At 34.1% G+C, this 49,642-nt stretch carries 43 protein-coding genes (1 of these 43 only partly in view); 6 read left to right on the top strand and 37 right to left on the bottom strand.

All coding sequences use genetic code 11. The annotated features are described in order from the left end of the window. Positions 1 to 58: 58 nt before the first annotated feature. The 4 genes from ESZ54_RS04435 to ESZ54_RS04420 form a co-directional block, all read right to left on the bottom strand. Positions 59 to 1,666 (bottom strand): type I restriction-modification system subunit M, encoded by a 1,608-nt coding sequence (locus ESZ54_RS04435; RefSeq protein ID WP_136136474.1) that lies wholly within the window; start codon positions 1,664 to 1,666, stop codon positions 59 to 61. Between the two features lie 66 nt (positions 1,667 to 1,732). After that, positions 1,733 to 2,224, bottom strand: coding sequence for a Cys-tRNA(Pro) deacylase (gene ybaK / locus ESZ54_RS04430; RefSeq protein WP_136136473.1), 492 nt, complete (start codon positions 2,222 to 2,224; stop codon positions 1,733 to 1,735). Next, entirely contained in the window at positions 2,217 to 3,005 is a 789-nt protein-coding gene (gene aroD, locus ESZ54_RS04425; RefSeq protein ID WP_162615094.1) for a type I 3-dehydroquinate dehydratase, read from the bottom strand. The genes ybaK and aroD overlap by 8 nt, the downstream gene beginning before the upstream one ends. Before the next feature lie 18 nt (positions 3,006 to 3,023). Then, the gene (locus ESZ54_RS04420; protein ID WP_136136471.1) at positions 3,024 to 4,205 is read right to left on the bottom strand and encodes a class I SAM-dependent rRNA methyltransferase; all 1,182 of its coding nucleotides are present in this window, start codon (positions 4,203 to 4,205) and stop codon (positions 3,024 to 3,026) included. A 275-nt stretch (positions 4,206 to 4,480) separates the two neighbouring features. Here ESZ54_RS04420 and ESZ54_RS04415 point away from each other — a divergent pair, with 275 nt between their 5' ends. The 3 genes from ESZ54_RS04415 (at position 4,481) to ESZ54_RS04405 (ending at position 8,055) form a co-directional block, all read left to right on the top strand. Beyond that, positions 4,481 to 6,562 carry an LTA synthase family protein gene (locus tag ESZ54_RS04415; protein WP_136136479.1) on the top strand — a complete coding sequence of 694 codons (2,082 nt, stop codon included), beginning with the start codon at positions 4,481 to 4,483 and terminating at the stop codon, positions 6,560 to 6,562. Positions 6,563 to 6,706: 144 nt separating this feature from the next. Continuing rightward, positions 6,707 to 7,495 carry an FtsX-like permease family protein gene (locus tag ESZ54_RS04410; protein WP_162615093.1) on the top strand — a complete coding sequence of 263 codons (789 nt, stop codon included), beginning with the start codon at positions 6,707 to 6,709 and terminating at the stop codon, positions 7,493 to 7,495. Then, positions 7,495 to 8,055, top strand: a complete 561-nt coding sequence (locus ESZ54_RS04405; protein ID WP_136136469.1) for a P-loop NTPase family protein — start codon at positions 7,495 to 7,497, stop codon at positions 8,053 to 8,055. Before ESZ54_RS04410 ends, ESZ54_RS04405 begins: the two co-directional genes overlap by 1 nt. A gap of 21 nt (positions 8,056 to 8,076) precedes the next feature. Here the strand turns inward: ESZ54_RS04405 and ESZ54_RS04400 are convergent, their stop codons facing one another. The 10 genes from ESZ54_RS04400 to pcrA all read right to left on the bottom strand — a co-directional run bounded on the left by ESZ54_RS04400 (position 8,077) and on the right by pcrA (position 21,429). Then, positions 8,077 to 8,511, bottom strand: a complete 435-nt coding sequence (locus ESZ54_RS04400) for a gamma-glutamylcyclotransferase family protein (RefSeq protein ID WP_136136468.1) — start codon at positions 8,509 to 8,511, stop codon at positions 8,077 to 8,079. A 1-nt stretch (position 8,512) separates the two neighbouring features. Continuing rightward, positions 8,513 to 10,330 (bottom strand): bifunctional glutamate--cysteine ligase GshA/glutathione synthetase GshB, encoded by a 1,818-nt coding sequence (gene gshAB / locus ESZ54_RS04395; protein WP_136136467.1) that lies wholly within the window; start codon positions 10,328 to 10,330, stop codon positions 8,513 to 8,515. 78 nt (positions 10,331 to 10,408) lie between these two features. Further along, positions 10,409 to 11,164: an ankyrin repeat domain-containing protein gene (locus tag ESZ54_RS04390; RefSeq protein ID WP_136136466.1), complete on the bottom strand. Its 756-nt coding sequence runs from the start codon at positions 11,162 to 11,164 to the stop codon at positions 10,409 to 10,411. Between the two features lie 135 nt (positions 11,165 to 11,299). Continuing rightward, positions 11,300 to 12,688 carry a 23S rRNA (uracil(1939)-C(5))-methyltransferase RlmD gene (gene rlmD, locus ESZ54_RS04385; RefSeq protein WP_136136465.1) on the bottom strand — a complete coding sequence of 463 codons (1,389 nt, stop codon included), beginning with the start codon at positions 12,686 to 12,688 and terminating at the stop codon, positions 11,300 to 11,302. 126 nt (positions 12,689 to 12,814) lie between these two features. Beyond that, positions 12,815 to 13,864, bottom strand: coding sequence for a diacylglycerol kinase (locus ESZ54_RS04380; protein WP_136136464.1), 1,050 nt, complete (start codon positions 13,862 to 13,864; stop codon positions 12,815 to 12,817). 22 nt (positions 13,865 to 13,886) lie between these two features. Further along, positions 13,887 to 15,317, bottom strand: coding sequence for an Asp-tRNA(Asn)/Glu-tRNA(Gln) amidotransferase subunit GatB (gatB, locus tag ESZ54_RS04375; RefSeq protein WP_136136463.1), 1,431 nt, complete (start codon positions 15,315 to 15,317; stop codon positions 13,887 to 13,889). Then, positions 15,317 to 16,786, bottom strand: a complete 1,470-nt coding sequence (gene gatA, locus ESZ54_RS04370) for an Asp-tRNA(Asn)/Glu-tRNA(Gln) amidotransferase subunit GatA (RefSeq protein WP_136136462.1) — start codon at positions 16,784 to 16,786, stop codon at positions 15,317 to 15,319. Before gatA ends, gatB begins: the two co-directional genes overlap by 1 nt. Continuing rightward, positions 16,786 to 17,091: an Asp-tRNA(Asn)/Glu-tRNA(Gln) amidotransferase subunit GatC gene (gatC, locus tag ESZ54_RS04365; RefSeq protein ID WP_136136461.1), complete on the bottom strand. Its 306-nt coding sequence runs from the start codon at positions 17,089 to 17,091 to the stop codon at positions 16,786 to 16,788. Before gatC ends, gatA begins: the two co-directional genes overlap by 1 nt. A gap of 39 nt (positions 17,092 to 17,130) precedes the next feature. Further along, positions 17,131 to 19,155 (bottom strand): NAD-dependent DNA ligase LigA, encoded by a 2,025-nt coding sequence (gene ligA, locus ESZ54_RS04360; protein WP_136136460.1) that lies wholly within the window; start codon positions 19,153 to 19,155, stop codon positions 17,131 to 17,133. 21 nt (positions 19,156 to 19,176) lie between these two features. Then, positions 19,177 to 21,429, bottom strand: a complete 2,253-nt coding sequence (gene pcrA, locus ESZ54_RS04355) for a DNA helicase PcrA (protein ID WP_136136459.1) — start codon at positions 21,427 to 21,429, stop codon at positions 19,177 to 19,179. Between the two features lie 150 nt (positions 21,430 to 21,579). Here pcrA and ESZ54_RS04350 point away from each other — a divergent pair, with 150 nt between their 5' ends. Together ESZ54_RS04350 and ESZ54_RS04345 are read left to right on the top strand one after the other, a co-directional pair. Further along, positions 21,580 to 22,005, top strand: a complete 426-nt coding sequence (locus ESZ54_RS04350; protein WP_136136458.1) for a DUF4430 domain-containing protein — start codon at positions 21,580 to 21,582, stop codon at positions 22,003 to 22,005. Next, positions 21,992 to 22,510: an ECF transporter S component gene (locus ESZ54_RS04345; RefSeq protein ID WP_136136457.1), complete on the top strand. Its 519-nt coding sequence runs from the start codon at positions 21,992 to 21,994 to the stop codon at positions 22,508 to 22,510. The genes ESZ54_RS04350 and ESZ54_RS04345 overlap by 14 nt, the downstream gene beginning before the upstream one ends. A gap of 44 nt (positions 22,511 to 22,554) precedes the next feature. Here ESZ54_RS04345 and rpoD read toward each other — a convergent pair whose 3' ends face one another. The 17 genes from rpoD to ESZ54_RS04260 form a co-directional block, all read right to left on the bottom strand. Continuing rightward, positions 22,555 to 23,694 carry an RNA polymerase sigma factor RpoD gene (rpoD, locus tag ESZ54_RS04340; protein WP_420824353.1) on the bottom strand — a complete coding sequence of 380 codons (1,140 nt, stop codon included), beginning with the start codon at positions 23,692 to 23,694 and terminating at the stop codon, positions 22,555 to 22,557. 16 nt (positions 23,695 to 23,710) lie between these two features. Continuing rightward, complete coding sequence (gene dnaG / locus ESZ54_RS04335) at positions 23,711 to 25,552, bottom strand: DNA primase (protein ID WP_136136455.1); 1,842 nt, start codon at positions 25,550 to 25,552, stop codon at positions 23,711 to 23,713. A 188-nt stretch (positions 25,553 to 25,740) separates the two neighbouring features. Beyond that, positions 25,741 to 28,053 (bottom strand): cation-translocating P-type ATPase, encoded by a 2,313-nt coding sequence (locus ESZ54_RS04330; RefSeq protein WP_136136454.1) that lies wholly within the window; start codon positions 28,051 to 28,053, stop codon positions 25,741 to 25,743. Positions 28,054 to 28,224: 171 nt separating this feature from the next. Beyond that, entirely contained in the window at positions 28,225 to 28,860 is a 636-nt protein-coding gene (locus ESZ54_RS04325; RefSeq protein ID WP_136136453.1) for a TetR/AcrR family transcriptional regulator, read from the bottom strand. A gap of 65 nt (positions 28,861 to 28,925) precedes the next feature. Next, positions 28,926 to 30,095 (bottom strand): PASTA domain-containing protein, encoded by a 1,170-nt coding sequence (locus ESZ54_RS04320; protein ID WP_136136452.1) that lies wholly within the window; start codon positions 30,093 to 30,095, stop codon positions 28,926 to 28,928. Between the two features lie 166 nt (positions 30,096 to 30,261). Then, positions 30,262 to 32,802 (bottom strand): Ig-like domain-containing protein, encoded by a 2,541-nt coding sequence (locus tag ESZ54_RS04315; protein ID WP_136136451.1) that lies wholly within the window; start codon positions 32,800 to 32,802, stop codon positions 30,262 to 30,264. A 182-nt stretch (positions 32,803 to 32,984) separates the two neighbouring features. Further along, positions 32,985 to 35,057 carry a glycine--tRNA ligase subunit beta gene (gene glyS / locus ESZ54_RS04310; protein WP_136136450.1) on the bottom strand — a complete coding sequence of 691 codons (2,073 nt, stop codon included), beginning with the start codon at positions 35,055 to 35,057 and terminating at the stop codon, positions 32,985 to 32,987. Between the two features lies 1 nt (position 35,058). Beyond that, the gene (glyQ, locus tag ESZ54_RS04305; RefSeq protein ID WP_136136449.1) at positions 35,059 to 35,958 is read right to left on the bottom strand and encodes a glycine--tRNA ligase subunit alpha; all 900 of its coding nucleotides are present in this window, start codon (positions 35,956 to 35,958) and stop codon (positions 35,059 to 35,061) included. Between the two features lie 275 nt (positions 35,959 to 36,233). Next, the gene (gene recO, locus ESZ54_RS04300) at positions 36,234 to 37,004 is read right to left on the bottom strand and encodes a DNA repair protein RecO (protein WP_136136448.1); all 771 of its coding nucleotides are present in this window, start codon (positions 37,002 to 37,004) and stop codon (positions 36,234 to 36,236) included. Between the two features lie 123 nt (positions 37,005 to 37,127). Then, a complete protein-coding gene (era, locus tag ESZ54_RS04295) occupies positions 37,128 to 38,033 on the bottom strand; it encodes a GTPase Era (protein ID WP_136136447.1) in 906 nt (301 codons plus the stop codon). 3 nt (positions 38,034 to 38,036) lie between these two features. Continuing rightward, positions 38,037 to 38,441, bottom strand: a complete 405-nt coding sequence (locus ESZ54_RS04290; protein WP_136136446.1) for a diacylglycerol kinase family protein — start codon at positions 38,439 to 38,441, stop codon at positions 38,037 to 38,039. Next, positions 38,425 to 38,901: an rRNA maturation RNase YbeY gene (ybeY, locus tag ESZ54_RS04285; protein ID WP_136136445.1), complete on the bottom strand. Its 477-nt coding sequence runs from the start codon at positions 38,899 to 38,901 to the stop codon at positions 38,425 to 38,427. The genes ESZ54_RS04290 and ybeY overlap by 17 nt, the downstream gene beginning before the upstream one ends. Position 38,902: 1 nt before the next feature. Beyond that, positions 38,903 to 41,101: an HD family phosphohydrolase gene (locus ESZ54_RS04280; RefSeq protein ID WP_162615092.1), complete on the bottom strand. Its 2,199-nt coding sequence runs from the start codon at positions 41,099 to 41,101 to the stop codon at positions 38,903 to 38,905. A gap of 22 nt (positions 41,102 to 41,123) precedes the next feature. Continuing rightward, complete coding sequence (locus ESZ54_RS04275) at positions 41,124 to 42,083, bottom strand: PhoH family protein (RefSeq protein ID WP_239433743.1); 960 nt, start codon at positions 42,081 to 42,083, stop codon at positions 41,124 to 41,126. A gap of 220 nt (positions 42,084 to 42,303) precedes the next feature. Beyond that, positions 42,304 to 42,747, bottom strand: a complete 444-nt coding sequence (locus ESZ54_RS04270; RefSeq protein WP_136136442.1) for a GatB/YqeY domain-containing protein — start codon at positions 42,745 to 42,747, stop codon at positions 42,304 to 42,306. A 23-nt stretch (positions 42,748 to 42,770) separates the two neighbouring features. Beyond that, a complete protein-coding gene (gene rpsU, locus ESZ54_RS04265) occupies positions 42,771 to 42,947 on the bottom strand; it encodes a 30S ribosomal protein S21 (protein WP_071456767.1) in 177 nt (58 codons plus the stop codon). 101 nt (positions 42,948 to 43,048) lie between these two features. Next, entirely contained in the window at positions 43,049 to 43,489 is a 441-nt protein-coding gene (locus tag ESZ54_RS04260; RefSeq protein ID WP_136136441.1) for a Fur family transcriptional regulator, read from the bottom strand. 82 nt (positions 43,490 to 43,571) lie between these two features. On the opposite strand from ESZ54_RS04260, the gene ESZ54_RS04255 reads away from it, so the two are divergent. Beyond that, positions 43,572 to 44,390 carry a pyruvate, water dikinase regulatory protein gene (locus ESZ54_RS04255; protein ID WP_136136440.1) on the top strand — a complete coding sequence of 273 codons (819 nt, stop codon included), beginning with the start codon at positions 43,572 to 43,574 and terminating at the stop codon, positions 44,388 to 44,390. 48 nt (positions 44,391 to 44,438) lie between these two features. On the opposite strand, the gene ESZ54_RS04250 is transcribed toward ESZ54_RS04255, so the two are convergent. From ESZ54_RS04250 to ESZ54_RS04225, 6 genes are all read right to left on the bottom strand, one after another. Continuing rightward, complete coding sequence (locus ESZ54_RS04250; protein WP_136136439.1) at positions 44,439 to 45,308, bottom strand: aldose 1-epimerase family protein; 870 nt, start codon at positions 45,306 to 45,308, stop codon at positions 44,439 to 44,441. A 27-nt stretch (positions 45,309 to 45,335) separates the two neighbouring features. After that, complete coding sequence (gene codY, locus ESZ54_RS04245) at positions 45,336 to 46,130, bottom strand: GTP-sensing pleiotropic transcriptional regulator CodY (protein ID WP_136136438.1); 795 nt, start codon at positions 46,128 to 46,130, stop codon at positions 45,336 to 45,338. Positions 46,131 to 46,162: 32 nt separating this feature from the next. Further along, positions 46,163 to 47,563 carry an ATP-dependent protease ATPase subunit HslU gene (hslU, locus tag ESZ54_RS04240; RefSeq protein WP_136136437.1) on the bottom strand — a complete coding sequence of 467 codons (1,401 nt, stop codon included), beginning with the start codon at positions 47,561 to 47,563 and terminating at the stop codon, positions 46,163 to 46,165. Positions 47,564 to 47,575: 12 nt separating this feature from the next. Further along, a complete protein-coding gene (hslV, locus tag ESZ54_RS04235; RefSeq protein WP_136136436.1) occupies positions 47,576 to 48,124 on the bottom strand; it encodes an ATP-dependent protease subunit HslV in 549 nt (182 codons plus the stop codon). A gap of 36 nt (positions 48,125 to 48,160) precedes the next feature. After that, complete coding sequence (gene xerC / locus ESZ54_RS04230) at positions 48,161 to 49,051, bottom strand: tyrosine recombinase XerC (protein ID WP_136136435.1); 891 nt, start codon at positions 49,049 to 49,051, stop codon at positions 48,161 to 48,163. Positions 49,052 to 49,255: 204 nt separating this feature from the next. Continuing rightward, positions 49,256 to 49,642 carry the 3' end of an acyltransferase family protein gene (locus ESZ54_RS04225; protein WP_136136434.1) on the bottom strand. It continues 1,485 nt past the right edge of the window, so 387 of the gene's 1,872 nt are visible here — the last part of the coding sequence; its start codon lies beyond the right edge, outside the window — the gene reads right to left on this strand; it ends in the stop codon at positions 49,256 to 49,258.

The following is a 49,642-nucleotide window of genomic DNA, read 5'->3' as shown; positions in this document are numbered from 1 at the left end:
CAACTTACGCTGTTCCCAAGCGTCAGTATATCCTTTAAATCGAATTAATGGAACTTTTTTATCCATGAATATCACCACTTTTCAGTATTTCTAAAAATTGATTTAGTTCTACTTGAACGTCTGGATCAGTTGCTGTCAAATCTTCAAACATTTCTGCTAATTTAGTATTGGCCTCTTTAATTTCCTTTTGAACCTGACTTAATTCTTTGGCAACATCAACTAAAGAAATTGGTTCTTCTTCTTCAAAAGTATCTACATATCTTGGAATATTTAAGTTATAATCATTTTCAATAATTTCTTCAAAATCGGCAACATGAGCATATTTTTCAATTGATTCACGTTCTAAGTAAGTTTCAACTATCTTATCGATATGCTGTTTTTCCAGCTTGTTCTGATTTTTACTTTTTGTAAAATCTTGAGAGGCATCAATAAAAAGAACATCCTTATTGCGTCGATTCTTTTTCAGGATAATAACTGTTGTTGGGATACTTGTATTAAAGAAAATATTGGCTGGTAACCCAATTACAGTATCAATCGCACCATTATCTAATAAAATTTTTCTTATTTTGCCTTCTGCAGCGCCTCTAAATAAAACCCCATGAGGTAGTACAATTGCCATCGTTCCAGATTCTTTTAAGTGATAGTATCCATGTAAAAGAAAGGCAAAATCAGCTTTTGACTTTGGTGCTAACACACCATATGAACTATAACGAGGATCATCTAGAAAGCCTTTTTCTGCACCCCATTTTGCACTATAAGGCGGATTCATCAAAACTGCATCAAAGTTAGTTGGTTCATCAACTGGCCAATCAGCATCTAAAGTATCACCGTTTTTTAAATGTTGATTTGCAATGTCAACACCATGCAAAATCATATTCATTCTTGCCAAATTAAAAGTAGATGTGTTCAATTCTTGTCCAAAATAATTGATTGTTCCTGGCTCATTTGAATATTTTTTTACATTTAGTAGTAGAGAACCTGAACCCATTGTTGGATCATATACGCTAAAACCTTTTTTATCTTTCATTCCTTCTAGAACAATTCTAGACATTAATGTTGAAATTGGTTGTGGTGTGTAGAACTCGCCGGCTTTTTTTCCAGAATCTGATGCAAACTGACCAATCAAATACTCATAAGCATCTCCTAGTGCATCTCCATCATGTGCTAAATCTAATGTATCTAATTCCTTCATGACAGCTGTAATTGTTTTACTTTGTTTTGAAGCGTTCTGACCTAATTTTTTTGAATATAAGTCGACATCTTCGAATAAATTTTCAAACAATTCACTACTTTGCTCAATGTTTCGAAAACCTTGTGCTAAATCTTCCAACTCAAATGTCATATCATGAGCTTTTTGAACAAGTGCTGTAAATGTTAAATTAGGTTCTAATGCATATGAAAATTCTTCTTTTAACACATCAATTAAATCTTTTTGAGTATCTAGATCATAATAAGCTAATTCATATATTTTTTGCGCATCTTGAATAGTTTCTGCTTTTTCCTCAAGCATATCTACAGCGAAACACAGCATTCTATCAGATAAGTATTTATAGAAAACTAAACCTAATAAATAGTTTTTATATTCGGAAGCATCCATTTTTGATCTTAAAATATCTGCACTATTCCATAGTGCTTGAAACAATGTTTTTGAATTATTTGATGACATGTTTTCTTCTCCTTTTATCAAACCATTAAAAAAGCAGACAATCGCTTGTCTACTTCACAATATTCATTACTCTTCAGTCGCTAAATCAACGACCTCAATCCCGACAACATCAATTAAAACTTTCGGGTCGATTCTTAATTGTAATCCTCGTTTACCACCAGATACATGAATTGTATCTAAATCTAAAGCTTCTTTAGCAATAAATGTTGGAAATTTTTTCTTCATCCCAACTGGTGAACAACCTCCATGAATATAACCTGTTAAAGGTTCTAATTCTTTTGAAGGTAACATTTCCACTTTTTTGTTACCACTTGCTTTAGCGATTTTCTTTAAATCAAGTTCACGATTACCAGGAACTATTGCCACGATTGGACCTGTTTGATTGCCAACTGTAACTAGCGTTTTAAAAATTTTTACTTCATCAATCCCAAGCTCAGAGGCTGTATGTTTTGCACTCATGTGTTGGTCATCCCATTCGTATTCAGAAATCTCAAACGGGATTTTCTTTTGTTCTAAAAAACGAATGGCGTTCGTTTTTTGGATTTTTTTCTTAGCCAAAATAATCACTTCTTTTTTCTTCTTCTTTATTAAACAGTTTTAAGCCAGAACGCACTTCTTCAATCGACATTTGACCCGGCGCTGATGACTGCTTACCATTACTTGCAAACGTTAAAACGGAACCAAAGAGTTCACCTGTCAAACGGGTTAATTTGCCAATTTCCCCCATGCCATTTAACATAAACGGAATTTCCGGATGGTTATTTTTCATATTATTTGACGCTTTTAGAATTTCTAAAACATCATCAAAATCATTTGGTGTTACTGCAATTTTGCCAACTGTTGCTCCAAGTGTTTTCATATCTGTCAACATTTCTTCCAACTGTTCTGCTGACGGTGTCTTTTGTAAATTATGATGAGAAATCACAACTTTAACACTATTTTCTTTCGCAAAGTCGATAATGTTCATATTAAATTCAGGAAGACGCGATAATTCTAAATCAATCGCATCAACTAAGCCAGTTTTAATCATATAATGATTTAAATAAAAATAAAAATCATCATCAATTGCTTGTCCGCCACCTTCTTCTTGTGTTCTAAAGGTAAAGATTAATGGTTTATCCTCGATTGCGTAACGAATAAAGTAAGCTGCTTTACGCATAAATTCTAAATCGTTGATATACATAAAGTAATCAGCACGCCATTCGATAATATCACAATCTAGTTTACTGACACGCATTGCTTCAGCAAATAGTTCTTTAAAATTACTTGCGATTAAAGAGACACATACTTTTGGTTCTCCTTCGCCAAGTACAAGATTTCTAATTTTAAAATTCTTCATCCCTATCGATCCCATCTCTTAAAATATTTTATAAATCATTACTTTTAAATAATTGCCTTCTTTAAAGTTCTTATTGACTGCAAAATCAACTGGCAATTGATACAATGCCATTTTTTCAAATTTACGTTTACTTTCATTGATGCCTTGTTCAACCAGTTTTTCAAATTTGGGTAATGGTACATTTGCCGCATTACTTGAAGCAATCAAGATACCATCTTTATTCAAAATTGCGACTGCTTCTGCTACCAATTCATTGTAGTTCTTCGCAACTGAAAAAGTTTTTTTCTTATTTCTTGAAAAACTTGGTGGATCTAATATGATGACATCAAAAGATAGATTCTTACGTAAAGCAAATTTATAGTAGTCAAACACATCCATCACAATGATATCTTGTTCAGATGCATTGATTCCATTCACTTCAAACATCTCTCGTGTTTTGTTTAAACTACGTTTGGCTAAATCAACACTTGTAGTTTTCTCAGCACCACCGATTAACGAAGCTACAGAGAATGCTCCAGTATAACTAAAAGTATTTAAAACTGTCTTGCCCATCGCTAGACCCTCAATTAATTGATTACGAACTTCGCGTTGATCAAGAAAAATACCAGTCATCAATCCTTCATTTAAATAAGTGGCATAAGACACACCATTTTCTTGAATTAGAAGCGGTTCTGAAGCTTGATTGCCGCTTAAATGACTAGACTCAGCTAAGCCTTTGCCCTCAAATCGAACTTTTTCATATACACCTAGTAGTTCTTCGCCAAAGCAGTTTTGAATAATTGTCAAAAGTTGTTCTTTAAAGGAATAGATAACCTGATTGTACCATGAGATAACAAGATACCCATCATACCAATCAATAATTATCCCCCCTAAACCATCACCCTCGCCATTAAATAAACGAAATGCAGTCGTCAGAGGATCATTCATCAATCCTTGTCTTTTTTCAAATGCTTCATTAAATAGTTGTTTTAATAAATTATCATTAATCGGTTGTGATTCGTCAAAACTCACCATCCAGCCAATTCCTTTATTCTGATGGCCTAAATAACCATAACCAATAAACTCTTTTTGTTGGGAAACAAATTTAACCCACTCATTTGTAGGTTTTTGTGACGCTTCTGTTAAATCTGTAGGTGAAATTAACGGATATGACCGCTTAAACTTCTTAGATAATTCATTTTTAATTATTATTTCTTTCATTATTATTTGTTATCCTCAATTCTAATCTATCATACATAATACTATATCAGTTTTTACTAAACTTAGCGACGTATTTTTATTGAGAAATATTGAAACAAAAACAGGGTCTTTTTAAAATTAATTGACACTTGTTCAGCTAAAAGGTAAAATAGTATAGGTATGTTCAAAATTTAATTTGAACCCGTGACTAGTTATTAGCTTAGAAAGGAAGATTAGTCTTGAAACATAATTATCAAAATAAATGGATAAATACGCGTATTGGATTCTTTGTCCTAATGGCAGTATTATTCTGGATAAAAACAGTTTTTGCATACTTTGCTGATTTTCATTTAAATATTGAGAACCCATTCCAATATTTTATTATGATTATTAACCCAATTGCAACAACACTCTTTTTATTCTCAGCAGCACTTTATGTTAGAAAACCAAAAAAAGCATATATTGTACTATTTGTAATATCATTTTTAACAACTTTACTTCTCTTTTCAAATGTCATTTACTATCGTGAATTTACTGATTTTATTACAGTTAATACGATGCTTGGCGCTGGGAAAGTAAGTTCTGGACTGGGTCTTAGTACTTTAAAAATGATGCGACCTTATGATGTCGTGTATTTCTTAGATTTATTTGTTTTAGGCGGTTTATTAATCGCTAAAAAAATTAAAATCGATGAACGTCCTGTTAAGGGTCGTGGTGCCATTGCTATTTCAAGTTTTGCAATCTTCTTGTTTGCAGTCAACTTAACTTTGGCTGAAGCTGATCGTCCTGAGTTATTAAAACGTACTTTCTCTCGCGATCATATTGTTAAATACTTAGGGATGAACGCTTTTACAGTTTATGATGGTGTTCAAACTTACAATGCTAGTCAACGTCGCGCTCAAGCAAGTGAGAATGATTTAGTTACTGTTCAAGATTATGCTAAAAACCAACATGTTAAAGCAAATCCTGAAACTTTTGGTCTTGCTAAAGATCGTAACGTTATCTACATTCATTTAGAAAGTTTCCAACAATTCTTGATTGACTATAAGTTAAAAGATGATCAAGGTGTTGAACATGAAGTCACACCGTTCATCAATAGTCTTTACCATTCAAACGAAACATTCAGTTTTGATAATGCCTTCCACCAAGTCGGCTCTGGTAAAACAAGTGATGCAGAAACATTAATCGAAAATTCATTCTTTGGTTTAAGCCAAGGACCTTTATTTAGTCAATTGGGTGACAAAAACACTTTCCAATCAGCTCCAAATATTTTAAAACAAGAAGCTGGTTATAGTAGTGCGGTCTTCCATGGTAACGATGGTTCATTCTGGAACCGTAATGAAACTTATAAACATATCGGTTATGAACACTTCTTCGATGCAAGCTATTACGATGTAAATGAAAATAATTCATTCCAATATGGATTACATGATAAACCATTTATGGCACAATCAGCTCAATACTTAGAACATTTACAACAACCGTTTTACTCTAAATTTATTGCAGTAACAAATCATTATCCATATTCTCAACTTAAAGGTGAAGAAGGTGGTTTCCCACTTGCTAAGACTCCTGATGCTACAATTAATGGTTACTTTGCAACGGCAAACTACTTAGACAAAGCTGTTGAAGAATTCTTCAATTATTTAAAAGCAACTGGTATTTATGATAATTCAATTATTGTGATGTACGGGGACCACTACGGTATCTCTACTTCTCGTAATAAATACTTAGCTGATTTATTAGGTAAATCTAAAGATGATTGGAGCGAGTTTGACGACGCTCAGTTACAAAGAGTACCTGTGATGTATCATATTCCTGGTCAATCTAAAGGTGGTATCAATCATACCTTTGCTGGTCAAGTTGATATGTTACCTACCCTACTTCATCTATTAGGTGTTGACTGTTCTAAATATATTCAATTAGGTCAAGACATGTTATCGAAAGATAAAGACGATTTTGTTACATTCCGAAATGGAAATGTGGTAACATCTAAATATACAATTATCGGGGATGCATACTACTTAAATGAAACTGGTGAATTAATAGAAACACCTACAGAAACACAACAAGCTGAAATTGATGTGCTTAAAGATAAAGCCACCACACAATTACAAATGTCAGATGCATTAACGAATGGTGACTTACTTCGATTCTATACAGATAGCGGCCTAAAACCAATTGACCCTACTGATTACAACTACAAAAATGGATTAGATCAACTGAAAAAAATCGAAGAAGAAAAAGGCGATAAATCGACAAGTATTTATTCTAAACATCAAAATAAATCAACCGTTGATTTATACCAAACTAAAACATATCAAGCATACCATGGTGGCAACGCAACAGCGTCATCATCAAGTTCAGCACCAAAATAAAAAAACAATTGAATGTACTATTCTTAAAGACACAAAATATTTAAGAATAGTACATTTTTCATTCGTGGATTAATTCCTGATTATTCATATTTTTTTCACATATTCACGATATACTTTTATTAAATCTTGATGGAGGTGAACGAATTGAATTTGATTAAACAATCATACCGAGCAATTAGATATCATAAAAGAAATACGCTCTTGTTCTTTGGCTTTTTCACGATTCTTTTAGTTGCCTTTGTCTTTATTAATCAATTGCTGCAAATTCAACATGATTCAAATCGTTTGACTCAAAGTAAGTGGAACGACTTCAAAGAAATTTCAGCTTTTTCTTCAACTAACTTACATGAAGAAATTATAAAAAACAATCAGAGTGTTGTTTCACTATATGGTAAATATTTTGTTATTCTTGTCTTGATTGCTTTTGCAATGTTCTTCTTATACGGACTTGTCACAACAACATTAAGAAGACAAGAAATTTCATATATGAAAAATATCGGATTAAGCAAGTTACATATTTTTAAACATCTTTATACAGAATTAATTCTGATTGCAATTGCTAGTTTCCTATCCGTTACCTTTGTCCTATGTGTCATGCAAAATATCTTTATTCAAGGCACGTCACAGATTAATCAAGCAATCTCTAAGAAACAATTAGCAGAGCAAGAACTTGTTTTTAATCAGGTCACAAGTGATCCCCAAGATATTGAAATTCAACCTGCACCAAATAAAAAAGCAATTGATGGCTCTCAGATGTTTGTAACATTCAATGAGCACTCAATCTTTTCAAATAAAGAACAAGATAGTAATCTTCAAAAATTCTCATTATCGATTACTGAATCTTTCCTTATCTTATTCTTAATTTGTGCTGCTGCTACACTGTTTGGATCGATGGTGTACCTTTCATTATACTTTAAAAGGATGGTTAACTGATGCGTCGAATTAGTAATGATACTGAAAAAAATATGGCTGAACTTGTCCAAAATAAAGTCACAATTATTTTTGATGATACTCAAAATGAGTTAAAAATACATAACTTCCCAGAAGTTGAATGGGATTTAGCTTTTCTTGATGATCAAATGCATTATTTTGATTTATCAACTGGATCTAACATTATGATCCCCTTCCTTACTGTTAAGGAAAATCTTTTGCTCGGTATTCCACGTAAGGAAGTTAAAGAAATTCTTGCAGAAATATTAGATCAATTATCAATGTTTCATTTAAATGAACATCTTTTAGAAGAAACTGCAATCGAAATTTCTGATACGCAACAAGTGCTACTTCAAATTATTCGAGCTATTATTTTAGATAAAGTGATTATTTTTGATCGCATCAAAAAAGACAAAGAAGAAGCAACTTTTGTTAACAACTTGCTTCCCGCCTTATTTAAACTTAAATTCGATCATCATGCCTCAATCATTATTCTCACTGATGATAAAGAATTACTTGATTCCATCTACTACGACCAAGTTTTTATCTTGGCGCATAAATAAAATCCAAGTGATGAACATGCCTTAATGTTCATCACTTGGATTTTTTAATGTGCTGGTATCAAAATTGAATGCTTGATAACCTTCAATAATACTTATAAGATAAGCTTCAGCTGGTGTTTGATTATTGCAAGGTTCATTCATCAGGTAAATCATTGCTTCATATTTTATACCATTAAGTGAAACTGTTAAAATTTCTTTCCGATACAAGTCGGGGTAGACTTCATATTTATCAAGTTCTAGCTCATCTTCCCTTTCAATTGACCAAAGAACAAATGGTACCGATCCTTTATCATTTGGTACGATAGTCGCATATGATTCATAACCTGATTTTTGTTTAAACTTTAATTGATAACCTTTTAAAGTATCCGCTCCGATAATTTCAGCTGTTGGACATCTTTTAGCCATTGCATTTACGTTCATATTTGATCCATAGGCGAGATAATAGCGTTTAGTCATCTTAACTCTCCTTGACCTCAGGAAACAGTTTTTCAAGCATTAAGCGGGCTAGTGGGCGTGACTTACCTTTAAACGGATACATATGCATATGAATCGCAGGATTAAAGTTTGCTTCAATAATACCGTAATCTAATGAATATTGATTAGTCACCTTTTCTTTATCTGGAATCATCAAATCAATACCAGAAACAAAAGCACCTAGTGCCGCTACTGCGTCAGCTGCAATTTTTTTATACGATTCATCAACTTCGTCTGTCATATCGATTGAATCGCCACCAGTACTGACATTTGAATTTTCACGTAAATAAACAACCTGGCCCGCTTCAGGGATACTATCTTCTGTTAAAGACTGTGTTCGCAACATCAATTTTTCAATGTCCCCTAAGACAATTTTTTGAAGTGGTTTACGATAATTTGTTCCTCTAATCGGATCTTGATTCTTCAAATCAACTAATTCATTAATCGTATGCTTACCGTCCCCCACAACGTTAGCTGGGATGCGTAAGATAATCCCTTCGACCTTACCATCTAACACGTAAAAACGATACTCTGTTCCTGCGATAAACTCTTCCACTAGTACCTGGTTATCCTCTTTAAAAGCTAGACTGATAGCATCTTTAAAATCAGCCTTTGAAAAATTTGGTTCAAAAATTGAGATACCAAGTCCATAATTTGTCGATTTTGGTTTTACAACAACTCGGTGAGTTTTAAAATCATTGTAATAGTTTAAAGCTTCGGACTCTGTTGTAAATTCTTTACCTCGTGGCACTCGAAATCCCGCTTGCTTTAAAATCTCTTTTGTGACAGTTTTATTTTCCATAGCTAAAGGTGCAACGTAGTTATCAAGACTTGTCATATTAGTATTTTTAACAAATTCAGTATGGTCTTGATACATCAATTTAACAAATTGATCGTTTGGATCGATGACTTGAAACCCAATGCCCATCTTAATCGCTGTAGCGAGCATTAATTGCGTCGATAACTCCATCTGGCTAAATCCTGGTAACTCAAATGGATGGTCCCAAATATTTTGATAATATGCTTCAACTAGATCGCGATACTCTTCAAATTCAAGTGAATGATATTCACCATCCCCGCGTAAAATACACCTTGCCACAACATTTTTATCCTTTTCATCAAAATTAAATTCTGAGACAAAAGCCGCAACTTTTTCAAATTCTTCTTCAAACTCGTAGTCAAATTCTACAAAGAATGCCGCCAAATAACTTAGCTGAATAAAGCGTAACAAAGTATCCGTAATACCTGCAATATTCTCTTGTTGAACGGGCATTTTTGACACTAAAAACGTTGCATTTTTTGGATCAATGAGTTCAATTTTTGCGCCTTGAAAATCATCTAAATCAATCATGGCCATCGCAATCATTTTACCTGCTTCAAAATTTTCTTTGAATTGATTCATTTCCTCTTCGGTAAATTGAATACCAGATGCTTGCATAAATGCATCACTCAAACTCAATTCGACTGAAATAGTCGATCTCCTGTTTTCCTTCAATTCAAAGTCTTCAAAACTATTTGATTTTAAGCGGATTGTTTCGCCTAATTCTCTTATTAATACCGCATCGATTGCTTTTATATAATCAATGCCGTTGGCTTCGCTTGTTAGCACAGGTGTCGCAATATGTGCAACTCGGCCTTCATTTGTAATTCTTATTAACTCATTATCACTAATAAGATTAGTTTTAACCGGTGTATCTCTATCTGTTACTATTGCCGTTTGTTTGATTAAGCGATATGAAATATTTTTAAATAGTGAGAGATACTCCGGATGTTCTTTTATCATATTTTTTACGGTATCCATAAAGTTGCCTCCAATTTAATTATTGTTATTCATTTCATTATAACTTATTGTAAGAGTTCTATAAAATTTAAATTAATACTAATCTTTAAGGATTTTTTGCAACTCTACATAACCCAACTCTCTAGCGTAATCTGCAGCAGTTTTCCCGTCATTATCGCGAAGTGTCTTGTTTGCTCCATATTGTAATAATTCTTTGACAATGTCTTGATAGACCTTTGAGCCATCCCTCAAGGCAACAGCCTCAATTAAAGCAGTGTAACCAAATTTATTTTGATGGTCGATATCAACTGATCCATCTGCCAATAGTACTTTAACTGTTTCTAAATGGCCTTTTTCTGCTGCCGGAATTAATGTGTTTCCCCCATATCGGTTATAGACTTTTTGATCTGGTTTCGCATTTTGAATCATGAACTTTAAAATTTCTGTCTTACCTTGTGCTCCTGCATATAAATAGGGACTATCTTGGATGTGATCTTGAACATTAACATCTGCTCCTGCCATAATTAAGGCTTTTGCTATGTCTACTTGATTGTCATGCGTAGCAATAAAAAGCGGTGTTTCACCTTGATCATTTTGTTCGTCAATTTTATAGGATTTATCTTTTAGGATAGCATTTACTTCATTCAAATCCTTCGTTTCAACTGCTTTAAGCAAACTTTCTGCTGGATATGTTTTCATCTTTTCTTCCTGACTTTCTTTCGTTATTTTAGATTGTTTCTGTTTTTCACTATAACTCGAACTTGATGTTGTTTTTGAGCTATCATTGTTATCAACTACCTTTTGACAGCCTGACAAAGCCAGCAAAAAAGTTACAAGTACTACTATTTTTTTCATAATCACCCTCCTTAATTTTCTTGATATTTTCCCTAAGTATAGCAACTCAAAAATTCTATCACAAGAAAGAGAACTTACAAAAATAGGAATAAAAAAATGGACCAGAGACAAGAGCCTCTAATCCATCCATTCAATTTATTTACCTTTTGTACGTTGTAATAATGTCACTGATTCCACATGTGATGTTTGTGGGAACATGTCCACTGGTTGTACTTCTTTAGTTGCGTATCCCAATTCTTTATAGATCGCAATATCACGAGCTAATGTTGCTGGGTTACATGAAATATAGACAATTTTTTCTGGATTCATCTCAACAGATGATCTAATAAAGTCTTCATCTAAACCTTTACGTGGTGGATCAACAAAAACGATATTGGCATTAATCCCTTTTTCAATTAATTCCGGGAATATTGTTTCTGATTTTCCTAAGTGGAACTCAATGTTTTCTAAATTGTTTAAAGCTGCATTCACTTTAGCATCTTGAATAGCTTCTTTGACTACTTCAATACCATGAACCTCTTTCACTTGGTCAGCTAAACTTATACCAATTGTTCCAATTCCACAATAAGCATCCATCACAATGTCTGAATTTCTTAAATTGGCTAGTTCAATCGCTTTTTTATACAATAATTCTGTTTGAACACTGTTAATTTGATAGAATGAACGCGCTGAAATATGATAAGTTTTGCCTAATAAGAAGTCTTTAATATATTCTTGACCAGATAGCGTCACGAAGTCATCTGATAATAGAACGTTAGTTTTTTCTGGATGAACATTTTGCATGATTGAAACCACTTCTGGTAAAGCTTCTTTGATTTCTTGACAAATCATTTCGATATGGAAAAATTTCTTTTTCTTAGTGACGAAAACAATCATCATTTCATTTGTAAAATGACCCTTACGAATCATCACTGTTTTTAGATTACCTGTATCAGCTTGCTCATTATAAGCTTTCACACGATGTTTAGCTAAAACATTTTTAATCACAACTAGTGCTTCATCAATTTTTTTATCTTGAATATAAAAATCAGTAATTGGAACTAAATCATGACTATTTTTACGATAAAAACCAACTTCTAACTCATCATTGATTCTGCGAATTGGGACTTGCGCTTTATTACGATAATGTAAAGGATCTTCCATCCCAATGGTTGGTAAAACTTCAATTTCTGGTAATTTTGCAATACGTTCCATACAATTTTGAACTTGGTCATGCTTGAATTGTAATTGACGTTCATAAGTCATGTGGTGTAACGGGGCAATACCTGTACGAATTAATGTTTGATCAACATCTTCAACGCGGTCTGGACTTTTAACACTCCAAGATAATACGCGGGCAAAACCAAATGATTTGCCAACTTTTAAAACTTGAACCATTACTTTTTCGCCAGGAATTGCATTTTCAATGAAAAGTGGATAGCCGTCTACTTTACCAACGCCTAAACCTTCATGTGTAAAATCGACTATTTCAACTTCAAGTTCTTGATTTTTCTTTACTGGTAATTCTTTTTTTATTTTCGTCATGTGTGCCATCCTTAATTTTAGGGTATTTGAATTTTTATCTTAAGCGTGGTAAAACCGCGCAATACAAATCGTATTGTGCGGTTTTACGCCCACTTTGTCAAGTTAATCAATCATTAAATTAACAAATTATTTAACTTCGTCGTCAGTTTCATTTGCGATTAAGCCATCTCCATCTATATCCTCATGGGTTAACTTCTCAACTTGTTTCACAAATTCATCACTAGCTCGCTCAACATCATCATCATTACCAGAAACAGCAGAATCTGGTATTTCATCAAGATTAGCGAAAATTTCGATATGTTGTTTTAAATTTTCGAATTTCATTGGTGCATCGCCACCATACTCACCGTCTAAATTTATCATCATTTTAAAATTTGGATCAACGGGAGCAGCTTCCAGTGTTGATGTCTTAATATATGCAATTCGCGGATCGTTGATATGCTTGCCACCATTAATCATTAATGCCACTAAATGCATAATTTCAATCACATTAGCTGTTTTAACAATAATTAGCGAAAATTTACCATCATCTAATTGAGCATCTGGCGAGATTTTCTCAAAGCCACCAATTGAATTGGTTAAACCTAGGAAAAACATAGATGCTTCACCGTTAAATGTTCCTTCATCATGTTTTAATTCCATGTGAATTGGTTTAACACGAGGCAACATCTCCGCACCTTTCACAAGATATGCTAAATAGCCAAAAACACTTTTAAGTTGTGATGGTACTTCATATGTTAATTCTGTTAAGTAACCACCAGCGGCAATATTCATAAAATAAGTGTCACCAGCTTTTCCAATATCAGAAAAAATAGTTTGATTTTTTAAGATAACTTTAATTGCATCAACCATATTATCTCTAGGTATTCGCAAAGCTCTTGCAAAATCATTTGTGGTACCAGCTGGAATAATTGCTAATTTTGGACGTTTTTCAAGTGGAGCGATACCATTAATCACTTCATTAATCGTACCATCACCACCAGCAGCTACAATCAACTCAAAACCGGCTAATGCGGCACGAGTTGCTTCTTTCTTCGCTGAATATGGTTCTGGTGTCGTCGCATAGGCACTTGATTCATAGCCAGCTTGTTCCATCACATCTAATATTTCGGCAATATTTTTCTTAACTAATTCTTTACCTGATGTTGGATTATAGATTAATCTTGCTCTCATAATTATGCTCCTAACTTAACGAATATTATCGTTTAGACAATTCTTGGTTTAACAGTTCGTTGACAACACCCGGATTTGCTTTTCCTTTTGTTGCTTTCATTGTTTGTCCGACTAAGAAGCCAACAGCACGACCTTTACCATTTTTAAAGTCTTCAATCGATTGCTCATTTTTGTCTAAAATATCATTGATGATTGGTAATAATTGCGCTGGGTCAGATAATTGAACCAATCCCTTAGCTTCGACCACTTCTTTAGCGTCGCCACCATTTTCAATTAATTCTTTAAAGACTTTCTTAGCGATCTTAGAACTAATTGTACCATCTGCAATTAAATTAATCATTCCTGCTAAGTTGTCTGGTGTTAACTTAGTTTCTAATAAATCTAATTTTTCACTATTCAAGTATGCTGAAACTTCACCCATTAACCAGTTTGATGCTTGTTTAGAATCAGCGCCTTTCTCAAGAGTTGCATCAAAGAAATCTGACATTTCTTTAGATAAAGTTAAAACCATTGCGTCATATTCTGGTAAGCCTAACTCTTTCACGTATCGTTCACGACGAGCTTGTGGTAACTCAGGTAAGCTATTACGTACTTCTTCAATCCACTCATCAGAAATTTCAAAATGAGGTAAGTCTGGTTCTGGGAAGTAACGATAGTCTGCCATTCCTTCTTTGACACGCATTAAAATTGTTTTCTTAGTTGCTTCATCATAACGTCTAGTCTCTTGTTGGATAATACCACCAGATAATAAAACTTGTGCTTGACGTTTTTCTTCATGTTGTAAACCTAATTTTACATAACTTAATGAGTTTAAGTTTTTAAGCTCAGCCTTGGTTCCAAATTCTTCTTGACCATAAGGACGTAATGAAATATTAGCGTCGCATCTCATAGAACCTTCTTCCATTTTAACGTCACTCACGCCAGAGAATTGGATGATTGAACGAATAGCTTCAAGATAGGCATAAGCTTCCTCAGGAGAGCGCATATCAGCCTCAGAAACGATTTCAATTAAAGGTGTGCCTTGACGGTTCAAGTCAACATATGAAAAACCTTCAGAACCGTGAATGTTTTTACCAGCATCTTCCTCTAAGTGAACACGTTCAATTCTAATTTTTTTCTTTTTACCTTCAACTTCGATTTCAACCCAACCATCATGGCCAATAGGTTCATCATCTTGTGAAATTTGGTAAGCTTTTGGATTATCAGGGTAAAAATAATTTTTACGATCAAAATGAGTATGTTGTGAGATTGTACAGTTTAAAGCTAAAGCCGCACGCATGCCATATTCCATAGCTGCTGTATTCATCACTGGTAAAACACCGGGCATACTAAAATCAATGACGTTAGTATTGGTATTTGGTTCTGCACCAAAATGAGCTGCAGAAGGCGAAAAGATTTTTGAATCTGTTTTTAATTCAACATGGACTTCAAGTCCGATGACTGTTTCAAAGTTCATTAAGCTTGACCTCCTAGAATTGTTGGTTTAATAGTATGGAAATCCGTTGCTTGTTCAAAAGCATAAGCAGCTTGGTACATTGTTTCTTCATCAAAATAATTACCAATTAATTGCATACCCACTGGTAGCCCTTCTGAGAATCCAGCTGGCACGCTCATACCAGGTAAACCGGCTAAGTTGACTGGTATTGTTAAAACATCACGCATATAGGCAGTAACAGGATCATCAGCATCAGCACCAAATTCGTAAGCGACAGTTGGTGAAACTGGGCCTAAAATCAAGTCAACATCAGCAAATGCTTTTTTGAAATCATTGACAATTAAAGTTCGGACTTTACCTGCTTTTTTAAAATAAGCATCGTAGTAACCTGAACTTAATGAGAAAGTTCCCAACATAATACGACGTTTAACTTCAGCTCCAAAACCTTCTGAACGTGAGCTAACATAGACATCATCTAAACTTTTCACATTTTCAGAACGGTAACCATAACGAATACCATCAAAACGTTGTAGGTTTGATGAAGCTTCTGAAGAAGCAATAATATAATAAACTTCAACGCCATATTTAGAATGAGGTAGACTAATTTCTTTCACTGTTGCACCAAGTGCTTCATAAGTTTTCATTGCGTCTTCAATGGCTGCTTTCACACCAGGTTGAACACCTTCGCCCATGTATTCTTTTGGCACACCAATTGTTAAACCTTTAACACTTTGGCCAATTTTACCTGCAAAGTTAGGTACTTCTTTTTTCGAACTAGTACTATCTTTAACATCGTGGCCTGAAATCGCATTTAAGATTAAAGCATTGTCCTCAACGGTACGTGTCATTGGACCAATTTGATCAAGGCTTGATGCAAAAGCAATTAAGCCAAATCTTGAAATTCGTCCGTATGTTGGTTTCATTCCGACCACACCATTAAATGATGCAGGTTGGCGAATACTACCACCTGTATCACTACCTAATGATGCAGGGATTTGGCCCGCTGCAACCGCAGCCGCAGAACCACCTGAAGAACCACCTGGGACTTTTGTTGCATCCCAGGCATTTTTAGTTTTCTTGAAATATGATGTTTCTGTTGTTGAGCCCATTGCAAACTCGTCCATGTTTAATTTACCAACAGGAATTAAGCCACCTTCATAAAGTTTTTCAACTGAAGTTGCATCATAAACAGGATCAAAATTATACAACATTTTACTTGCCGCTGTTGTTAATAAGCCTTTAGTGACAATATTATCTTTAATACCAATCGGAATACCGGCAAGAGGAGTTGTTGCTGTAATACCAGCAGCATCAATTTTTTCTGCTTGCATTAAAGCTTTTTCTTGATTCAAAGTAATAAATGAATCAACTTTAGCCTCAGTTGCATCAATTCGTTTAAATGTATCTTGAACAACTTCTTTGGCAGATACTTCTTTAGATTGTAATTTTTCAGCTAATTCTTTAACTGATAATTTGAATAGTTCTGTCATTATGCACCGGCCTCCCCATTATCAATAATTACTGGCACTTTAATAAAGCCATTTTCTGTTTCTGGAACATTTTTCAAGAGTTCATCTCTTGATTCGCCTTTTAATACTTTATCTTCACGCAATACACTATGTTCTGAAGCAACATTTGATGTAAAAGCTACATCATCCGTATTCACTCCGTCAAGTGTTGCCATCATATCAATAATTTCACTCATTTGACCGGTAAATTTCTCTAGTTCTTGATCATTAAATGCTAATTTGGATAAATTCGCAACACGTTGAATTTCTTCTTTTGTAATTGCCATAATGTCCCTTCTCTCTATAAAATTAATAACATCTCTATTTTATTCAACTTTACTACTATTTTCAATGGCTGAAGTCATTTGATTTTCATCCCATACGGTAATACCTAAATCTTGTGCCTTAGTTAGTTTACTTCCAGCATCCGTTCCAGCTACCACGATATCGGTCTTTTTAGAGACACTTCCGGTAACTTTACCACCTAAAGCTTCGATTTCCTCTTTGGCTTTCGTGCGGTTATATTGCTCAAGCTTCCCTGTTAACACAACAACTTTATCTTTAAATGGTGACTCTACAGCTTCAAGAGAAGCTGTACTCGGACCTAAGTAAGTTAAATTAACGTTAGCCTCTTTAAGTTCTGTAACCAAATCAAGTACTTCAGGTTTTTCAAAATATTTTTCAATACTATCAGCAATCACCGGGCCAATCGAATCAATGGCGTTCAATTCCTCCTTAGAAGCGTCAATTAAGGCATCTAGTGTACCATATTTTTCAGCAACAATTTTGGCAGCTTTAGCACCAACATGCTGAATTCCAAGGCCAAACAATAATTTTTCAAGCGAATTTTGTTTACTTGCTTCTAGGGCTGTTAAAATATTTCCCGCTGATTTTTCTTTCACTTTATCCAGTGTCAATAACTGTTCTTCTGTTAAAAAGTATAAGTCGGCAACATTATGAATCAAATCTTTATCATACATTTGTTCTAATAATTTTGGTCCCAAACGATCAATGTTCATGGCTTGACGTGAAACAAAATGATTCAAGCCTTCTTTGATTTGTGAAGGACACATTGGATTCATACAACGTAAGGCGACCTCTGATTCAATTCTGACAAGTGGTGACTGACAAGTTGGACACTCTGTCGGAATTAGATAAGGCCCACTATCCTCTGCACGTCGTTCAACTAAGACACGTGTGACTTCCGGAATAATATCACCTGCTTTATGAATCATTACCACATCGTTTAAACGAATATCTTTAGACTCAATTAAGTCAGCATTATGAAGGCTTGCACGCGATACTGTTGTGCCTGCAAGTTGGACTGGATCCATGACAGCTGTTGGTGTGACAACTCCCGTACGTCCAACTGTCCATTCAATATCACGAATAATTGTTTCTGCTTCTTCGGCTGGAAACTTATACGCGATTGCCCATTTAGGCGCTTTGACAGTATAACCGATTTCTTCTTGCGTCATAAAATCATCAACTTTAATCACAATGCCATCGATTTCATAAGGAAGATTGTGTCGTTGATCGGTGAATGACTCAATGTACGTCCAAACATCATCAATCGTTTCACACAGTTGACGTTCGTGATTGGTAGCAAAACCAAAAACGTCTAAACGATTTAACGAATCATGCTGACTTTTTACACCAATTGCAGCCGGATTAGCCAACGTATAGATAAAAGTACTCAAGTTTCTTGAAGCCGTAATTTCACTATTCAATTGGCGTAAACTACCGGCAGCTGCATTTCTAGGATTTGCAAAAACATTTTGACCCTCGGCTTCACGAGTTTCATTCAGTGTAATAAATGATTGCTTTGGCATGTAACATTCACCACGTACTTCAAGACTTAAAGGTTCATTTAATTGGTGAGGTATATCTTTAATTGTTTTTAAATTATTGGTAATGTCTTCACCAACAGTACCATCACCGCGCGTTGAACCTTGAACCAATTGTCCCTCTTCATAACGCAAATTAATTGCTAAACCATCTATTTTTAGCTCGACCATGTACCGATAAGAGCCATGAACCGCTTTTTTAATTCGCTCATCAAATTGGATGAGATCTTCTTTATTAAATGCATTACTCAAACTCAACATCGGTGTCGTATGCGTCACTTTTTTTAATTGACTTGAAACCAAGCCACCAACTTTTTGCGTGATGGAATCAGCCATTACAAGTTCAGGATGTTCTGCTTCTAAAGCAACAAGTTCAGCATAAAGCGCATCATATTCATAATCTTGAACGGTTGGTTGATCTTGTTCATAGTACTCTTTGGCCCATGTTTTTAATTGGTTTTGTAATTGGGTCATACGTTCGACAATTTTTTTATTATCTGCCATAAACTTGTTCCTTCCTTTTCATTAAACTTTTTCAATTGGGGCAAAAGCCGCAAGCAAACGTTTGATACCTTGCTGCGGGAAGGCGATATCTAGTTCTTGATCTTTATTTGATCCTGCTACCTTAACAACTGTTCCCACACCCCAAATTTTATGTTTAGCTTTGTCACCAGGTTGCCAACTAGATGACTCTCCACCAGTTTGAACTTTTGAAGAAACAACTTGTGTTGTTGGTTGCACATATTGTGAACGACGACGAGGTTTTGTCGAACCATTAGTATCGCCAAATGACATACTTTTCGGTGCTTGACTGCCCACTCTTTCAAGTAAGGTATCATCAATTTCATCCAAAAAGCGAGAGGCACGATTATACTGCGTCCGTCCATATAAAACGCGGCTAGACGCATTGGTTAAGAACAATTTCTTTTCTGCTCTTGTAATCCCAACATAAGCCAAACGACGTTCTTCTTCTAATTCATCATTTTCCACAATTGCACGTGATAATGGGAAAATTCCTTCTTCCATACCGACTAAAAAGACATATGGAAACTCAAGTCCTTTAGCCGCATGAAGTGTCATTAATGTAATCTGCCCTTGATCAGAATCTAACGAATCTAAATCCGAAACCAGTGCTAAATCATTTAAGAAAATCGCAAGCTTACTAAAATCTTCCGTTGATTCATCTTCAAATTCACCTTGATCAAAACGGCGGTCAAATTCCTTCGTCACTGTTAAAAACTCATCCAAGTTTTCAAGTCGTGATTGTGACTCAAGCGTATTTTGATTTTGTAAATCTTGATAATATCCACTTTTTTCTAAAACTGTTTCAACAAGTTCTGTAATTGAAAGAAAAGGCACCATCTCTTTAAATTGACGCATCATTTGACCAAATTGTCCCAACTCTTTTTGTGCTTTACCCGTAATTGGTGAAAGTTCCACATCAATCGCTGCTTGTAATAAGGACCACTCATGAATAGAGGCAAAATCACGCAATTTTTCAATTGTTCCAGGACCCACGCCACGCTTGGGAACGTTAACGATTCTCTCAAAACTAAGTGAATCCATTTCATTTGAAATTGAATTAAGATACGCCAAGACATCTTTAATTTCTTTTCGTTCGTAGAACTTATGTCCACCAACCATTTTATAAGGAATGTTTGCTTTTAGGAGCATTTCTTCCATCAAACGACTCATCGCATTTGTTCGGTACAAGACACACATATCACCGAATGAATCCGACTCTTCACGCATTAATTCTTGAATGGTCGACACGACATATTGAACTTCTTCGCGATCGGTTTGACCTCGATAATAGATAATTTTTTCGCCATCATGATTATCAGTCCAAAGATTTTTCTTTTTCCGATCTTGATTATTTTGAATGACATTATTTGCAGCTTGCAGAATAGTTTTCGTAGAACGATAATTTTGCTCTAACAAAATAACTTTCGCTTCTTCATAATCATGTTCAAAATTTATAATGTTTTGCATATCAGCACCACGCCAACCGTAGATACTTTGATCCGCATCACCAACAACACATAAATTTTTAAATCGTGCTGCTAATAATCTAACTAGAGTGTATTGTGCGTGGTTCGTATCTTGATATTCATCAACATGAATATATTGGAATTTTTGTTGATAATAAGCTAAAGTATCTGGATTTTTTTGAAACAATCGAATCGTCAACATGATCAAATCATCAAAATCCATAGATTGATTCGTACGTAATTCTTTTTGATAACGATGATAACATTTCGCCACTGTTCGTTCAAAAAAGCCATTATTTCTTTCTTCATAATCATCTGGCGTAAGTAGCTCATTCTTGGCCTGACTAATTGCCGAAATCATACTACGAGGATCATATTTTTTTGAATCAATATTTTCTTCTTTTAGAATCCGTTTCATTAAGGTATTTTGATCAGAACCATCTAAAATTGTAAAATTTCGATTGTAGCCAATCAAATCAATATCACGTCTCAAAATTCGGACACACATCGAGTGAAACGTAGATACCCAGACATCTTCACCATCTTGACCAAGAATGCCTACGACACGTTCTTTCATCTCACGTGCTGCTTTATTGGTAAATGTAATCGCAAGGATATTCCACGGATTGACATCTTTTTCTTCTATTAAATAAGCAATCCGATGCGTTAATACTCGTGTTTTACCACTACCCGCACCCGCCATAATTAATAACGGACCTTTAGTTGTCAGGACGGCCTCTTGTTGTTTTGGATTTAAACCTGAAATTAAATTGTTTTTATCAAACATGAATATGAACATCCTTTCTCACTCAATCTTTCTTATTATAGCAAAATTTTATGAATTATTCTTTGATATTTAGTAGATTCTTAGTGATTCGTTGATTTATTAAAAAATCTAGCATAAACTAATAGTAATCGTTAAATACAGGAGGTTCTCATGAAAAAAATAAGCATTACGATCACACTTTTATTAGCTACTTTTAGTTTGTTTGGTTGCAGTTCAACCAAAAATTCATCAAGTACATCTAAGAATGAACAAACACGACAATCCACAACCCAAAAGATCGCTAAAGAACAAATTTCGGTGACTTTAACCGTCGATGGTAAGAAACACAATGCAAAAGTTTTTGAATCTGATGGCTCAATTAAAATGACGGTTTTAGACGTCACCAAAGAATTATATAATCTTAAAGATAAAAATGGTTTTGTCACAGCTATTGACAATCTTGAACAAGATGAAAAAGCAAGTAAATACTGGATGTATTCAATCAACGGTAAAGATGGAACTGTTGGAGCAAATGACCAAACAGTTAAAAATAATGACAAAATCGAATGGCGTCTCGCTCCATATGGAAAAGAATAAAACACTCTTTTCCTTAATTACAATTGCTTTAATCAGTAGCATCTGTTTTGTTGGCAGGCTTGCTTTCAGCAGTCTACCTAACATTCAACCTGTTACCACCATTGTCATTTTAGTCACAATCATTTTCGGTTTCAAATACGGTTTAGCTGTCAGTATCACAACCATGTTCATTTCAAATCTATACCTAGGGATGGGGCCTTGGACTTTAGCCCAATTTGCCGCCTATGCTGGCATCGTCATCATAACAGCTCTCTTAACACATTTCCTTACAAGAGCCTCAACTCTCATAAATGCATTCTTTTGTTTATTGATGGGCTACTTTTTTGGCTTTGTGATTTCACTCGTACAAGCACCATTTTTTGGTATTAAAACATTTTGGATCTATTATTTACAAGGTCTTTCTTTTGATACTTTGCATGCACTGGGAAATTTTGCCTTTGCCATAGTATTATTTCCAGTGTTAACGCCCCTTTTTTCCAAACTAAAAACAAAATATTTTACATAGAAAAAGACGTGAATTTTTACGATTCACGTCTTTTAAATGTGCTATTATTCTAAAAAGTCTTTTAATTGTTTAGAACGAGACGGATGGCGTAATTTTCTTAAAGCTTTTGCTTCAATTTGACGGATACGTTCACGCGTAACGCCAAACACCTTTCCAACTTCTTCTAATGTACGAGTACGACCGTCATCAAGACCAAAACGTAATCGTAAAACATTTTCTTCACGATCAGTCAGTGTATCTAAAACACTTTCTAATTGCTCTTTTAGTAATTCGTAAGCTGCATGTTCAGCCGGACTTGTTGCTTCTTGGTCTTCAATAAAGTCACCTAAATGTGAATCATCTTCTTCACCAATCGGTGTTTCAAGAGAGACTGGCTCTTGCGCAATTTTCAAGATTTCACGTACTTTTTCAGGAGATAATTCCATCTCTGCACCAATTTCTTCCGGCGTTGGTTCGCGACCTAAATCTTGTAATAATTGACGTTGAATACGAATTAATTTATTAATTGTTTCTACCATATGAACTGGAATACGAATAGTACGCGCTTGATCGGCAATCGCACGTGTGATTGCTTGTCTAATCCACCATGTTGCATATGTTGAGAATTTGAACCCTTTTTCGTGGTCAAATTTTTCAACAGCTTTCATTAAGCCCATGTTACCTTCTTGGATTAAATCTAAGAATTGCATCCCACGGCCAACATAACGCTTCGCAATACTTACAACTAAACGTAAGTTTGCTTCAGCTAATTCTTGCTTAGCTTCAGGATCGCCTTCTTTGATTCTAAGTGCTAATGCAACTTCCTCTTCAGCGCTTAATAAAGAGACACGACCAATTTCTTTTAAGTACATTCTAACAGGGTCATTAATTTTAACACCTGCAGGAGCTAATAAGTTTTCTGGTTCATCTTTTTTCTTCTTGTTTTCTTTTTTCTCGATTTTTTTCGCTACTTCTAAACTACGAGCACTTGGTTCCCCATTTTCATCAACAACACTAATTCCCGCATCTTCAACTTTTTGAATCAATCCATCCATTTGATCAGAATTCAATTCATAAGGAGTAGCTAATGCATCCGTTAACTCATCATAAAAAACCGATCCTCTCGGTTTGTTTTTCTTAATAAACGCGCTCTCTGCTTGTTTAAATGTTTGAGTTGTTTTACCTTTTTCAGTTGTCATAAACAAATGCCCTCCTAAATAATTAACTAATATTTTGTAACTCTTTTTGTAAATTTATTATTTCCATCATGGCTTCAAGTTCTTTTACTTGATCACCAATCCTTTTTGCTTCATTTTGTTCTTGTAACTTAAGCTTTATCTGTTTCTTTAATCTTTCAGAATCAATGACACGAAGACAATCAACTAACTCTTGGTCCGAACTTTCTTCACTAAAAGAAGAAAAACTAATTTCAGTTAAAATTGATTTAAGTTGTGCTTCTTTTAAATAGTCAAACATCTCTGAAATTGTAACTGAACCATATTCAGTTAAACAACTGACAATATGCGTATAAAGCTCTTGATAGGCATCATGATAAAACGAAAAATCATCCACTTGATTTAAACGATTATAATAACTTTTTTCAGTTAGTAGACGATAAATAATTAGACGCTCCGCTTTCTCAACTTGATGAATTACTCGGCGATCGTGTTGAGTCGGTACAACAATTTCTTTAGCTTGCCGCTTAACTGTTTGACGATTAGCTTGCTTGATTTCTTGACGTTTTTCACTTAACTCGTTTTGAAGTGCATCTTTCGACACTAAAAAGTCATCTGCTAATTGCGTTAGATAAATATCCGTTTCAATAATAGACGGTACTTCTACCAACGACGCTAACATATCATCGATATATTCGATTTTATCTGACTCTTGTTCTAAGTTACGATTACGTTTGAAATACTCTTTTTTAAACTGAAAAACGGTATCACGGTTATTTTCTAATAAGTGACGCAATTGATCCTCACCGTGAATTTTACGATAATCATCTGGATCTAATTTATTAGGAATCGAAATAACCTGACACGATAATTGACTTTGCTTTGAAATTAAATCAATTGCTCTCATTGTTGCCTCTACACCAGCATTGTCACCATCATAACAAATTGAGATATTCTCAGTTACTCGTTCTAACATCTTAATTTGATCAGTTGTTAAGCTGGTACCCATTGAAGCTACACCATTTTGGACACCTGACTGTGCTGCAGAAATGACATCCATAAAGCCTTCAAATAGAATGACATCATTTGTTTTACGAATGGTTGGTCTGGCATCATGAAAATGATACAGAATAAAACGTTTGTTAAAAAAGTTTGTTTCCGGACTATTTAAATATTTCGGTTGATCTGTAAGATCATATTTTTCATCTGTCAACAGTCGACCAGAAAAGCCTATAATTTTACCTTGATGATTCTCAATGGGAAACATAACTCGCTGGTAAAATCGATTGAGTCGCTCTCCAGTTTCTGTTTCATAAAAGAGTCCACTATCATTCAGGACCTCTTCTTCGTACCCTTTTTCCGTCATTACTTGATTTAAGATGGTTCTCTCCATTGGAGCAAATCCAAGTTTAAAGTCTTTAATTGTTTCTAAAGTTAATCCACGCTCATACAGATAACTAAGAGCATGTTCACCAACCTTAGTATTTAATAAAATATGATGATAAAACTGTGCCACTTCTTCATGTAATTCCAACTGTTTGCGATTTTGCGTTGGCTCTTCTGAGGCACTCATTTCTTCATCTGTCACATATTCGGACACATCAATTTGACTAAACTCAGCAACTTTCTTTACTGCTTCTGGAAAATTTAATCCTTCGATTTCTTGAATAAATGAATAAACATTTCCCCCTTTTCCACATCCAAAACAGTGGAAAAGCTGTTTATCTTCAGCGACTGAAAACGATGGTGTCTTTTCGTTATGAAAAGGACAGAGACCTAAATAATTTTTACCAGATTTCTTGAGTTGAACATATTGTCCAATCACATCAACGATATTTGTTTCATTGCGAATAGATTCTATCATTTCTTGAGGAATTAATCGTGTCACTTGTATCAACGTCTCCCCTTTGCGTAAAAATTAAGTAATAAAGTCGCCCTGGAATCAGTGCGACTAACGGCATTATACGACATCTTATAGTATATCATATTTGTATCATTTTGCAATTCTTAATACTTCTATTTCACAAAAAAAGCGTAGAAGTTTAATAAATAAACTTCTACGACCTTAATTTTTGATTAACGGTACTCTTTCTTGATTAATACTTTATCTAAAACTAGTTTTCCAATCAATGTGATAATAACTAATCCAATGAAGAATGGTAAAATCGCGATTGGTAACATTTCTAAATGTAAAAGGCCTTTAAACAACATTGCCGCAACGTAAGTTCCGATTACTGTAGTTACTGCTAGAAATAATCGTAATGGATTAAATGGTAAGCAAGCTTTCACAACTGCCATACAACTTACTGCAATTAGCATATAATACATTAATGTTGTCGTTGTTAACTCTGACCAACCCATTGATTGACCCATAATATAAACAATCACTACATTAAAAACAACTAAGATTGCGTTTGGTAGGGCACGTCGTAAAGCAGTCGGTAAGAATTTTGTCGTTACTTTTCTGCGATCATTCTCAAATGATAAGAAGAATGATGGGTAACCCTCAATCGCTAAGTCTAGTAAAGTGATTTGAATTGGAATAAATGGAAACGCAATTGTCGTTAACACACAAATCAAAGATAGAATTAACGAATATATTGTTTTAATAAAGAAAATACTCGCAACTTTTGTGACATTATTAACGACACGACGACCTTCAAACAACACATCAGGTAACGTCGTAAAGTCTGAGTTCATTAAAACAAGATTGGCAACTTGACGCGTTGCGTTATCTCCTTCTGCCATCGCAATACTACAGTCAGCTTCTTTTAACGCTAACATATCATTGACACCATCACCTGTCATCGCAACAACATGACCTTGATTCTTAAGTTCTTCGACTAGAATTTTTTTCTGTTTAGGTGACACACGACCAAAGACACGATAATCATTAACCAAGCCACGAACTTCTTCATCATTTGTGACTTCAGATAAATCGATATACTTATCATAATTCTCTAAGCCTGCACGTCTTGCTACATTTGAAACAGTGACAGGATTATCACCCGAGATAACTTTAATATCGACACCTTCATTTTTAAGGTAAGCCAATGTTTCATTTGCATTTTGACGGATAGGGTCATCAATCGTCAAGACTGCTAATGGAGTCATCGCAGGTAGAGCATTTTCAGAAAAAGTTAAACTATCTGAGATGCCTAACATCAGCACACGAAATCCTTCTTTTTGAGCTTCGTAGATTTCTTGAGGAAGATTATCTTCACTAAATAATCGTTCTGGTGCTCCTAACGCAACTGTTCCTAACCCTTCAAAACTCATAGCACCCCATTTTCTCTCTGATGAAAAGGCTAACGAATCGAGACAATCAAAACGAGTTGATTCTTCAAAATATGCGCGAATCGCGTGCATTGTGATGTTATTATCTGTTGAATGATATAAATAACTCCCAACAATTTCATTAAAATCTGCTTCATGCGCGGTACTTAAAACTTTTACATCATTAACTTTCATTTTACCTTCTGTAATTGTTCCTGTTTTATCTAAACAGATAACATCAACATGCGCCAATGTCTCAACTGAATACATGTTTTGAACTAAAACTTCTTTTTTTGCTAATTTTGCTACTGCTGTTGCTAATGCGATACTGATTAATAAAACCATCCCTTTTGGTAACATCCCTAAAAGAGCAGCTGCAGAAGAAATAACAGATGACTTAATACCACTATCACGGATAAAGAAAGCTTCACAGAAAAGAATAACGCCTAAAGGCACAATAATATAACTTGTGAATTTAGAGATTTTTCTAATTGAAGAGACCAACTCAGAAGTTAATGGTTTATGTACCTTAGCTTCATCGGCAATTTTTGTTGCATAATTATCTTTACCAACGTGGATAACTTTACCATAGCCAGATCCACTTGCGATAAAACTTCCCGATAGAAGTTCATCATCATGATCTTTTTTTATTAAATCAGACTCACCAGTTAATAATGCTTCATTGGCTTCTAACACGCCGCCTACCATTACCATATCGGATGGGACTTGATCACCTGTTGCCAATTTTACAATATCATCGATCACTATTTCTTCAGATGGTATTTGTATTTCCACACCATTTCTGATAACCGTCACAAGCTCTTGGTTCACAATTGAAAGTTTCGATACTAAATTTCGTGCTCGAATTTCAAGCGTTACACCAATAATAATATTAACAATAATAATGACCATAAAGAATAAGTTACTAAATGCGCCTACAGCCGCTAGTAAAATACCAATCATTAAGTTTAAAAAGTTAAATAGTGTTAAGACATTATCCTGAATAATTTCTTTATTTGTTTTTGCAACATTTTGGTCATAATTATTTTGTTGACCTGATTTTTGCCTTGCCGTAACTTCTTCAGTTGTAAGGCCAACGATCTTTTTTTTCATATTAATTACACTCAGTCCTTTTCTGATTTTAAATATACCTTTTTATTGTACCCTACAAAGTATAAAAATGAAAACAACAATTTACTTTCTATAGCTGACTTTTAATATAAAATATAAAAAGATTGAATTTTAACGGCTCAAGAACGACCGTGAAAATTCAATCTACTATTTTTATTTTTTTGAATGCGTCTCAAAATACGAAAACATCTGTTTTAAAACGTCATCCGTAATAATTTGAACATTTAACAATTCAAACATTTGCTTCAAAAATAACGCGCGGTTAGAAAGTTCATCTTGCGTAGAGGCACCAATCTGCAGCCGCAACCATAAATTAATGGTTAATACAAATAGTTCCGCCAACTCTTCAGGATAATCCGTTTGAATTGACCCATCGGCAATGCCCTCTTGAATGATTACTGAAACTTCTGGTGCAAACTCTTTAAATTGTTGCGTATAATAATCACCCAAAACTTTCGATGTACGCAATGCTAACAACGCTTCATCAGAACAATTAACGTGATGCTGATCAGAAAAAGAATCAATTAAAAAGTTTTGTAATTTTTCCAACCCATTCTCACCGCGCCACTGTTCATCTAGAAAATCACTTGAGACCGAAAGTCGTAAAATTGTTTTTAGAATATCATATTTAGAATCAAAATAATGATATATGACACCTTTGGTTAATCCACCTAAACCATCAATAATATCTTGAACTGATGTTTCTTCATAACCTTGTTCTAGAAATAATTTTTTTGAAACATCTAAAATTAACTGACGCGTTTTTTCAGAATCTCGTTTTCTTGCCATGTTAAAATCCCCCTTATGTTTCCTACTCCCCTAAAAAACACAGCATTATTTACTTTTCTTTTGAATTAATAACTCCAATATCCACCTAGACCATTACTTATCCCAAATTTAACTTCATACTTCAACGGAATGTACTGATTGTAGGAACTCATCTCCACTACAGTGCCTTTTAATGATGCTGAATATACTTCATAGGTTGAATATGACAATTCAACACCTCTAGTTGTATATTCATCGAAAATAATTTTAGATAAATCGCCCTCAGTTTTGCCAAAATAAGATTTTAAATAAGGTTTGCCTAACGAATAATTAACAATCGCTTTTTGTCCTTCAACTGGCTCGCCATGTTGAATTGATTGAGAGATAAATTTGCCATATGCTTCTTTATCTGAATAAACTTCTTTGATTTCTACTGGTTGACCGTTTGCCATTTGTTGCGCTTCTTTAACATTTACCTCACTGAAGTCTAACATCTGATTTTGTGATACTCCACTTGAAATCAACACTGATAATTCCTTTTTATCATCAAGAGGTGTACCGGCTTTAATATTTTGCCCAAATACAAAATCTTTTTTTACCGAAGTTGACATTTGTTCTTTAACATTTAGCTTAATATTTTTAGCTTTTGCCCAGGCTTTAACATCTTGAATAGCACGGCCACTAAAGTCTGGCATCTCTTTTTGATTTGAAAGTGAACTTCCATTTACAAAAACTTCAAGTGTTTCACCACGTTTAATTGTTTTTCCAGCTGCAACTGATTGTGTAATCACTTTGTTTTCAGTTGGTGTGGTCAAATTAAGCTCATTAAATTTAATTTCCACATCTTTGCCTTTACCCCATTTTTCAATTTCAGCAATATCTGATTTTGAAAAGTTTGGCACAGTAATTGAAACTTGTGTTTTAAACCACCAAACAAGTCCCACTCCTGCAACTAATAAAAGAATAGATGCATAAACTGAAGGCTTAATATTTTTTTCGGCTTTAGCATTCGGCTCTTTTTGCATCGGTTCGTTTTTCGGTGTTTGTGGTATTTTTTTCTCTTCAATCTTAATTTTTTCGAATTCATCATCAATTAATTGCGAATCATCAAACGATGCGTGTATTTTTTGATTAATTTCTTCAGAATTCATACTCGACTTACGACGTCTCTTTTTAACTCGGCGTCTTTGAGTCGGGACTTCCGTTTGTTGAGTTTCATTTTGAGATGGAAGAGGTTCGTTTTGACTTTTGTCCATCTTGCTATCTGCTCCTCCTTAAAACATTTTATTTCACTTTAAGTTTGTATTAAAGATATACAACAATATCATACCATTTTTTAACAACAATAACACTACTTCTTGACACAGAATCAAAAAAAGATAGTTAGAGTTAGTCTCTAACTATCTTTCATTTTAATTATAATTATTGAATTGTTGCTGTGAATTCTTTTTCAATATTACTACGATCCACAACTGTTACTTTTACAACTAAACCTGTTTTAGGAACATTCGTATTTTCTGTAATCTCAAGTGAAATATTTCCAGATGCTGGAATTGCAGCATCCGCTAATTCTGTTCCTAAGATTGTAAAGGTATCAAATGTAATTGATTTAACTGTTAAATCTTCTGGTTCTTTGTTTTCAAAATTTAGTTTGAATTTCGTAACTTTGTTCTCTGCTTCAACAACGTCCGTCACTTTAGCTTCACCTTTGATATCATTAGTTACAGTGATATTTAATGACGCAGTTTTACCGTTAACAGTTTTTGCCATAATTTCAACAGTTCCTGGAGCTACTGCTGTTACTTTACCTGTTGCATCCACAGTTGCAACACCAGCATTTGAAGTTAACCATGTAAGATCACGCTTGCTCGCATCTTCCGGTAAAATTTTTGTTTGCAATTCTTGTGTTTGACCTGGTCTCATACTTGTTTTACCATTTTGAATGGCTACTGATGTAGGTTCAACATCAATGATACTTACTTTACGTTTCGCAACAATAGTTTCTTGTGTATGAGGATTTGTTGCATGATACTCAATTAAGTAATCACCTTTCACAGTTGCCACAACATTTCCAACAACTGTAAATGGAATTGCGACGCCATTAGCATCTTTAAGTGAAACCCCTGCATTAGCATCAAATGTACCGATTGCAACACTTTGTTTCACATCTTCAACACCCGTAAATGCAATCGCACGGTCGTCTTTAACAGTAATGATACGATCTTGTTTAATGATTTCATCATTAAGACCTTTCACACTATAAGTTAATGTGTTTTGGCCTGTTTTACTCCAATCAACTGTACCTGTTACAGTGATTTCCATTTCTTTTCCTTTATGATCTTTGACTTTTACATCTTTCTTAGGATCAAAAGTATCTTTTTCAGAAATCTTCACTTCTTTATTCGCAACACCTTCAAAGACTGGTTTTTTCACAACTTCGACAGTTGCGTCTTTAGACACCACTTGATCATCTTTATTGATGAATTGATATTTAATTGCGTATTTACCAGGTGTGTTGTAATCAATTTTATCTTTACCGTTAATCGTAATTTCATAAGCATTACCAGCTTCATCACTAGCACTAACACCAGCCATTAAATCATAATTTTGAGTGCCAACATAAACGGTATGATCTTTAACACCAGATAACTCTGCTGGGTTTAAGTTTAAATCTTCTTCTGAAATGTAACCTACCCAACTACTATCAGATGAAACTGAATAATAAATTGTACCATTAACGTGACGATAATAACCTGTTGCTTTAAGTGACTTACCTACCCAATTAGATGTATTATCTCTAACATTAAAGTTAAAACTATTATAGATGTCTTTGCCTTTATTTTTAATTGTTACGACACGAGGCGTAATACCATGTCCAGTTCCTTGAGGTTTTCCGTTAGTATCAACATCACTAGCTTTAACATAACCTAACCAACTACCATTTCCATCATATGCTGAATAGAATGTTTCACCTTTAAATGTAAAGTATTTTCCTTTCGCATGGAATGGATTACCTTTCATATTGTTCATAGTAGTACGAACTGCTAATGGATCAGTCATATTATTATATAATTTGATTTCATCATTTTTAGACGTGATATACATATTTTCTGAAACAAATGCTCCATGTTCTTGAGCTGCTGTTACCACTGCCTTGTCTTCGATGTATCCTTGCCAGTTTCCTTGAACATCGTAGATTGAGAAGTACGTTCTAAAGTTACGAACATATTTATACTTCACATGGAAAGTTTGATTCATTAAATTTTTAGAATCATTTTTCTTGTCCCAATTCAAATTACTATAAACAGGATAGTTATCTTTCGTAACTGTTAAATAGTGATTTACACGTGAATTTGAGTTTCCAGTATCAACATAGTCTTGTGTTGCAGTTGAATTCACATAACCTAACCATTCATCATTAAGATTATATAAAGAATAGTATGTCGGTCCATTATAATGGAAATAACTATACTTCACTTTTAATTTACGATTCATCAAATCTCTAGAGTGTCCAATTTGATTCCAAGCAAAGTTGCTATATAAAGGATAAGTTGGATTTGTCATCACAATAAACTTGGGCGTACTTACTGCAGCACCTTGAATTGAATTTCCAATCGCAACAGCATCACTATTTAAATAGCCTAACCATTGATTATCTCTTGTATATAATGAATAGTACACAGTTCCATTAGGAGCGACATATTTGTACTTGATACCTACTGTCTGGTTAAAAATATCAGTTGAGTTACCTTTCTTTACCCAATTAAAATTTTGCCATGTATTGTAGCCTTTTTTTACGATTGTTCCGTAACCATTAAAAGCATAGCCTTTAAAATCTGACGGACTTGCACTTACAACGTTTGTTTCGATGCCGTTTCCATTTAGTAAAGTTACTGGTGTCGCGACAATACCACCTAATAACAAAGTACTAAACAAAGCTGTTGATAAGATTTTCTTTTTCATTGAATTCTCTCCTTTTAATTCTTTGCTTACAATACTTTAATTATATAGTTATTTGAACGCAATATCAATCTAATCATAAAATTATGTCGCTTTATTAGTTGTTTTTAATCGCTAAAAGTAATTCCAGTGACTTTTAAGTAAAAAAAGGAAACTAGTAAAAACTAGTCTCCTCAGTTACCTCATTATTTCACAACTAAATGTTCCAAGTTAGCAAACGGCACAACAATATTTGCTAATTTTCTTAATTGACTCAAACGATTTTCTTTCACTTTTTCATCATCAATCATAACCATTGTATCTTCAAAGTAATCTTGAATTAATGGTGTTAATTTTTTCAATTCATCAAACATTTCTTTTAAAGTCAATGTTTCAATTTGAGTGTCAATGGCTTCAACTGCCGCATACAAAGCTTTTTCGGATTGATTTTTAAACAAATCAGGGTTGATGTCAATCGTAATTGATTCTTTCTTAGCTGCTAAATTTAAGACACGTGTTAATGATTCGATAGTAGCTTTAAAATCCTCTTCGCTCATTTGCTTACGTAAAATATTGGCAACTTCAAACATATTGCTTAAATCTTTTTGTTCACTTTCAACCACTGCTTCGATAATATCGTGACGAATTTTTTTAGCAAGTAACCATTGTTTAATACGGCCTTTCATAAAGACATTAATTGCTTCTTGATTATCGTCAAGCTTAATCCCAAATTGAGTTGAACGATTGTTGATAATTTCAACAATTTTATCTTGCAATTCGCCAATTGGGAATTCCCAGCCTTTATCTTCAATGATACGAATAATTCCATAAGCTTGTCTTCTTAGTGCGTATGGATCATTAGAGCCTTTCGGACTTAGTCCTACAGTAAAGAACGTAAACAGTGTATCTAATTTGTCAGCAATGGCAAGGATAGCACCGATATTTGATTGTGGTAACTCGCTATCACTTGAGTTTGGTAAATAGTGCTCGCGAATTGCTTGCGCTACTCCGATTGCTTCACCCTGAACTAGAGCATATTTTTCACCGATAATTCCTTGTAACTCAGGGAATTCATTGACCATATTTGTCACCAAATCAAATTTATAGATTTGACTAGCACGAGATAGATGTTTTAATTCTGTTTCAGTTAGATTAACAAATTCACCTAAATATTGGCTAATCGCTTGAACACGTAACATTTTTTCGTACATTGAACCAATCTTAACGTGGAAAGTCACAGCTTTAAGTCGTTCTAAACAAGCATCAATTGTTGTTTTTAAATCTTCATTATAGAAAAACTCTGCATCTTCTAGACGAGCTAGAAGAACTTTTTCATTACCTTTAGCCACTGTTTCAATATGATCACGATTACCATTTCTGACAGAAATGAAATGATTCATCAATTCACCAGTTTCAGAATAAACTTCAAAGTAACGTTGATGTTCTTTCATTGAAGTAATTAAAACTTCAGAAGGAATAGCTAAATATTTTTCATCAAAATTACCCACGAAAGCTGTAGGATATTCAACTAAGTTATTTACCTCTTCTAAAAGATCTGCATCTAATTCGACTTTCCAATTATTTTCATTGGCAATTTGATTAATTTGAGCTTCAATCGTAGCTTTTCGTTTGGTTGCAGAAACCATTACGCATTCTTTTTCTAACGCATTTTCATAGCTTGCTGCACTTTCGATTGTTGTATCAGCACCTAAGAAACGGTGTCCACGTGACACATTTGAACTGACTACATCAAACAATGACATTGGCAATACTTTGTCATCAAGTAAAGCTACTAACCAGTGAACTGGACGAATAAATTTATAATCATAATTTGCCCAATGCATTGATACTGGAAAGTTTAATGTTGGTACAACAGTCATTAATTCTGGTAAAATATCCGCTGCCGGTTTGCCAATTTCATGTTTATTAGCAAATACGTACTCAACACCTTTTAAATCTTCAAAATATAAAGCATCAGCGTCTACACCTTGACCTCTTGCAAACCCTAGTCCCGCTTTTGTCCAATTTCCTTCAGCATCTTGAGCAATTTTTTTAGCTGGCCCTTTTGCTTTTTCATCAATATCAGTTTGTTTTTCTGCTAACCCATTTACACGGAAGGCAAATCTTCTTGGTGTTGAAAATTGTTCGATTTCTTCAAAAGATAAACGATTTTCATCTAAAAAAGTACGAATTTTAGTTTCTAATTGATTCATACTTGGGGTCACTAAATGAGCAGGAACTTCTTCTAAACCAATCTCTAATAAAAATTGTTGTGTCATTTTATTTTGCCTCCTTATTTTCTTTTTGTAATAATGGGAATCCTAGTTTTTCTCGTTCATCTACGAAAGCCTTCGCAAGTTCACGCGCCATATTTCGAATACGTGATAGGTAGCCGGCACGTTCTGTAACAGAAACTGCACCTCTTGCATCTAGCAAGTTAAACATATGGCTACATTTCAAGACGTAATCATAGGCAGGATGGACTAAGTTTTTTTCAATACAACGATTTGCTTCAGCTTCATATTTACCAAACAAATCTAAAAGCATCTCTTGATTGCTTAATTCAAACGAATAAACTGAATGCTCAAATTCTGGTTGCACAAAAATTTCTCCATATTTAACACCATGAGTCCACTCTAAGTCATAAACACTTTCAACTTCTTGAATGTATGAAGCCAAACGTTCAAGACCATAAGTAATTTCCGAAGTGACAGGTTTACACTCTAAACCACCGACTTGTTGGAAATAAGTGAATTGGGTAATTTCCATACCGTCTAACCAAACTTCCCAGCCTAAACCAGCACAACCCATTGATGGGTTTTCCCAGTTATCTTCAACAAAACGAATATCATGTTGTAACGGGTCAATACCTAAAACTTTTAAGCTATCCAAATATAACTCTTGAATGTTAAGTGGTGATGGTTTCATTACAACTTGAAATTGATGATGTTGATACAAACGGTTTGGATTATCTCCGTAGCGTCCATCTGCAGGACGACGTGACGGCTCAACATATGCCGCATTCCATGGCTCAGGCCCAATCGCTCTTAAAAATGTATATGGACTCATTGTTCCCGCACCTTTTTCTGTATCATAAGCTTGCATTAACATACAACCTTGTTTTGACCAGTAATTTTGTAAAGCTAGAATCATCTCTTGAACTGTCAATTTGTTACTCATCTGTTTTCCTCCTTTTAATCACAAAAAACCCTATACCTTATAATAAATAAGATATAGGGACGAATTACTATTTCGCGGTTCCACCCTACTTCTGATCTAATCGAAAGATCAGCAGCTTCGTTGCTATTACTCCAGAGTGCCTTCATAAAATCAAAATTATCTGCCTTTCACTATTACAGATTCGCTAAAAAAGGATTTTACTACTTGTCTCTATCTTCGTAATGATTTAATTAAATCAATTCTAATGATAATTAAGCGATTTGTCAATTTATTTTTCAATCTTTTCGTAACATGTTTTCCCAATCTTTCATTTGCGTGATAAACTTTTTGCTTTTTAAATGAATCCCTACATATTCATCATAAATTTCATCAAGAATTAACCGAATGGCATCTTTAGTTTCTGGTTTTAATGAGATTGAATTGATTTGATCATATTTTATGTTTGAGAACAAACGAATGAAATGCATCGCAATTGGATCGAAATGATAGCGATGCTCATCTTTTGAAAAATGATTTTCGCATAAAACACCATGATATTTCGGTGACAAATCAAATTTACCATGTGTTTCCCCACACACAGCACATTCTAACCAATTAAATGTTAAACCAAAACGAGCTAAGAGCTGGATTTCAAAAATATTAGTAATAATTTCAGGATCAACGCCTTGATCTAAAAAAATTAAGGCTTCTTTTGTAAATCCGTACAATGCAAAATCAGGTTCGCCGTCTTGAATCGCAACATCAACTAAATTCAAAATATAAGTTGCATAAGCTGAGATAAAAATATCTTGCTGAATTGTTTTATACGGCGTAACTTCTTTAATTGCAGACAAGAATGATAGCCCTTCTTGATTTAAATCAACAACATAATTCGCCTTGGTATAAGGTTGAATTGCACTCAAGAACGGGCTGTTTTTTCGTCTCACATTGCGGACATAAAACATTTTTTTCCCACGACTTGCCGTAAAAATTTTTACAAGTTTATCTTTTTCTTTATAATCGCGATTAAACAAAACAAGTCCTTCAATTTCCAAATTCCGCTCCATGCATTCACCCCCTAATGACAAAAAAATTGTGCTGTAAGTTTTTCACCGAATTGAGTTTTACAACGCTCATCATTCGTAATTAAAGGAGTGTGACGCACTTTTGTCACACTCCCTTTTATTTGTTTAATAATCCATTTCACGGTAACCAAAGTTTAATAGATCTTTTTGTTTATCACGCCAGTTTTTCTGAACTTTTACCCAAAGTTCCAAATAGACTTTATTGCCAAGTAAGTTTTCAATATCACGACGCGATTTGATCCCGATATTTTTTAACATTTTACCACCCTTGCCGATGATAATCCCTTTTTGACTGTCTCTTTCAACTATGATTGTTGCCTGAATATGAATTTTATCATACTCGTCCCGTTTCATACTCTCAGTAATGACAGCTACTGAATGAGGTACTTCTTGTTCAGTTAATTGTAATACTTTCTCACGAATTAATTCAGAAACAATAAAATACTCTGGATGATCTGTTACTTGATCATCTGGATAGAATTGCGGTCCATTTGGCATGTCATTTACTAAAGTTTCTAAAAGGTTTGGTACATTGTTTCCTTCAGTTGCTGAAATCGGAATAATTTCTTTAAAATCAAGTTGTTCACTATAATCTTCAATAATCGGTAACAACTTATCAGGATGAATAGTGTCAATTTTATTAATGACAAGATAAATAGGTGCTTCACTTTTTTTCAAACGCTCGATAATGAAGTCATCACCGCGACCACGTGGTTGATCGGCACTTACCATAAAAATAACTGCATCAACTTCTCTAAGCGCACTATAAGCTGTTTCGACCATAAAATCGCCCAGTTTAGTTTTTGGTTTATGAATTCCCGGTGTATCAATAAAAACGACTTGCGCTTCATCTGTCGTATACACACCTTGAATTTTATTACGCGTTGTTTGAGCCTTATCACTCATAATCGCAATTTTCTGCGCAACAATTCGATTTAATAATGTTGATTTACCTACGTTTGGCCGCCCAATAATAGCGACAAACCCTGATTTGTAATCTTCGTTAAACATTTTTTACCCCCTAATTTGTAGAAAAACTTCGAATAATTTTGGTCCAAAGATAATAATACCAATCACAAGTGCTGTCATCGCGATAATTAAGACGCCAGCAGCTGCCATGTCTTTTACTTCTTTTGCCAGTGGATGAAATTGTTGATTTGTTGTCAAATCGACAAGTCTCTCAAGAGAAGAATTGACAATTTCAGAGAATAAAACCAGCCCTAAAACAATAATAATGATTAGCCATTCACCTTTTGACAATTCTAAAACAAATGAAAGTATAATAACCATAATTGCAGCAAAAAGATGAAAACGCATATTGCGTTCCATCTTAAAAACTGTTTTTATCCCACATAATGCATACTTCAACGACTCACAAAAATTTTTATTTTTAGTTGTCTTTTTATCTTTCGAGGCCATAATTATCTAATATCTTTCTTTGTAAATCAAACATTTCTTTTTCATCAGCTGGTTCCATATGATCATAACCATTCAGATGTAAAAAACCATGTAGAACTAAAAATCCTAGCTCACGATCAAATGAATGTCCATATTCCTCAGCTTGTTCTTGTATTTTTTCGACAGATACAAATAAATCGCCGATATTTCGAGGAATATCAAAACCTTCTAAATTAATTGGAAACTCATCATCTACTTCATCTTCAATCGCAAAACTAATAACATCAGTCGCATAATCTTTATGACGATACTCCTTGTTTATTTCCCGAATTTCTTCGTTGTCAATAAAAGTTACTGAAATTTCAGTATCTTCTGGCAAGTTTATTTCAGTATCATTTGCTGCGAAATCCAATATATCTGTTACTAATTTTATTTGCTCTTGTGTGAGTCGATTTTGTTCGTCATATAGAGTTAAATCCAAATTAGTCCCCTCTTTCTTCTTGTTCCTGTTTCATTTGTTCTGCTTCAGATTTCATTTTTGGATATTTTATACGTGAATGGAACGTACTAGACAATCCCGTCACAATTGACTGTTCAATAATTTTTAATTCTTTTAAAGTTAACCCAGAATCTAACAACTGACCATCATCAATACGACCTTGAATCAGCTGGTGAACGAAATCTTTAATTTTTTCATTCGTTGGATTATCCATAGCACGAACTGCTGCTTCAGCACTATCGGCAATATTTATTACCCCAATTTCACGACATTGTGGAATTGGTCCTGGATATCTAAATGACGCTTCACTTGTATCATTGTTACGTTCTTTTTCTTTAATATAGAAATACTTCATTAAGGTTGTCCCATGATGTTGACGGCAAACATCAATAATAAATTGTGGCATTTCTGCTTCTTCTAATACTTTAACTCCATCTGTCACATGTCCAAAAATAATCTCTTTACTATCAGATGGTAATAAAAAGTTATGTGGATTTTCAGCACCAGCCGGTAGGTTTTCTACGAAGAAATTAGCATGTTTTAATTTACCAATATCATGATAATAACACGCCACTCGTGTGAGAAGAGAACGACCGCCAATTTCTGCAACGGCATTCGCGCTTAGTGACGCCACCATCATACTATGGTGATACGTACCAGGAGCCTCTTCAAGCAATTGTTTCAATAATGGATGATTTGGATTACTTAACTCATTTAAGACAATCACACTATCATCAGTCACCATTAATTCAATATATGGATGAAGTCCGATTGATAAAATAAATGAAAACAAACCGCTGACGAAGGCAACAAAAATATTTGTTAGTGTTCGGCTATCAAAAAGTCCCATCCCTTGATAAGCGATTAGAACATTAATAAATAGTACTGGGATTAATATCAATAAGAACGACGCTTGTGTTAATTGTTCACTAATTCGTTTTCTTTGAAGAAATGTCGCAATACAGCCAGTGAAAATATAGAAAAGACTAATCACTAGTAACGACGTCGTACCCGCCATATCGTAGAAAATAAAAGTCGCAAAAATCCCTTGGAACATTGACAATAAGATGCCCCAACGTTTGCCAACAAATAAGTGTAACATCAGTGGTCCAAACGCTGCAGGGAAAAGTAACCCAAAGGCATTTGTTGTGTCCTTTTGGAATAGATAAATCATCTTCATCAAAAGAACTGCAAAGATAATCGCAACGAAATAGAACGTCAAATTCATACTTTGATTGTATAAGTCTTTATCTTTAAAAACAAAATAGACAACTAATATAATTTGTAAAAGCAACGCAATAATCATTGCTAAGATTGGTGAAACTGAGGTGGATTGATTATTCAAGCCTAATAGATTAATTTTCTCCATTGCTTTACTATCAATTTGTTCACCTTCACGCACAATAATTTCACCTTGATAAATCATTGCGGGTTGAACTGCACTGAGAGCAATTTCTTTCATTTTGTCAGTCGCTTTATCGTTTGCAACCTCATTGACAATAATACTTCTCTCAACAATTCGTTCAACGATTTGCTGTTCAACATTATTAAAATTTAAAAACTGAACTTTTTCAACAGCTTTTTGTTTTTCAATTTGTAAATTAGAATTTCTAATTTTTTGCCCCATCGTCTGTTGAATAATATTTGAGCTCTCTGTTTTTATTTTTAGAAGCTCACTTGAAGATAGTAAAAAAATTTGCTCATAAAAATTATCCGGAAAAGATTGATAAAAGACTAAATTCTCTGGACTTAACTTTTCAAATTTCGATTTTAATAAGGGGATTTTTTCCTCTACCTTAGGTTCGAAAACAGATTTTTTATCTTTCGCTTTATCTAAATCTGCTTGGTATTTTTTTGCTGTTTCAGAATTAACCTCATCGACCATTGTAAATAATTTATCGACTAAATCTAGTTGGTTTTTTTCTTTATTTGCATCATACGTATACTCTGGCGAGACACTCTCAACTGCAAGTCTTTGTTTTTCTTCAGTTTCTTTCTTGTTTTCGATTGTTTTATTTGCTCGAATTGTTTCTTCCGCAAGTTTTCCAACCTTAAAATCAGCTTGTTTTTGGCGCACGCTACCAAACATAAAACCAAACAGTATCAGTGACATTACTAATATCACAATAGGAATGTATCTCTTGCCTAATTTTTGAAAGATATTTCTTAAATCGAATGTCATCACAATACTCCTTTACTTATTATTAGTTTCCTTCATACGCCCGAATAATATCCGCAACAACAGGGTGACGCACAACATCACTAGCTGAGAATTCAATAAATCTGATTCGTTTAATATTTTTTAGAATTTTTTCTGAATGCACTAAGCCACTCTCGACACCTTTAGGCAAATCAATTTGTGTTTTATCACCATTCACAATCATTTTTGATTGATAGCCAAGACGGGTTAAAAACATCTTCATTTGCGCATTTGTTGTATTTTGTGCCTCATCTAAAATAATAAAAGCATCTTCTAGCGTTCTTCCGCGCATATATGCTAATGGAGCAATTTCAATGACTCCTCGTTCCATCAAACGATTTGTATGTTCGACACCTAAAATTTGGTATAGTGCATCATAAATTGGACGTAAGTAAGGATTAACTTTTTCTTGTAAATCGCCAGGTAAGAATCCTAGATTTTCTCCAGCTTCAACTGCTGGTCTGGTTAAAATAATTTTTTTTACTTGTCCATTTTTTAAAGCCGCAATTGCCATGACCACAGCTAAGAATGTTTTACCAGTTCCCGCAGGCCCAATTCCAAAAACGACATCATTTGAATTAATCGCATTCACATATTGTTTTTGATTCAAATTTTTTATTTTGATAGATTGGCCTTTGGCATCTTTGATTAACGTATTTTCATACAATGATAAAAATGATTTAAGTGTATCACTTTGGCGCATTTTAATAGCACTAATCACATCTTGCGTATTCATCTTATGACCTCGATTAATTAATTCTTGAAGGACTACAAGAATATCATGAGTTTGTTGAACACTTTCCGCCTCGCCTTCGATCTGCATAATTTCACCACGAGTCGAAATTTCGACATTTAAATAGTCTTCAATAAGTTTTATATTTTTATCTTGAGAGCCAAATAATTCATTTAAATCTTTTACATTTTCTATTGAGATTTCAAGGCTCTTTCTTTCTTGAACAGTCAAATATACGACAACTCCTTTATTTATCCTATTACTTGTAAATAATACCACATCTTTATAAGAACACCAACTATTCATGCATGTGTCATTTTGTTGGAAACTGGTATTAAATTACCATGAATTTAACATTTTATTATCTCAAAAAATAAAGAAGCCCTAAAATCACAAGGATTTTAAGACTTCTAAATTGATTATAAGATGAATATCTTACTTTTAATTCGGATTATGATATTAATTGTTTAACTAAAGCATTAACTTTTTGACCATCTGCCTTACCTTTAGTTTGGGGCATAACAATCCCCATAACTTTTCCAAAATCTTTCATTGAAGTGGCACCAGAAGTATCAATCGCATTTTGGATTAATGTTTCCAGTTCTTCATCAGATAATTGTGTAGGCAAATATTTTGAAACAATATCGAGAGCATTTTGTGCTTGAGCAATCAAATCTTGACGACCTGCTTTTTCAAACTCAGTTAACGCTTCTTTTCTTTGTTTCACTTCTCGGGATAACACGGTTAATTCTTCATCAGAATTTAGCTTACTTCCTTTTGCTATTTCTTCATTTTGTAATAAAGCTTTTACAATACGGAGGATTGCCAATGCTTCCTTGTCTTTACTTTTCATCGCTATTTTTATATCACTATTAATTTCTTCAAATAGTGTCATAATATCAGATCCATTCATTAAAACTAGTATTTTTTACGCTTTCTTGCAGCTTCAGACTTTTTCTTACGCTTAACACTTGGTTTCTCGTAGTACTCACGCTTGCGGTACTCTTGTAAGGTACCAGTTTTTGACACGGAACGTTTGAAGCGACGAAGAGCGTCATCTAATGATTCGTTTTTACGAACAACAGTTTTTGACATGTAAATTCCCTCCCTCCAAACTTTAGGTAACCGTTTTTCATATATATATAAACAAAAAACTGTTCGTTATATATTATAACTAATTGTGATTTTTCAGTCAACTATGAGTTTGACTTTTTTAAACATTTATCACATTTTCCTAATATTTCGAAACGATGATCTGTAATTTCACAATCCGGTAACTGTTCTGTGAAAAAATTCATCGGACACATATCAATCTCTCTTGTTGCCCCACACGACAAGCATATGAAGTGGTGATGGTGATGCGAATGCTCACATACATCACAGTGAAATCGATATTTTTTCTCACCCATTAGTTCTGTTTCCTCAAGTAAAGATAATTTTGTAAAATCTTTTAAATTTCGATAGACAGTATCATAGCTCATGCCTTTATATTTTTGACTCATAAAATCAAAAACTTCTGTCGCACCAATATAACGATTTTCTTCTGCTAGATACGTTAAAATTTCTTCACGACGTTTCGTGTATTTCAAACCGTTATCTTTCATAATATCTAGTGCTTCTTTTATTTTAACTTGCATATTGGCCCCCTTGAACTTGCTTACTCATCATTCATTATATGATATAATGGGGAGAAAGTAAAAAGTAAAGCGAGGAATCACAATGTCTGAACAAACAATTTATATTTATATTATTTCTGATTCTGCTGGCGAAACTGGAGCTAAACTATCCGCTGCTGCGATGGCCCAGTATGAAAATTTAGATGTTACAATTAAAGTTATTCGAAAATCGTTTATTGATAATGAAACAGACTTAATGGTCGCTCTTGAAAGAGCTAAAGAATTGAATGCCATTGTTCTTCAAACTTTAGTGTCCGATGAACTGGTTGAAGTTGCAGTTAAATTTTGTCAAAAGAATAGTCTCTTTAATCTTGATGCGATGTCACCACTGATGTTTGAATTATCACGTCGGTCTGGTTATGAACCCTCTCGTGTGCCCGGAGCAAGTCATTTTTTAAATAAGAATTATTTTGATCGTATGAGTGCAATGGAATTTGCTGTTAAGTACGATGACGGTAAAGATCCAAAAGGATTTCTTGATGCTGACATCGTATTATTAGGTGTCTCACGAACGTCTAAAACACCACTCAGTTTATTTTTAGCAAATAAAAATATTAAAGTTGCCAATTTGCCGCTAATCCCAAGCGCACATATTCCGAAGCAACTTTGGGAAGTCGATCCCAGTCGAATTGTTGGTTTAACTAATGACCCTCAAGTATTGAATACAATTCGACGTGAAAGAATGAAAGCTTACGGATTAAATCCTGATACAGCATACTCAGATATCGACTCGATCAAAAACGAATTAAAATTTGCGAACGATCTTTATGAAAAAATTGGATGCTTAATCATCAACGTAGCACAACTTTCAATTGAAGAAACAGCCTCTATTATCATGAGTGAATTAGAAATCGTTCAATAGGTATGAAAAATTAATGTAAAAAAAAGAGGCTTTGGCCTCTTTTCCTTTTTAAAAAACATTAATTGTATAACTTGCTTCAAAAGTCTCATTTAATTTCAAGCAATTAATACCATATTTATCCTCAATATTTCCAGTCGCTTCCAAGGAATCAGCGATACCCCACCACGGTTCAATACATACAAATGGTGCATCTGTCATATATGGACTCCAAAATCCAACAAACGGCGCATCTCGATAAGACACTTCCACGCCATGCTTCGTTGCATCTGATAGAATTCTAAAAGTATTGTGGCCAGAAGTTCTTAAGACTAGCGCATCTTTTTCGAACATTTCTCGATTAATAACAATATCAGTATTTGTTTGGGCCAATGTTGCATGCTCTAAATCAATGAAAGGACCCTCTAATGGTAACATTGTTCGACTTTTAGATGGTGTGAAAGATAGATAGTAATCTTCAAATGAGGTATTTTCAACCAAAGGCACATTAAATCCAGGATGGCCGCCAATGCCGAAATACATTTCCTCACTTAAACTATGAACGACATAGCTTACCTTCAATGATGCTTCAATAAGTTCATATGATACTTTCAAATCAAATTCAAAAGGATAATTTCTTAATGTTTCTTCATTGCTTTTAAGTAAAAATGTAACTTGTTGATCAGTTTCTTCGACAATTGAAAACAATAAATCACGCGCAAAGCCATGCTGCGACATGTTATATTTTTTTCCTTGATATTTGTATTGATCATTTTGTAATCGACCAACAATTGGAAATAAATTAGGCGCACTTCTTCCCCAATATTTTTGTTCACCTTGCCAGATATATTCTAATCCTGAACTTGCAAGTTTAAAACTTGTTAATTCTGCACCATGTGGACTAATTTCAACTTCACATTTTTCATTTTTTAACTTTACCAACTTTTGACACCTCCAAAAATTCAAACCTTAAATTAATTCAGTTTTATCTAACTCTGCCTTAAAGTAAGTATTTACAATCTTGATGTAAGTACCTTTCATGCCTAATGATCGTGTTTCAATGACACCTGCAGATTCCAATTTACGCAACGCATTCACAATCACCGAACGTGTAATTCCAATTCTATCAGCAACTGTTGAAGCTGTTAACCGTCCTTCAGGTCCGTTTAATTCTTCAAAAATAGCCTTGACAGCTTTTAATTCACTATAAGATAGAGTATTAATTGCCATCTGTACCGCTGTTGTTTCATGAATAGAACGTTCGACTTCGCGCGAGTGTTGATAAAGAATTTGCATCCCAACAACTGTCGCACTATACTCAGCAAGAATTAAGTCCATTGTATCAAATTTTGCACCCAAACGTCCAAGAACAATTGTTCCAAGATGCTCACCAGCACCATAAATAGGAACAATTGTCGTAAACGCTTCAGAGGCTTCATCACGAAGCTCAATTGGGAACACTGTTAAATCATTTGTTAATGGGATGTTTTCTTTTGTTTTGTGAATCGCACCTAACATCATTGTGTAATCTTCAGGTAATTGTTGTGCTTCTAACATATTTTTAATGCGATCATTGTTGACATGATGCATAACTATATAACCAATAATAGACCCCACTTGATCAACAATATAGACATTACAATCTAAAACATCACCTAAAATATCTGCCATTTGATTGTATGGAAGTTCTGTATGAATATTTAGCGTATTTTCTTTTTGTAGTAATTCGTTAATCATTCTCGTTTTACTTAACAACGACTCCATGACGTTTCCGCCTCTCTAAATTCAACCTTTTTTTATAGAATGTATCGACTTAAATCTTCGTCAATTGCAATTTTATTTAATTTATCATCTACATAACTTTCTGTAATTGTGATTTCACCCATATGCATATCGGATGCTTCAAATAATAAGTCTTCTAATAATTTTTCTAAAATTGTATGTAGACGACGCGCTCCGATGTTATCGGTTTCACTATTTACATCATACGCAATTTTTGCGATTCGTTCAATCGCTTCTTTCGTAAAGATGACATCAATATTCTCTGTTCCTAGTAAGGCAATATATTGTTTAATCAATGCATTATTTGGCTCAGTTAAAATACGAACAAAATCTTCAGCAGTTAAATCTTCTAGCTCAACACGGATTGGGAAACGACCTTGCAATTCAGGGATTAAATCACTTGGTTTGGTTAAGTGGAATGCCCCTGAGGCAATGAATAGAATATGTTCCGTTGAGATTGAACCATATTTTGTATTCACTAAAGAGCCTTCAACAATCGGTAAGATATCTCTTTGAACTCCTTCACGTGAAACTTGACCGTTATTTTCTGACTTAGAAGTGATTTTATCAAACTCGTCGATAAAAATAATACCATTATTTTGGGCCAATTTAATTGCGTCACTATGAATATCTGCTTCGTTGACTAATTTTGAAGATTCTTCATTAATTAGTATTTCCCGTGCTTCACTCACTGAAACAACACGTTTCACTCTTTTCTTCGGTGTTAACGCATTTAAAGTATCGTTTAAGTCAATCCCCATTTGTTCAAGACCATTATTCATCGTTGGTGTATTTTTCTTTTCTTCAACTTCAATCGTAATTTCACGATTTTCTAATAAGCCTTTTTCAAGTTGAGATTTAACAGTTTCACGACTCACTCTAACAGATTCTGTTACTTCTTCTTTTTCTTCTTGAACTTCACCACCTTGAAGACCATTCATCATTTGCATCATTGCTTCAAATTGGTTTTGATTTTTCTTACTTTCTTTTTTGATGCCAGGTACAAGTAATTTCACTAAGCGTTCTTCTGCTTTTACTTTTGCTTGCGCGTATACTTGATTGTGTTTTTCTTTTTGAACAATTGAAATACTCGCTTCAACCAAATCACGAACCATTGATTCTACGTCACGACCAACATACCCAACTTCAGTAAATTTAGTTGCTTCAACTTTTACAAACGGCGCGTTCACGATGCGAGCTAAACGACGCGCGATTTCAGTTTTACCAACACCTGTAGGACCGATCATTAATAGGTTTTTAGGTGTGATTTCATGTTGCATTTCTTCATCTAAAAGCATTCTTCTGTAGCGATTACGAAGTGCAATTGCGACAGATTTCTTCGCAACATCTTGTCCAACAATATATTGATCTAATTCTTTAACTATTTCTTTTGGTGTTTTTTGCATTGAATTCATATAAAACTCTCCTTAAATTTCTTCCAAGATAATATTATGATTGGTATAAACACAAATATCAGCAGCAACATTAAGTGCTTCTTTAGCAATTTCACCTGCAGACATATCAGTGCGACCATTTCGTTTCATTGCTCTCGCGGCAGCTAAAGCGTAATTTCCACCAGAACCAATCGCCAAAATACCATCATCTGGAGCAATTACTTCACCTGTTCCAGAAACGACAAGCATTTCTTTATCATTCATGACGATTAGCATCGCTTCTAATTTTTGCATCATCTTATCACTGCGCCATTCCATTGCCAATTCTACGGCAGCACGCATCAAATTACCTTTGTATTGATTTAGTTTTGCTTCAAATTTCTCTTCAAGATTGAAGGCATCTGCAACGCTACCAGCAAAGCCAACGACAACTTCATCATTATAAATACGGCGTACCTTACGAGCTGTTCCTTTCATTACGACAGATTCACCCATCGTTACTTGGCCATCACCTGCCATTGCAAACTTACCGTCTTTTTCTACTGCACAAATTGTTGTTGAATGAAATGTTGTATATCCCATAGTAATTCTCCTAATCTTTAATAATATAATAATACCTTAAGCACGCGGATGAAAATTACGATAACTTTTTTGTAAATTTTCTGTTGTTACGTGTGTATAAATTTGAGTTGATGATAAACTTGCATGTCCTAATAATTCTTGGACTGTTCTCATATCTGCTCCATTATTCATGAGATGAGTTGCGAAAGTATGACGTAACATATGAGGATGAATATCTGAAGTTAAGCTACTTTTCTTAACAATCTCTTTCAAAATATATTGAATTCCTCTAACAGTTAACGGTTTACCTCTTGCATTTACAAATAAGAAGTCATGCGTTTCTGTCAATGGAGCGATTAAATTTTGACGTGCACTTATTAAATAATTTTGTATTTCCTCCATAGCGTAGGATCCAAATGGCACATAACGATCCTTATTCCCTTTACCATGAACTAGAAAGACTTGATGGTCAAAATCAATGTCACCGATTTTTAAGTTGACACATTCGGAAACACGTAACCCCGAACCATACAAAACTTCCAATAAAGTTCGATTCCTAACTTGTAAAGCTTCATCTCCCTCAACAGCCTCAAAAAGAGCTGCCATTTCCTTCTCGTAAAAAAAGCGAGGTAATTTAGTCGATCCTTTCTTCAAATGAATAAGCTCGAAGGGATTTTCGACAATCACATTTTGCTTTAATAAAAAGTTATAAAATGAACGTAAGCTAGAAATTTTTCGACTAATGGAATTTCGACTGTATTTCCTATCGTATAAAGCGCTTAAATAAATTCGAACATCTTGCGTTGTAATCATAAGATAATCATCGCTACCAGTCTCTTTAAGAAATTCAAAAAAATCATTAATATCTTCTTCGTAAGCCAATTGTGTTAAAACTGAATAGTTACGTTCAAGATCAAGATATCTTAAAAAATTTGCTAAATTTTCCATATAAAAATTCCCTTCTTGATTTCACACGATAAATGTATCACACTCGTGTTTTTAAAACAAATGAATTGTCAGAATTTAATGATTTTTACATAAAAATGACACAATTTATTCAAAAAATTAGCAATCGGATGTAACAACTGCTAATTTTGATTAAAAAAAATAGCCGCTCCATCATACACCGACTATTTTTGCTTTAATCTTTATTTACTCATCGACTTCTTCGATGACTTGATTTGCGAGAAGTTTACTAAAATTCTCCGCTCCAACCTTATTCATATGAACATTATCTTCCTCTAACCAGTCATTATGCCCAGCAGATGCTGTCTTCCAATCAAACAGATGTGCATTCTTGTAACGTTGAACTGTTTGATTTAATTCATCATTAACCGATTTTTGCCAATAACGTTCAACCATAGTATTAACGAAGAATACAGGTCGATCACCTAATTGACCCATTAAATTATCAACATCATTAGAACTAAAAGCACCATTGGTTCCTAACACAATAATTACAGCATCACCCAGTTGATTATTATCAACTAGTTTTTTCACTGCTTGTGACGATTTGTTAAATTGACGTCCAACTTCAGC

The sequence above is a fragment of the Vagococcus silagei genome (assembly GCF_004795745.1).
Classification (GTDB): Bacteria; Bacillota; Bacilli; order Lactobacillales; family Vagococcaceae; genus Vagococcus; species Vagococcus silagei.
Note: the sequence above shows the minus strand (reverse complement) of the source record. Positions and strands in the feature narration are given on the sequence as shown.

Excerpts from the sequence above, each read along its gene's own strand:
- ESZ54_RS04435 (WP_136136474.1), bottom strand. The coding sequence starts at position 1,666 with ATGTCATCAAATAATTCAAAAACATTGTTTCAAGCACTATGGAATAGT.
- aroD (WP_162615094.1), bottom strand. The coding sequence starts at position 3,005 with ATGAAGAATTTTAAAATTAGAAATCTTGTACTTGGCGAAGGAGAACCA.
- ESZ54_RS04420 (WP_136136471.1), bottom strand. The coding sequence starts at position 4,205 with ATGAAAGAAATAATAATTAAAAATGAATTATCTAAGAAGTTTAAGCGG.
- ESZ54_RS04415 (WP_136136479.1), top strand. The coding sequence starts at position 4,481 with ATGGCAGTATTATTCTGGATAAAAACAGTTTTTGCATACTTTGCTGAT.
- ESZ54_RS04405 (WP_136136469.1), top strand. The coding sequence starts at position 7,495 with ATGCGTCGAATTAGTAATGATACTGAAAAAAATATGGCTGAACTTGTC.
- ESZ54_RS04400 (WP_136136468.1), bottom strand. The coding sequence starts at position 8,511 with ATGACTAAACGCTATTATCTCGCCTATGGATCAAATATGAACGTAAAT.
- gshAB (WP_136136467.1), bottom strand. The coding sequence starts at position 10,330 with ATGGATACCGTAAAAAATATGATAAAAGAACATCCGGAGTATCTCTCA.
- ESZ54_RS04390 (WP_136136466.1), bottom strand. The coding sequence starts at position 11,164 with ATGAAAAAAATAGTAGTACTTGTAACTTTTTTGCTGGCTTTGTCAGGC.
- rlmD (WP_136136465.1), bottom strand. The coding sequence starts at position 12,688 with ATGACGAAAATAAAAAAAGAATTACCAGTAAAGAAAAATCAAGAACTT.
- gatB (WP_136136463.1), bottom strand. The coding sequence starts at position 15,317 with ATGAACTTTGAAACAGTCATCGGACTTGAAGTCCATGTTGAATTAAAA.
- gatA (WP_136136462.1), bottom strand. The coding sequence starts at position 16,786 with ATGACAGAACTATTCAAATTATCAGTTAAAGAATTAGCTGAAAAATTA.
- gatC (WP_136136461.1), bottom strand. The coding sequence starts at position 17,091 with ATGGCAATTACAAAAGAAGAAATTCAACGTGTTGCGAATTTATCCAAA.
- ligA (WP_136136460.1), bottom strand. The coding sequence starts at position 19,155 with ATGGCAGATAATAAAAAAATTGTCGAACGTATGACCCAATTACAAAAC.
- pcrA (WP_136136459.1), bottom strand. The coding sequence starts at position 21,429 with ATGTTTGATAAAAACAATTTAATTTCAGGTTTAAATCCAAAACAACAA.
- ESZ54_RS04350 (WP_136136458.1), top strand. The coding sequence starts at position 21,580 with ATGAAAAAAATAAGCATTACGATCACACTTTTATTAGCTACTTTTAGT.
- ESZ54_RS04345 (WP_136136457.1), top strand. The coding sequence starts at position 21,992 with ATGGAAAAGAATAAAACACTCTTTTCCTTAATTACAATTGCTTTAATC.
- ESZ54_RS04330 (WP_136136454.1), bottom strand. The coding sequence starts at position 28,053 with ATGAAAAAAAAGATCGTTGGCCTTACAACTGAAGAAGTTACGGCAAGG.
- ESZ54_RS04325 (WP_136136453.1), bottom strand. The coding sequence starts at position 28,860 with ATGGCAAGAAAACGAGATTCTGAAAAAACGCGTCAGTTAATTTTAGAT.
- ESZ54_RS04320 (WP_136136452.1), bottom strand. The coding sequence starts at position 30,095 with ATGGACAAAAGTCAAAACGAACCTCTTCCATCTCAAAATGAAACTCAA.
- ESZ54_RS04315 (WP_136136451.1), bottom strand. The coding sequence starts at position 32,802 with ATGAAAAAGAAAATCTTATCAACAGCTTTGTTTAGTACTTTGTTATTA.
- glyS (WP_136136450.1), bottom strand. The coding sequence starts at position 35,057 with ATGACACAACAATTTTTATTAGAGATTGGTTTAGAAGAAGTTCCTGCT.
- glyQ (WP_136136449.1), bottom strand. The coding sequence starts at position 35,958 with ATGAGTAACAAATTGACAGTTCAAGAGATGATTCTAGCTTTACAAAAT.
- recO (WP_136136448.1), bottom strand. The coding sequence starts at position 37,004 with ATGGAGCGGAATTTGGAAATTGAAGGACTTGTTTTGTTTAATCGCGAT.
- era (WP_136136447.1), bottom strand. The coding sequence starts at position 38,033 with ATGTTTAACGAAGATTACAAATCAGGGTTTGTCGCTATTATTGGGCGG.
- ESZ54_RS04290 (WP_136136446.1), bottom strand. The coding sequence starts at position 38,441 with ATGGCCTCGAAAGATAAAAAGACAACTAAAAATAAAAATTTTTGTGAG.
- ESZ54_RS04280 (WP_162615092.1), bottom strand. The coding sequence starts at position 41,101 with ATGACATTCGATTTAAGAAATATCTTTCAAAAATTAGGCAAGAGATAC.
- ESZ54_RS04270 (WP_136136442.1), bottom strand. The coding sequence starts at position 42,747 with ATGACACTATTTGAAGAAATTAATAGTGATATAAAAATAGCGATGAAA.
- rpsU (WP_071456767.1), bottom strand. The coding sequence starts at position 42,947 with ATGTCAAAAACTGTTGTTCGTAAAAACGAATCATTAGATGACGCTCTT.
- ESZ54_RS04260 (WP_136136441.1), bottom strand. The coding sequence starts at position 43,489 with ATGCAAGTTAAAATAAAAGAAGCACTAGATATTATGAAAGATAACGGT.
- ESZ54_RS04255 (WP_136136440.1), top strand. The coding sequence starts at position 43,572 with ATGTCTGAACAAACAATTTATATTTATATTATTTCTGATTCTGCTGGC.
- codY (WP_136136438.1), bottom strand. The coding sequence starts at position 46,130 with ATGGAGTCGTTGTTAAGTAAAACGAGAATGATTAACGAATTACTACAA.
- hslU (WP_136136437.1), bottom strand. The coding sequence starts at position 47,563 with ATGAATTCAATGCAAAAAACACCAAAAGAAATAGTTAAAGAATTAGAT.
- hslV (WP_136136436.1), bottom strand. The coding sequence starts at position 48,124 with ATGGGATATACAACATTTCATTCAACAACAATTTGTGCAGTAGAAAAA.
- xerC (WP_136136435.1), bottom strand. The coding sequence starts at position 49,051 with ATGGAAAATTTAGCAAATTTTTTAAGATATCTTGATCTTGAACGTAAC.